55 protein-coding genes and 5 pseudogenes (2 of these 60 cut by a window edge) are annotated in these 55,540 nt (G+C 57.2%); 35 read left to right on the plus strand and 25 right to left on the minus strand.

Going from position 1 to position 55,540, the window contains the following annotated elements; genetic code table 11:
* Positions 1 to 328 carry the end of a lipoprotein-releasing ABC transporter permease subunit gene (locus ATI02_RS26760; RefSeq protein WP_100847825.1) on the plus strand. 917 nt of this gene lie to the left of the window's left edge, so the window shows 328 of its 1,245 coding nt (coding positions 918–1,245); its start codon lies off the left edge, out of view; it ends in the stop codon at positions 326 to 328.
* 108 nt (positions 329 to 436) lie between these two features.
* On the opposite strand, the gene ATI02_RS26765 is transcribed toward ATI02_RS26760, so the two are convergent.
* Positions 437 to 1,786: a heavy metal sensor histidine kinase gene (locus ATI02_RS26765; protein ID WP_100847826.1), complete on the minus strand. Its 1,350-nt coding sequence runs from the start codon at positions 1,784 to 1,786 to the stop codon at positions 437 to 439.
* Positions 1,786 to 2,466, minus strand: coding sequence for a heavy metal response regulator transcription factor (locus ATI02_RS26770; protein WP_095189126.1), 681 nt, complete (start codon positions 2,464 to 2,466; stop codon positions 1,786 to 1,788). Before ATI02_RS26770 ends, ATI02_RS26765 begins: the two co-directional genes overlap by 1 nt.
* A 170-nt stretch (positions 2,467 to 2,636) precedes the next feature.
* Here ATI02_RS26770 and copI point away from each other — a divergent pair, with 170 nt between their 5' ends.
* Complete coding sequence (gene copI / locus ATI02_RS26775; protein WP_100847827.1) at positions 2,637 to 3,170, plus strand: copper-resistant cuproprotein CopI; 534 nt, start codon at positions 2,637 to 2,639, stop codon at positions 3,168 to 3,170.
* Between the two features lie 61 nt (positions 3,171 to 3,231).
* Positions 3,232 to 4,062: an NADPH-dependent 7-cyano-7-deazaguanine reductase QueF gene (gene queF, locus ATI02_RS26780; protein ID WP_100847828.1), complete on the plus strand. Its 831-nt coding sequence runs from the start codon at positions 3,232 to 3,234 to the stop codon at positions 4,060 to 4,062.
* Positions 4,063 to 4,247: 185 nt separating this feature from the next.
* On the opposite strand, the gene ATI02_RS26790 is transcribed toward queF, so the two are convergent.
* Both ATI02_RS26790 and pcrP read right to left on the minus strand, forming a co-directional pair.
* A complete protein-coding gene (locus ATI02_RS26790; protein ID WP_100847829.1) occupies positions 4,248 to 4,511 on the minus strand; it encodes a DUF4404 family protein in 264 nt (87 codons plus the stop codon).
* A gap of 109 nt (positions 4,512 to 4,620) precedes the next feature.
* A complete protein-coding gene (pcrP, locus tag ATI02_RS26795; RefSeq protein ID WP_100847830.1) occupies positions 4,621 to 5,241 on the minus strand; it encodes an HAD superfamily inactivated hydrolase PcrP in 621 nt (206 codons plus the stop codon).
* 197 nt (positions 5,242 to 5,438) lie between these two features.
* Here pcrP and ATI02_RS26800 point away from each other — a divergent pair, with 197 nt between their 5' ends.
* Positions 5,439 to 6,128: an MlaA family lipoprotein gene (locus ATI02_RS26800; RefSeq protein WP_100847831.1), complete on the plus strand. Its 690-nt coding sequence runs from the start codon at positions 5,439 to 5,441 to the stop codon at positions 6,126 to 6,128.
* A gap of 54 nt (positions 6,129 to 6,182) precedes the next feature.
* On the opposite strand, the gene ATI02_RS26805 is transcribed toward ATI02_RS26800, so the two are convergent.
* A complete protein-coding gene (locus ATI02_RS26805; RefSeq protein ID WP_095189119.1) occupies positions 6,183 to 6,482 on the minus strand; it encodes a PilZ domain-containing protein in 300 nt (99 codons plus the stop codon).
* A gap of 274 nt (positions 6,483 to 6,756) precedes the next feature.
* Here ATI02_RS26805 and rssB point away from each other — a divergent pair, with 274 nt between their 5' ends.
* Both rssB and rssC read left to right on the plus strand, forming a co-directional pair.
* Positions 6,757 to 7,938, plus strand: a complete 1,182-nt coding sequence (rssB, locus tag ATI02_RS26810) for a two-component system response regulator RssB (protein WP_095189118.1) — start codon at positions 6,757 to 6,759, stop codon at positions 7,936 to 7,938.
* A complete protein-coding gene (rssC, locus tag ATI02_RS26815) occupies positions 7,938 to 8,420 on the plus strand; it encodes an anti-sigma factor antagonist RssC (protein ID WP_095189117.1) in 483 nt (160 codons plus the stop codon). Before rssB ends, rssC begins: the two co-directional genes overlap by 1 nt.
* A gap of 199 nt (positions 8,421 to 8,619) precedes the next feature.
* Here the strand turns inward: rssC and tal are convergent, their stop codons facing one another.
* Positions 8,620 to 9,546, minus strand: a complete 927-nt coding sequence (tal, locus tag ATI02_RS26820; protein ID WP_100847832.1) for a transaldolase — start codon at positions 9,544 to 9,546, stop codon at positions 8,620 to 8,622.
* A 202-nt stretch (positions 9,547 to 9,748) separates the two neighbouring features.
* The gene (locus ATI02_RS26825) at positions 9,749 to 10,693 is read right to left on the minus strand and encodes a cellulase family glycosylhydrolase (protein ID WP_100847833.1); all 945 of its coding nucleotides are present in this window, start codon (positions 10,691 to 10,693) and stop codon (positions 9,749 to 9,751) included.
* A gap of 289 nt (positions 10,694 to 10,982) precedes the next feature.
* Between ATI02_RS26825 and ATI02_RS26830 the strand changes: the two genes are divergently transcribed.
* The 8 genes from ATI02_RS26830 to ATI02_RS26865 all read left to right on the plus strand — a co-directional run bounded on the left by ATI02_RS26830 (position 10,983) and on the right by ATI02_RS26865 (position 20,560).
* The gene (locus ATI02_RS26830; RefSeq protein WP_095189114.1) at positions 10,983 to 11,423 is read left to right on the plus strand and encodes a low molecular weight protein-tyrosine-phosphatase; all 441 of its coding nucleotides are present in this window, start codon (positions 10,983 to 10,985) and stop codon (positions 11,421 to 11,423) included.
* A gap of 39 nt (positions 11,424 to 11,462) precedes the next feature.
* The gene (locus ATI02_RS26835; RefSeq protein ID WP_100847834.1) at positions 11,463 to 13,691 is read left to right on the plus strand and encodes a polysaccharide biosynthesis tyrosine autokinase; all 2,229 of its coding nucleotides are present in this window, start codon (positions 11,463 to 11,465) and stop codon (positions 13,689 to 13,691) included.
* 38 nt (positions 13,692 to 13,729) lie between these two features.
* Positions 13,730 to 14,812, plus strand: coding sequence for a glycosyltransferase (locus ATI02_RS26840; protein WP_100847835.1), 1,083 nt, complete (start codon positions 13,730 to 13,732; stop codon positions 14,810 to 14,812).
* A gap of 14 nt (positions 14,813 to 14,826) precedes the next feature.
* Positions 14,827 to 15,939 carry a polysaccharide pyruvyl transferase family protein gene (locus ATI02_RS26845; protein ID WP_100847836.1) on the plus strand — a complete coding sequence of 371 codons (1,113 nt, stop codon included), beginning with the start codon at positions 14,827 to 14,829 and terminating at the stop codon, positions 15,937 to 15,939.
* Positions 15,936 to 17,168, plus strand: a complete 1,233-nt coding sequence (locus ATI02_RS26850; protein WP_100847837.1) for an MATE family efflux transporter — start codon at positions 15,936 to 15,938, stop codon at positions 17,166 to 17,168. The genes ATI02_RS26845 and ATI02_RS26850 overlap by 4 nt, the downstream gene beginning before the upstream one ends.
* Positions 17,159 to 18,262 (plus strand): hypothetical protein, encoded by a 1,104-nt coding sequence (locus ATI02_RS26855; RefSeq protein ID WP_095189109.1) that lies wholly within the window; start codon positions 17,159 to 17,161, stop codon positions 18,260 to 18,262. The genes ATI02_RS26850 and ATI02_RS26855 overlap by 10 nt, the downstream gene beginning before the upstream one ends.
* A gap of 12 nt (positions 18,263 to 18,274) precedes the next feature.
* Entirely contained in the window at positions 18,275 to 19,312 is a 1,038-nt protein-coding gene (locus ATI02_RS26860) for an acyltransferase family protein (RefSeq protein ID WP_100847838.1), read from the plus strand.
* Between the two features lie 117 nt (positions 19,313 to 19,429).
* Positions 19,430 to 20,560 carry an SGNH/GDSL hydrolase family protein gene (locus tag ATI02_RS26865; RefSeq protein ID WP_100847839.1) on the plus strand — a complete coding sequence of 377 codons (1,131 nt, stop codon included), beginning with the start codon at positions 19,430 to 19,432 and terminating at the stop codon, positions 20,558 to 20,560.
* Positions 20,561 to 20,684: 124 nt separating this feature from the next.
* Here the strand turns inward: ATI02_RS26865 and ATI02_RS26870 are convergent, their stop codons facing one another.
* Together ATI02_RS26870 and galU are read right to left on the minus strand one after the other, a co-directional pair.
* Positions 20,685 to 21,098, minus strand: a complete 414-nt coding sequence (locus ATI02_RS26870; RefSeq protein ID WP_100847840.1) for a mannose-1-phosphate guanylyltransferase — start codon at positions 21,096 to 21,098, stop codon at positions 20,685 to 20,687.
* 47 nt (positions 21,099 to 21,145) lie between these two features.
* Entirely contained in the window at positions 21,146 to 21,979 is an 834-nt protein-coding gene (galU, locus tag ATI02_RS26875; RefSeq protein WP_042560129.1) for a UTP--glucose-1-phosphate uridylyltransferase GalU, read from the minus strand.
* A gap of 390 nt (positions 21,980 to 22,369) precedes the next feature.
* Between galU and galE the strand changes: the two genes are divergently transcribed.
* The 6 genes from galE to ATI02_RS26905 all read left to right on the plus strand — a co-directional run bounded on the left by galE (position 22,370) and on the right by ATI02_RS26905 (position 28,568).
* A complete protein-coding gene (galE, locus tag ATI02_RS26880) occupies positions 22,370 to 23,386 on the plus strand; it encodes a UDP-glucose 4-epimerase GalE (protein WP_100847841.1) in 1,017 nt (338 codons plus the stop codon).
* A 231-nt stretch (positions 23,387 to 23,617) separates the two neighbouring features.
* On the plus strand, positions 23,618 to 23,854 hold the full coding sequence (locus ATI02_RS26885; RefSeq protein WP_007910552.1) for a hypothetical protein: 237 nt from the start codon (positions 23,618 to 23,620) through the stop codon (positions 23,852 to 23,854).
* Between the two features lie 88 nt (positions 23,855 to 23,942).
* On the plus strand, positions 23,943 to 25,058 hold the full coding sequence (locus ATI02_RS26890) for a polysaccharide biosynthesis/export family protein (protein WP_177435548.1): 1,116 nt from the start codon (positions 23,943 to 23,945) through the stop codon (positions 25,056 to 25,058).
* A gap of 11 nt (positions 25,059 to 25,069) precedes the next feature.
* A complete protein-coding gene (locus tag ATI02_RS26895; RefSeq protein WP_095189103.1) occupies positions 25,070 to 25,735 on the plus strand; it encodes a YjbF family lipoprotein in 666 nt (221 codons plus the stop codon).
* Entirely contained in the window at positions 25,732 to 26,493 is a 762-nt protein-coding gene (locus ATI02_RS26900) for a capsule biosynthesis GfcC family protein (RefSeq protein WP_100847842.1), read from the plus strand. Before ATI02_RS26895 ends, ATI02_RS26900 begins: the two co-directional genes overlap by 4 nt.
* Positions 26,490 to 28,568, plus strand: a complete 2,079-nt coding sequence (locus ATI02_RS26905) for a YjbH domain-containing protein (RefSeq protein ID WP_100847843.1) — start codon at positions 26,490 to 26,492, stop codon at positions 28,566 to 28,568. The genes ATI02_RS26900 and ATI02_RS26905 overlap by 4 nt, the downstream gene beginning before the upstream one ends.
* 881 nt (positions 28,569 to 29,449) lie before the next feature.
* Here ATI02_RS26905 and ATI02_RS26925 read toward each other — a convergent pair.
* The 3 genes from ATI02_RS26925 to ATI02_RS26940 form a co-directional block, all read right to left on the minus strand.
* Positions 29,450 to 30,844: an undecaprenyl-phosphate glucose phosphotransferase gene (locus ATI02_RS26925; protein WP_095189099.1), complete on the minus strand. Its 1,395-nt coding sequence runs from the start codon at positions 30,842 to 30,844 to the stop codon at positions 29,450 to 29,452.
* A 388-nt stretch (positions 30,845 to 31,232) separates the two neighbouring features.
* Entirely contained in the window at positions 31,233 to 31,892 is a 660-nt protein-coding gene (locus tag ATI02_RS26930) for a winged helix-turn-helix domain-containing protein (RefSeq protein ID WP_095189098.1), read from the minus strand.
* 271 nt (positions 31,893 to 32,163) lie between these two features.
* Positions 32,164 to 32,904: a winged helix-turn-helix domain-containing protein gene (locus ATI02_RS26940; protein ID WP_095189097.1), complete on the minus strand. Its 741-nt coding sequence runs from the start codon at positions 32,902 to 32,904 to the stop codon at positions 32,164 to 32,166.
* A 506-nt stretch (positions 32,905 to 33,410) separates the two neighbouring features.
* Here ATI02_RS26940 and ATI02_RS26945 point away from each other — a divergent pair.
* Positions 33,411 to 34,244: an undecaprenyl-diphosphate phosphatase gene (locus ATI02_RS26945; RefSeq protein WP_100847846.1), complete on the plus strand. Its 834-nt coding sequence runs from the start codon at positions 33,411 to 33,413 to the stop codon at positions 34,242 to 34,244.
* Here ATI02_RS26945 and ATI02_RS26950 read toward each other — a convergent pair whose 3' ends face one another.
* On the minus strand, positions 34,245 to 34,625 hold the full coding sequence (locus ATI02_RS26950) for a DUF2388 domain-containing protein (RefSeq protein WP_167394897.1): 381 nt from the start codon (positions 34,623 to 34,625) through the stop codon (positions 34,245 to 34,247).
* Between the two features lie 75 nt (positions 34,626 to 34,700).
* Entirely contained in the window at positions 34,701 to 35,711 is a 1,011-nt protein-coding gene (dusA, locus tag ATI02_RS26955; RefSeq protein ID WP_100847847.1) for a tRNA dihydrouridine(20/20a) synthase DusA, read from the minus strand.
* 103 nt (positions 35,712 to 35,814) lie between these two features.
* On the opposite strand from dusA, the pseudogene ATI02_RS26960 reads away from it, so the two are divergent.
* From ATI02_RS26960 to ATI02_RS26980, 5 genes and pseudogenes are all read left to right on the plus strand, one after another.
* A pseudogene (locus tag ATI02_RS26960) lies at positions 35,815 to 35,961 on the plus strand (site-specific integrase); the annotation flags it as partial.
* Positions 35,942 to 36,172: pseudogene (locus ATI02_RS26965) on the plus strand (baseplate J/gp47 family protein); the annotation flags it as partial. The pseudogenes ATI02_RS26960 and ATI02_RS26965, both read left to right, overlap by 20 nt.
* The gene (locus ATI02_RS26970; RefSeq protein WP_100847848.1) at positions 36,163 to 36,762 is read left to right on the plus strand and encodes a YmfQ family protein; all 600 of its coding nucleotides are present in this window, start codon (positions 36,163 to 36,165) and stop codon (positions 36,760 to 36,762) included. The pseudogene ATI02_RS26965 and the gene ATI02_RS26970, both read left to right, overlap by 10 nt.
* A gap of 10 nt (positions 36,763 to 36,772) precedes the next feature.
* On the plus strand, positions 36,773 to 37,825 hold the full coding sequence (locus tag ATI02_RS32840) for a hypothetical protein (protein WP_238156294.1): 1,053 nt from the start codon (positions 36,773 to 36,775) through the stop codon (positions 37,823 to 37,825).
* Positions 37,826 to 38,248: 423 nt separating this feature from the next.
* A protein-coding gene (locus ATI02_RS26980; RefSeq protein ID WP_095191983.1) for an IS3 family transposase occupies positions 38,249 to 39,411 on the plus strand; the annotation gives its coding sequence in 2 pieces (ribosomal slippage) (positions 38,249 to 38,504 and positions 38,504 to 39,411; 1,164 coding nt in all).
* A 3-nt stretch (positions 39,412 to 39,414) separates the two neighbouring features.
* Here the strand turns inward: ATI02_RS26980 and ATI02_RS26985 are convergent.
* Positions 39,415 to 40,395 (minus strand): class I SAM-dependent methyltransferase, encoded by a 981-nt coding sequence (locus ATI02_RS26985; RefSeq protein ID WP_100847849.1) that lies wholly within the window; start codon positions 40,393 to 40,395, stop codon positions 39,415 to 39,417.
* 123 nt (positions 40,396 to 40,518) lie between these two features.
* Here ATI02_RS26985 and ATI02_RS26990 point away from each other — a divergent pair, with 123 nt between their 5' ends.
* Together ATI02_RS26990 and ATI02_RS26995 are read left to right on the plus strand one after the other, a co-directional pair.
* Positions 40,519 to 40,944 (plus strand): cell wall hydrolase, encoded by a 426-nt coding sequence (locus ATI02_RS26990; RefSeq protein ID WP_100847850.1) that lies wholly within the window; start codon positions 40,519 to 40,521, stop codon positions 40,942 to 40,944.
* Positions 40,944 to 41,462, plus strand: a complete 519-nt coding sequence (locus ATI02_RS26995; protein WP_100847851.1) for a lysis system spanin subunit — start codon at positions 40,944 to 40,946, stop codon at positions 41,460 to 41,462. The genes ATI02_RS26990 and ATI02_RS26995 overlap by 1 nt, the downstream gene beginning before the upstream one ends.
* Here the strand turns inward: ATI02_RS26995 and ATI02_RS27000 are convergent.
* Entirely contained in the window at positions 41,454 to 41,783 is a 330-nt protein-coding gene (locus ATI02_RS27000; protein WP_100847852.1) for a hypothetical protein, read from the minus strand. The two genes, ATI02_RS26995 and ATI02_RS27000, sit on opposite strands and share 9 nt — an antisense overlap.
* A gap of 134 nt (positions 41,784 to 41,917) precedes the next feature.
* Here ATI02_RS27000 and ATI02_RS27005 point away from each other — a divergent pair, with 134 nt between their 5' ends.
* The 7 genes and pseudogenes from ATI02_RS27005 (at position 41,918) to tnpC (ending at position 48,309) form a co-directional block, all read left to right on the plus strand.
* Positions 41,918 to 42,376 carry a DUF4440 domain-containing protein gene (locus ATI02_RS27005; RefSeq protein WP_100847853.1) on the plus strand — a complete coding sequence of 153 codons (459 nt, stop codon included), beginning with the start codon at positions 41,918 to 41,920 and terminating at the stop codon, positions 42,374 to 42,376.
* A gap of 74 nt (positions 42,377 to 42,450) precedes the next feature.
* Positions 42,451 to 43,436: pseudogene (locus ATI02_RS27010) on the plus strand (IS1595 family transposase).
* Between the two features lie 1,637 nt (positions 43,437 to 45,073).
* Positions 45,074 to 45,328: pseudogene (locus ATI02_RS32845) on the plus strand (lysis protein); the annotation flags it as partial.
* A 150-nt stretch (positions 45,329 to 45,478) separates the two neighbouring features.
* Positions 45,479 to 45,982, plus strand: a pseudogene (locus tag ATI02_RS27025) (DNA adenine methylase); the annotation flags it as partial.
* Between the two features lie 101 nt (positions 45,983 to 46,083).
* Entirely contained in the window at positions 46,084 to 46,401 is a 318-nt protein-coding gene (tnpA, locus tag ATI02_RS27030; RefSeq protein ID WP_095188479.1) for an IS66-like element accessory protein TnpA, read from the plus strand.
* Positions 46,398 to 46,733, plus strand: coding sequence for an IS66 family insertion sequence element accessory protein TnpB (gene tnpB, locus ATI02_RS32850; RefSeq protein WP_157815118.1), 336 nt, complete (start codon positions 46,398 to 46,400; stop codon positions 46,731 to 46,733). Before tnpA ends, tnpB begins: the two co-directional genes overlap by 4 nt.
* Positions 46,734 to 46,782: 49 nt before the next feature.
* Entirely contained in the window at positions 46,783 to 48,309 is a 1,527-nt protein-coding gene (gene tnpC / locus ATI02_RS27040) for an IS66 family transposase (protein WP_095188477.1), read from the plus strand.
* A 559-nt stretch (positions 48,310 to 48,868) separates the two neighbouring features.
* On the opposite strand, the gene ATI02_RS27045 is transcribed toward tnpC, so the two are convergent.
* The 9 genes from ATI02_RS27045 to ATI02_RS27085 form a co-directional block, all read right to left on the minus strand.
* Positions 48,869 to 49,414 (minus strand): GNAT family N-acetyltransferase, encoded by a 546-nt coding sequence (locus tag ATI02_RS27045; protein WP_100847855.1) that lies wholly within the window; start codon positions 49,412 to 49,414, stop codon positions 48,869 to 48,871.
* Entirely contained in the window at positions 49,386 to 49,697 is a 312-nt protein-coding gene (locus tag ATI02_RS27050) for a type II toxin-antitoxin system TacA family antitoxin (protein ID WP_100848505.1), read from the minus strand. The genes ATI02_RS27045 and ATI02_RS27050 overlap by 29 nt, the downstream gene beginning before the upstream one ends.
* Before the next feature lie 232 nt (positions 49,698 to 49,929).
* A complete protein-coding gene (locus ATI02_RS27055) occupies positions 49,930 to 50,733 on the minus strand; it encodes a DNA cytosine methyltransferase (RefSeq protein WP_100847856.1) in 804 nt (267 codons plus the stop codon).
* Positions 50,734 to 50,742: 9 nt separating this feature from the next.
* The gene (locus ATI02_RS27060) at positions 50,743 to 50,943 is read right to left on the minus strand and encodes a Com family DNA-binding transcriptional regulator (RefSeq protein ID WP_082228557.1); all 201 of its coding nucleotides are present in this window, start codon (positions 50,941 to 50,943) and stop codon (positions 50,743 to 50,745) included.
* 18 nt (positions 50,944 to 50,961) lie between these two features.
* Positions 50,962 to 52,230 (minus strand): phage late control D family tail protein, encoded by a 1,269-nt coding sequence (locus tag ATI02_RS27065; protein WP_100847857.1) that lies wholly within the window; start codon positions 52,228 to 52,230, stop codon positions 50,962 to 50,964.
* Positions 52,227 to 52,667 (minus strand): phage tail protein, encoded by a 441-nt coding sequence (locus ATI02_RS27070; RefSeq protein ID WP_100847858.1) that lies wholly within the window; start codon positions 52,665 to 52,667, stop codon positions 52,227 to 52,229. The genes ATI02_RS27065 and ATI02_RS27070 overlap by 4 nt, the downstream gene beginning before the upstream one ends.
* Positions 52,668 to 52,672: 5 nt before the next feature.
* A complete protein-coding gene (locus tag ATI02_RS27075) occupies positions 52,673 to 55,231 on the minus strand; it encodes a phage tail tape measure protein (protein ID WP_100847859.1) in 2,559 nt (852 codons plus the stop codon).
* A complete protein-coding gene (locus ATI02_RS27080) occupies positions 55,221 to 55,340 on the minus strand; it encodes a GpE family phage tail protein (protein WP_100847860.1) in 120 nt (39 codons plus the stop codon). Before ATI02_RS27080 ends, ATI02_RS27075 begins: the two co-directional genes overlap by 11 nt.
* Before the next feature lie 8 nt (positions 55,341 to 55,348).
* A protein-coding gene (locus ATI02_RS27085; protein ID WP_100847861.1) for a phage tail assembly protein crosses the window boundary here: on the minus strand, positions 55,349 to 55,540 show its 3' portion. 138 nt of this gene lie beyond the right edge of the window; 192 of the gene's 330 nt are visible here — the last part of the coding sequence; its start codon lies beyond the right edge, outside the window — the gene reads right to left on this strand; the stop codon is at positions 55,349 to 55,351.

Raw genomic sequence — 55,540 nt, forward strand, 5'->3', positions numbered from 1 at the left:
CACTATCGGCGCCACGCCCCGGCAGATCATGGCGATTTTCATGGTGCAGGGCACGGTGATCGGGATTGTCGGCACGTTGATTGGTGGCGTGCTGGGTGTGATTGCGGCGCTGAATGTCAGTGAGCTGGTGGGCTGGATGGAGCGGGTCACCGGGCAGCACATCTTCAGTTCGGATGTGTATTTCGTCAGCAATCTGCCGTCGGAATTGCAGGGCGGGGATGTGCTGTTGATCTGCTCCGCCGGGTTCATCCTGAGCTTCCTGGCGACGGTGTATCCGGCGTGGCGGGCGGCGAAGATCGAGCCGGCTCATGCCTTGAGATATTCGTAAGCAGACAGGCCGCTTTCGCGAGCAGGCTCGCTCCCACAGGGGATTTGTGAACGACGCAGATCCAATGTGGGAGCGAGCCTGCTCGCGAAGGGGCCGGAACTGCTAGCCTTAATCTCCCTTGGGCAACTCAATTACAAACCGCGTCCATCCCGCCTCTGATTCGCAATGAATCTGCCCGCCATGGGCCCGGACGATGGATTGAGTCATCGCCAACCCCAACCCCGCATGCTCACTGCTGCCTTCCTGCCGCGCCGGATCCGCCCGATAAAAGCGGTCGAACAAGCGTGGTAGCAGCTCGGCTGAAACCCCTTCACCACTGTTCTCGACGGAGATTCGCACTGCGTTCGCTCGATCGAGGATCGATAAGCGCACCACGCCCTCAACCGGTGTAAACCGCAGCGCGTTATCCAGCAAATTGGAAAGTGCCCGGCGCAACATGCTGCGATCACCTTCGATTCGTGCCTGACCTTCACGACTCAGCGTCACCCCGGCGTCCTCCGCCAACAGCGCGAAAAACTCCAGCAACGCATCTGCTTCGTCTGCCAGTTCCAGCGGTTCACGTCTGGGCACCAGCAAACCGTGATCAGCCTTGGCCAGATACAACATGTCGTTGACCAGTTGCGCCATCCATTGCAGTTCTTCGAGGTTGCTGTGCAGTGCCTCGCGGTAGTCCTCGATGGGCCGTGGGCGGGTGAGGGTGACTTGGGTGTGGGTCAGCAGGTTCGACAGTGGCGTGCGCAGTTCATGGGCGATGTCGGCCGAGAACGCCGAGAGGCGCTGAAACGAGTCGTCCAGGCGTGCGAGCATGGCGTTGAAGCTGTGGGCCATTTCCGCAAGTTCTGGCGGAATTTGCGCTTCCGGCAGGCGGGCATTGAGCGAATGTGCGGAAATCCCACGGGCGATTGCACTCATGCGCCGTAATGGGCGCAAACCGCTACGCGCCGCCCACGCACCCAGCAACGCGGTTGCCAGCGCCGAGAGCCCGACGGTCAGCCAGATCAAATGCTGCATGCGTTGCAGGAAATGCTGGTGATGGGTGATGTCGAGCAACAGCGTCAATTGCGGCGAGTCGGACTTGTCCGGGTAGAGCGGGGCGTTGAGTACGCGGTAATCGGTGCCGTTATCGTTCACGGTGGACAGGCCGGATTGGTGCGGCAAGCGTGCGGGCACCTTGATCGAGCTGTCGTACCAGCGCTGGCCGTCAGCCCCAGTGATGCGCAGCGACAGATCAGCCTGTCGGCTCAACTCATCCGCCAGCCGCGCCTCACTTTCACTGGCCTGAAGATCCTGCAAGGCACGGCGCAGGCCAATCAGTTTACCGTCGAGCAATTGCTGGTCGAGCTCGACAAAGTGCGCCTCGCTGGCGCGATTGAACAGGACTCCGGCAAACAGCGAAACCACCGCAGTGCAGGCGGCAAACAACAAGGCCAGGCGCGAACTCAGGGACAACCGGCGCATCAGGCTGAGCGCTCTTCGAGCACGTAACCCATGCCGCGCACGGTGTGGATCAGTTTGTTGGGAAATTCGTCGTCGATTTTCAGGCGCAAGCGACGGATCGCCACTTCGATGACATTGGTGTCGCTGTCGAAATTCATGTCCCAGACTTGCGAGGCGATCAGCGATTTTGGCAGCACTTCGCCCTGGCGGCGCAGGAGCATTTCCAGCAGGGCGAATTCCTTGGCGGTCAGGTCGATGCGCTGGCCGTTACGTTCGACCCGGCGACGAATCAGGTCCAGGCGCAAATCGGCCAGTTGCAGGCTGGTTTCCTGCGGTGTGGCGCTGCCGCGACGTAACAGGCTGCGCACCCGGGCCAGAAGTTCGGAGAAGGCGAAGGGTTTGACCAGATAGTCGTCGGCACCCAGTTCGAGGCCGTGAACCCGGTCCTCCACCGCATCTTTGGCTGTCAGAAACAGTACTGGCGTGTCGAGGCCAGCGCTGCGCACCGCTTGCAGGATCTGCCAGCCATTGCGTCCCGGCAGCATCACGTCGAGGATCAACAGCGCGTAATCACCGCTCAGGGCCAAGTGCTGGCCGCTGTTGCCGTCGGCCACCAGTTCGGTGTTGAACCCGGCCTCGGTCAGGCCCTGGCGCAGGTATTGGCCGGTTTTCGCTTGGTCTTCGACGATCAGCAGTTTCATGGGCGACTCGGTGTGTAGGAACTCGGATTTTCAGGAACTTAGGCTTTATAACGTGAGAGCAGGCGACAAGTGCCAACCTGACAAAGTTGTAATCTGCCTGTCAGGTAGATGCCAGCGCTGGCGCGCTAGAGTTTCCCACAGGCTGAACCTTATCTTGTGGGAGTACGACTATGTTTTTGCGCAATCCTTTGATCCTCGCCGGATGTTTGCTGGCGCTGAATTCCCCGGCCTGGGCTGCGCCGGCTCACACCTACGATTTCGGCCAACCGGCGCCTGCCGCTAAAGCCACGCGCAGTGTCGAAGTGGTGATGGGCGACATGTCGTTCGATCCGAAAGCCATCGCGGTCAAGGCCGGAGAGACCGTTCGCTTTGTACTGGTGAATAAAGGTCAGTTGCTGCACGAATTCAACCTCGGCGACGCGGCGATGCACGCCGCACATCAGCAGGAAATGCTGCAGATGCAGCAAAGTGGCATGCTCACGCCTACCGGCATGAAAGAAATGTCCCACGACATGGCGGGTATGGATCACGCGGCGATGGGCCATGGCATGAAGCATGATGACCCCAACAGTGTGCTGGTCGAGCCGGGTAAAACCGCTGAGTTGACCTGGACCTTCAGCAAAGCGACCAGCCTGGAATTTGCCTGCAATATTCCCGGCCATTATCAGGCGGGCATGGTCGGCAAGTTGACTGTCAGTCAGTAAGCACTCAAAGGCGCGGGCAAAGGCTGGTAGAATCCGCTGATTCTTCAGTCAGGTTTCCGCCATGCATCCCGCAGCCGAACATTCGCCGCTGGGCAAATCCAGCGAATACATTGCCACTTACACGCCGTCTCTGCTGTTCCCGATTCCGCGCACCGCGAAATGGGCCGAGTTGGGCCTGACCGCCGACACTCTGCCGTATAAAGGCGTGGATTTCTGGAACTGCTTCGAGCTGTCGTGGCTGCTGCCTTCGGGTAAACCGGTGGTGGCCATCGGTGAATTCAGCATACCGGCGGATTCGCCGAACATCATCGAATCGAAGTCGTTCAAGCTGTACCTGAACTCGCTGAACCAGACTGCATTTGCCGATATCTCCACACTTGAAGCGACGCTGGTCAAGGACCTGTCTGCCGCTGCCGGCAAACCGGTGGGCGTGCGGGTTCGCAGCCTCAAAGACGTGGAAGCCGAAGGTGTCGTTGCGCTGCCTGGCGTATGCATCGACGATCTGGACATCAGCGTGAGCAACTACGAGCATCCGCGCCCGGAACTGCTGCGTTGCGATGATTCGCGGGTGGTGGAGGAGAGCGTGCACAGTCATCTGCTCAAATCCAATTGCCCGGTGACCAGTCAGCCGGACTGGGGCAGCGTGGTGGTGGAATACCGTGGCGCGGCGCTGGATCACGCGAGCTTGCTGGAATATATCGTCAGCTTCCGTCAGCACTCGGACTTCCATGAGCAGTGTGTGGAGCGGATTTTCCTTGATCTGCAGCGCTTGTTGAAACCCGAGAAACTCACTGTATTTGCACGTTACGTACGTCGCGGTGGGCTGGATATCAACCCGTATCGCAGCACTGAAAGCGTAGTACTGCCGAACCATCGTCTGGTGCGCCAATAAAGATCCAGAATGTGCGATATCCAATGTGGGAGCGAGCCTGCTCGCGAATGCGGTGTGTCATTCAAGGATGATGTCGACTGATACGACGCCTTCGCGAGCAGGCTCGCTCCCACAGGGGGCTGTGTTTCAAGTCCGCAAATGAAAAAGCCCTGCCATCGCTGGCAGGGCTTTTTGCGTTTGGGGAATCAGATCCCCATGCTGCCCAGCGCATTGACGATGTTACGCAGGGTGCCGGCAATGGCCGGGTGTTCGAGTTCGAAGCGATCAACCGCCAGGTTCACGCCATCGGCGATGCTGGCGTCCTGAGTGGCCGTCTCCAGTTTGATTTCAGATTCAATCTGCACCATCAGCGCATGCAGATCTTCACGTTCTGCTTCCGTCAGCGGTGGATTCTGTTCCAGCTGCTCGCGCAGGGTATTGAGCTGTTTCTGCAGTTCTTGGGCGGGCATGGTGTTCTTCCTTTTATCGAGAGGCACTGGCATTGACCGCAGCCACGCGCCAAAGGTCTATGACTGACCTTTAGATTAATCCACTCTCGTCCACCCTGCATGATCCCGATCAGGGCTTTTCGCCTTTGAGACGGCGCAGGCTGATGTCGGCCAGGCAGTTGTCGAGCTCGCCCAGATGATCGATCACCGAGTGCACGCCGAGGCAGAACAGCTGCACAGTCGCCTTGCCGCGCAGTTGTTCACGTTCTTTCTGACTTAAGGCCTGCCATTCGCCCGGCGCGAGGCCGCACAGTGAACCGCAGGAGGCGAGACCGATTGTCCATAACCCGGCATTCAATCCCGATTGCAGCAACCGTGGCTCGCCGCTGACCAGTACGCAACCGTCGAGACTGGCGACGTTCAAGTCCATGAGTGCTTGCCAGCAGGCGTTGGGCGCAGGCCACGAATTGGTTGTTGCCGAGTGTTGCGCCGGTTTGATCCAGGACGGCAACGACGCCGACAGTGGCTGGGCGAGGGCAAGGGGGAGCTCATCAAGCCAGGCGCACGGAATCTGCTGGCGCTGCAAACTATGCAGGCTGTCGATTGCGCCCGGTGTGACATCGGCATGCTCGGGCAGGGCGGTGGTCTGTTGGCGGGCGCGGGCACCGAAATCCACCAGACAGCCGCTGAGTCCGAACAGAACGGCCGTCAGGGTGGGGGCGGCGATAGGCAAGGTTTCAGCGTGAGGCATGGAAACGTCCCTGAAATGAAGACAAGGTTAGGGAATGCCGGTGACAGTTGGATGACAGCTGTGTGAATGACGCCGCGAGAATCTTCCTACAACTCGCTGCATTCCCAGACTGCCCAAAAGGCCTTTTACGCTTATACTGGCGCTCTTAACGCCGAGGCTCTGATGCCCGCGCCAGTACAAAACCAAGGAGTTTTTCTATGCGCTTGAGCCCTCCGCTCGCTCAGCTTTGTGTATACGCCGGCCTGTTGCTGGCTCCGTTCGCCACTCAGGCTGCGACGGAAGAAGACCCTTGGGAAAGCGTTAACCGTCCGATCTTCCAGTTCAACGACTTCGTCGATACCTACGCGCTGAAGCCGTTGGCACAGGGTTATGAGTTCGTGACACCGCAATTTGTCGAAGACGGCATCCACAACATGTTCCGTAACGTTGGTGATGTGACCAACCTTGCAAACAACATTCTGCAGGCCAAACCGGCTGCGGCTGGCGTCGACACCGCACGGCTGATCTTCAACACCACCTTCGGCCTGCTTGGTTTCTTCGACGTCGGCACCAAAATGGGCCTGAATCGCAGCGATGAAGATTTCGGTCAGACCCTCGGTTACTGGGGTGTGAGCAGCGGTCCCTACGTGATGCTGCCGTTGATGGGCCCGAGCACCCTGCGTGACGCACCGTCCAAGTATGTCGACAGCTACACCGGCATGTATCGCTATATCAACGACGTGCCGGTGCGTAACTCGATCTTCGGTCTGAACATCGTCGACACCCGCGCCAGTCTGCTGTCGAGCGAGAAGCTGATCAGCGGTGACAAGTACACCTTCATCCGCAACGCCTACCTGCAAAACCGCGAGTTCAAGGTGAAGGATGGCCAGGTCGAAGACGATTTTTAATTTCGATCGATGAAATAAAGAAGGCGACCCTCGGGTCGCCTTTTTTGTGTGCGCTTATTTCATCTGCAGAATGGTCAGGCCGAGCTTTTGTCCGCCGCCATCCTGCGCTTTGACCCAGACCACTTCGGTTTCCGCTTCCAGCCCGCTGAGCGCCGCATGCTCGGAGTCGATACGCACACTCAGCCTGTCACCCATTGCAAACTGGCGCGGCGCTTCGACCTGCATGCCACTGCTGGACAGGTCGATGCACACCGCTGATACCTCATCACCCTCATGGATCAACACGACATCGGCATCGACCCGCATGCGGATGAAATCGCGCTTTTCGCTGTAGTCCCGACCGGTTTGACTCATGGCTTCGTCCTTCCATTGGGTTACGGTTTGAGCTGTTCTTATAACTCTCGGTGATTTGACAAGTAAAGTCGTCAAGCGACCATCGGCGCATGCTTGAAACGCCCCGCGGATGGGAGTACCGTCTGCGCCTTAGAAGGGCACCTCTGGTGCAACCGTGTACGGAGCTAACGCTCGAAAGCGGTGCAGCAGAGAGGCTAGAAAGCGAATCCAGTAGTCTGTGCCGGGCCAATGCCCCGCCAACTACGCCAACCTAATTCTGGCGCCGTTTGCCCACATGCCAAAAACCAGTGCCACGCTGCTGATAATCGATGATGACGAAGTAGTGCGCGCGAGCCTCGCGGCCTATTTGGAAGACAGTGGTTTCAGCGTCCTGCAGGCCAGCAACGGCCAACAGGGTCTTCAGGTATTCGAGCAAGACACGCCCGACCTGGTCATCTGCGATCTGCGCATGCCGCAGATGGGCGGTCTCGAACTGATCCGTCAGGTCACCGAGCGATCACCGCAAACGCCGGTGATCGTGGTGTCGGGTGCCGGCGTGATGAACGACGCGGTCGAGGCCCTGCGCCTGGGCGCGGCGGATTACCTGATCAAGCCTCTCGAAGATCTGGCTGTGCTCGAGCATTCCGTGCGCCGGGCCCTGGATCGTGCGCGCCTGCTGCTGGAAAACCAGCGCTACCGCGAGAAGCTGGAAAAGGCCAACCGCGAACTCGAAGCCAGCCTGAACCTGCTCCAGGAAGACCAGAACGCCGGTCGCCAGGTGCAGATGAACATGCTGCCGGAGAGCCCGTGGAGCATCGACGAGTTCAAGTTTGCCCACCAGATCATTCCGTCTTTGTACTTGTCGGGTGATTTTGTCGACTACTTCCGTGTCGACGAGCGCCGGGTGGCGTTCTATCTGGCGGATGTCTCCGGGCATGGTGCCTCTTCAGCGTTCGTCACCGTGCTGTTGAAGTTCATGACCACGCGCTTGCTGTTCGAGTCCAGGCGCAGCGGCACATTGCCGGAATTCAAGCCTTCGGAAGTCCTTGGTCATATCAACCGGGGGCTGATCAGTTGTAAGCTGGGTAAACACGTCACAATGGTCGGTGGAGTCATCGACGAGGAGACCGGTTTGTTGACCTATAGCATCGGCGGCCATCTGCCGTTGCCAGTGTTGTACACGCCTGACAGTGTTCGTTACCTCGAAGGACGCGGTCTGCCGGTGGGCCTCTTCAACGAAGCCACCTACGAAGACCACGTGCTTGAGCTGCCGCCGACGTTCAGCCTGACGCTGATGTCCGATGGTATTCTGGATCTTTTGCCAGAACCTACGCTCAAAGAAAAAGAAGCGGCCTTGCCCGAACGGGTGAAGTCAGCGGGCGGCAGCCTGGATGGTCTGCGGCAAGTGTTTGGATTGGCCACGCTAGGGGAGATGCCGGATGATATCGCCCTGTTGGTGTTGAGCAGGAATCTTTAATGAGTACCGGTAGAATCCAGTTCGCCGAGCAGGATGGCACCTTCGTCCTGAAGTTCGTCGGTGAAGTTCGCCTGACCCTGTGTTCGGCGTTGGATGCGACTATTGAGAAAATCTTCACCGCGCTGAATTTCAACGCGATCGTGATCGATTTGACCGAAACCCGCAGCATCGACAGCACCACGTTGGGCCTGTTGGCCAAACTGTCGATCCTGTCGCGGCAGAAGGTCGGCCTGCTGCCGACCGTCGTGACCACCCATGAAGACATCACCCGTCTGCTGCAATCGATGGGTTTTGAGCAGGTGTTCAACATCGTCAACCACCCCGTGCCGTGCCCGGAGTGTCTGGACGACCTGCCGGATCAGGATCAGTCGGAAGAGATTGTGCGGATCAAGGTGCTGGAAGCGCACAAGATCCTGATGGGGTTGAACGATTCCAACCGTGAAGCGTTCCATGACTTGGTCAATGCCCTCGAACGGCACTGATCCTCTGAAGTGATGTTGTCTGGGCCGGCCTCTTCGCGAGCAGGCTCGCTCCCACACTGATGCGGCGTCGATCACAAGTCCCCCCGTGGGAGCGAGCCTGCTCGCGAAAGCGGCCGCAAGATCACCAAGAGTTTCCCAGCAGCCACAAAAAAGGGCGAACCCAAACGGGTTCGCCCTTTTTGCATTCCAGCGACTCAGATCACAGCTTGGCTTGCAGCAACGCCTCAAGCTTTTCCTGGTCACGGGCGAACTGACGGATGCCTTCAGCGAGTTTCTCGGTAGCCATCGCGTCTTCGTTGGACAACCAGCGGAACTGCGCTTCATTCAAGCTCAAACGCGCTTCACCGGCATGACCCGGCGCCAGTTTGCGTTCCAGCTTGCCGGTATCTGCCGCCAGCTTGTCGATCAGATCCGGGCTGATGGTCAGACGATCGCAGCCAGCCAGTTGCTCGATCTGGTTCAGGTTGCGGAAGCTCGCACCCATCACCACGGTCTTGTAGTCATTGGCCTTGTAGTAGTTGTAGATACGCGTCACCGACTGTACGCCCGGATCATCGGCGCCGGTGTAGTCGTTGCCGTTGGCCTTCTTGTACCAGTCGTAGATGCGGCCCACGAATGGCGAGATCAGGAACACGCCCGCATCGGCGCACGCAGCGGCTTGCGCGAAGGAGAACAGCAGGGTCAGGTTGGTCTGAATGCCTTCCTTCTCCAGCACTTCGGCAGCGCGGATGCCTTCCCAGGTGGAGGCGATCTTGATCAGTACGCGGTCGCGGCCAATGCCGGCCTTGTCGTACAGCTCGATCAGGCGGTGCGCGCGTTTGAGTACCGCGTCTTTATCGAACGACAGGCGTGCATCCACTTCGGTGGAGATACGGCCTGGAATCACTTTGAGGATTTCCTGGCCCACAGCGACGCCGAAGTGGTCGCTGGCCAGACCCACATCGCCCTTGCAGTCGCTGACGCAAGCGTTCAGCAGTTCGGCGTAAGCAGGAATGGCTGCAGCCTTGAGCAGCAGCGAAGGGTTGGTGGTGGCGTCGACCGGCTTGACCCGGGCAATCGCTTCGAAGTCGCCAGTGTCGGCAACCACGGTGGTGATTTGTTTGAGTTGTTCCAGCTTGGAAGTCATGTGTGTGCTCTGTCCTGTGGGTTTGACGACATTACCCGAGCGCTGACAGCCACTCAAGGGCGGGTGCATGTATCGATGGCCCCAGCGGCAACAACCGGGAAACGATTGTTTGAAAGGCAGGGCGCGCTATCGATGAATACGATGCCAAAACAGCCAACAGGTTCAAAGCAACTGACCTGCGAACAGATCAGTCGCGCAGGGCCTACTGTGTATTCAATTGGGTAGCGGCGGCCAGTTTCGCCGGTTTCGGTTGACCGCCAGAGGTCAGCAGGCCGAAGTTCTTCTCGCGATCGTTACTGCCCGTGTCGCTGTTTTTCCATTCGTAGATCGAGGTCAGCGGGATGTTGAGTCTTTTCACATCGGCGATGAAGGAGGCGATTTTGCTGGCTTGTCCGTCATTGCCGCCGTTTGAGCTGAGCGCCGAAATACCCCATTCGCTGATGACCCCGGGCAAGTGGAAGTTCTGCTGAATGAAGGTCTGCGCATTGCTGATCTGCGTGGCGGTCATGCCGTAGGGATGATAGGAAATCGCGTTGAGGCATTTCGGGTATTCACTGACGATGCGGCTCAGCGCCACGGTTGAGGCAGAGCCTGCCGTCGGTGGCCGGGCGAACCCGTAGCCGACCCGTGGCGTTGTTAGCGCCGTGCCCTGCAGCGACTTGCACACAGCGTTCATGAACGGCACGAATGTTGTGTCGAAGTTGCGCGTTGGCCAATAGGTGTCCAGGTCGGGCTCATTCCAGATTTCAATCGCCACCAGCTGTGCGCTGTAGGACTTCTCCAGGCCCGTGAGCGCGTTGGCAAACGATTCGCCCGCTGTCGTCAGATCGCTGGCCGGCAAGGGCTTGATGGCGCGCACGGTCAGCAGCACCGGCAAACCCGCGGACCTGGCTGCCGCGAACGCATCGCTGACCTGCTGTTGATAAGCCTTGGCACTCAGGCTGTCGCTCCACACGCCGAAGCGCACAAAACTGAACCCGGCGGCTTTGATGTGGGCCGCGTCTTCGACGGTGAAGTTCTGGATCTTCACCTGAACACCAATGGTCTTGGCGGGAAGGTTGGGGAAGAGCTCACTGGCGTGAGCGTGAGTGACGGCGCTGAGCGCCAGCAACGCAGAGGCGAGCCGTTTGAGATGTGCTGATTTCATGTCTTTTCTCCCGATGGGAATGACAACGGCGAATAGTTATCTCGTTACATGAATTACGAAACTAACAATGGCGCTAAGTGCGTCAATGTTATTTTTTGTCAGGAATCCATAACCTGAAAATCACAGTTATTTTTAGTCCGCTAATTCTGGTTGGGGCGTTTTTGGGCCTGTGGTACTTAATACACTGTATTAACAGGGCCAACCTATTTCTGAGTGCGGGAAGATCTAGTGCGTTCATTAAAGTTCGCTCTAGATGTTGGCAGTTTGATATTACACAGGAAAGTAAACTTTGTTCAAAAAGATCCTTGTCGTCTGCGTGGGCAATATATGCCGAAGTCCGACAGCAGAACTTCTGTTGCGCAACGCGCTGGCACCCTCAACGATCTCGGTGACCTCCGCAGGCCTTGCTGCACGCGTTGGTGAAGGTGTTGAAGCATCGGCGCGGCAGGTGCTGGAGGATCATGGGCATAGCGCTCAAGGGTTTCAGGCACGGCAGCTGACCGCCGACATCGTCAATGAATCAGACCTGATTCTGGTCATGGAAAAACAACACGTAAATCAAGTATTGAAAATGGCCTCTCACGCCAGAGGCAAAGTGTTTTTGCTCGGCAAGTGGCAGAGCGAACGTGAAATACAAGATCCCTATCGTCAAGGCAAGGCCGCTTTTATTCATGCCCATGCATTGATTGAAGATGCTGTCAGCTCCTGGGCACAACGTCTCGCACGTTGATGAATATTCTTCAGATCAGTGAATGGTAAGAACAGACTTATGCAGTTACCGTCAGTAATCGCCAGCCGTGATAACGATCAAGACAGTATTGATCTGCTCGGCATATTCGGCAGCTTGATTGACCAGAAGTGGTTGATCGGCGCGTTCACCGGCGCCTTCATGGCCGCCGGTGTTGCCTATGCAGTGTTGGCCACGCCCGTGTACCTGGCGAATGCGCTGGTGCAGGTCGAACCGAAAAAGAACGACATGCTCGGGTTTTCCGACCTCAACAGCATGCTCGGTGGGCAATCGCCGTCGGTGACCGAAATCGGCATCATCAAGTCGCGCGCGGTGATCGGCAAAACCGTCGATGATCTGCGTCTGGATATCGACGTCACGCCCAACAGGTTCCCGGTCATTGGCGGCTTTCTCGCCCGCCGCTATCGCGGCGAAACCGAATCCAGCGTAGCGGCGCCACGTTTTGGCCTGAGCAGTTATGCCTGGGGCGGTGAGCGCCTGGAGTTTGCCCGCCTCAATCTGCCTAAAGAATTGCTGGGCAAGAAGCTCACGTTGGTCGCGGGTGAGCAACATCAATTCCAGTTATTTGATGAAAACGACAACTTGCTGGTGGAAGGCGTGACGGGCGAAGCCTTCACGCAGGACGGTGTGGAAGGGCTGATCACGCAGTTGGCAGCGAACCCCGGCACGCGTTTCGAAGTCGTGCGCAACCCACGGATCGTGACTGTCCAGAGTTATCAGGATGCGCTGGATATTTCCGAGCAAGGCAAGGAGTCGGGGATCATTCGCCTCGCCTTGGCCAGCACCGACGCCGCCGAAGCGGTCAAGATCCTCAACAAGATCGCCGCGCTGTACGTCGAGCAAAACGTGCGTCGCACCTCGGCCGAAGCGGCGCAGAGCCTGGCCTTCCTGCAAAGTCAGTTGCCGCAGGTCAAACGCGATCTGGCCAAGGCCAGCGATGCGCTCAACGCCTACCAGACCCACGGCAAAACCGTGAATATCTCGCTGGAAACCCAATCGGTGCTCGGTCAGTCCGTGGCGCTCGAAACGCGGATTTCCGAGTTGCGAATGCAGCAGGCGGAGATGGATCGAAAATTCACCAAACAGCATCCGGCCTACCGCGCGTTGATGTCGCAGATTGGCGAACTGACCCAGCAACAGAAATCGCTGGAAAGCAAAGTCGGCGACCTGCCGGCTACGCAACAGGAGCTGCTCAATCTGACTCGCGATGTCGAAGTGGCCTCGCAGATCTACACGCAACTGCTCAACAAATCCCAAGAGCTGGACATCGTCCGTGCCGGCGCAGTCGGCAACGTGCGCCTGATCGATACAGCGGATGTCGACCTGACCAGCCCGGTCAAACCGAAAAAGCCCTTGATCGTGCTCATTGCCACGTTCCTCGGCGCCTTCATCGGCGTGGCCCTCGTGCTGCTGCGCAAATCCCTGAGCCGTGGCCTGGAAGGGCCAGAGGCTATCGAGCAACTTGGCTTGCCGGTCTATGCGTCAATTCCTTACAGCACACTGCAACAGGAAGAGGACGGCAGGACGGGACGCGCCCGTGACGGCGTCGATAAACCGGCGTACCTGTTGGCGCTACGCAATCCAACGGACCTGTCCATCGAATCGATCCGCAGCCTGCGTACCTGTCTGCACTTCGCCGCGCTGGATTCAACCAACAATCGCATCATGATTTCCGGGCCGAGCCCGCAGGTCGGCAAGACTTTCGTGTCCTCCAACCTCGCCGCCGTCATGGCGCAGAGCGGTCAACGTGTGGTGCTGATCGATGCCGACATGCGTAAAGGGCATCTGCACAAGACCCTGAACGTACCGATCGACAATGGTTTGTCCGACCTGTTGGTCAAGCGCTGCAGCCTCGAGCAGGCGATCAATAAAATCGATGGTGCCGACCTGCACTTCATCAGTCGCGGCCAGGTGCCACCCAATCCTTCCGAGCTGTTGATGCACGCCAACTTCCGCGAACTGCTGGCGCAACTCAGCGACAGGTACGACGTGGTGATCATCGATACACCGCCGCTGCTGGCCGTGACCGACGCGGCGATTGTCGGCCGTGATGCGGGTATCAGCCTGATCGTCACGCGCTTCGGGGTGAACCCGGCCAAAGAGATCGAGCTGACCATTCGCCGCTTTGCCCAGAACGGCATTGAGCTCAAAGGCGCGGTATTCAACGGCGTCGAGAAGCGTGCCGCGAGCTATTACGGCAACGGTGGCTACGGCTATTACAACTACGAATACGCGTCCGACAAGTCCTGAGTTTCAGCGGTTGTCCTTACTTTTGAAGTGGGTGAGTTGTGAAAAAAATACTGCACGTGGCTGAAACGATAAAAGGCGGCGTCGCGACGGTGATCCGCACGATTTCAGCGTCGCCTGAAGACGACGCTGCCAACTATCAACTGGTCTATCTGGTCCCGCAGGATCAGGAAAAAGAACTGCACGGCATCGCCCCGCAGCAGATCCGCACCTTCGCCCGGACCGGGCGTAATGTGCCGTCGCTGCTGCGTTTCGCCTGGCGCCTGACCCAGGTGATGCTCAAGGAAAAACCCGACGTGGTGCATTTGCACAGCACCTTCTCCGGGGTCATCGGCCGTTGCGTGTGTGTGCTGTTGCGGCCGTGGCGCAAGCCGAAAATTGTCTATTGCCCGCACGCTTTTTCGTTCCTGATGGAAAGCTCGCCAACCAAGCAGAAAGTCTATGCGTGGATCGAGCGGGTGCTGCAGAAGGTCACCGACGTGATCATTTGCGTCAGCCAGTACGAGCTGGATAAAGCCGCGCGGTTCGGCATCGAACGCAAGCGCATGAAGCTGATCTACAACGGCATTCCTCACCGCGATGACGCGCTGAAGCCGACTAATCCCGAGCCGATTCACCTGCTGTTTGTCGGCCGGCTCGACTATCAGAAAGGCTTCGACGTGTTGCTCAAGGCCTACGCCAAGGTGCAGCGCAACGACCTGAAACTGACGGTGGTCGGCAGTGCGGTCAACGAGGATGTGGTCGAGTGCCCGCCGATGGACTCGGTTGAATACTTGCCGTGGGTCACGCCGAGTGAAGTGCACGCGCTGTATCAAAAAGCCGATGCGCTGATCGTCCCGAGTCGGTGGGAAGGTTTCGCCATGGTGCCGCTGGAAGGCATGGCCATGGGGCTGCCGGTGATTGCCAGCAATTGCACGTCATTGCCCGAACTGGTCACCGACGAAGTGTCCGGCTACGTCTTCCCCTCAGGTGACCACCAGGCGCTGGCCGACGTGCTGTCGAAAATCCAGAAGCCGCGGTTGCTCGACCTCGGCAACGAAGGTCGCAGCATCGTCCGCGAGCGTTTCAGCGCCGCGTTGATGATTCGCCAGACCTACGACCTGTACCGCGCTCCCTCTTACTAAGTAGAAATCAGCTTATGAACGTAACGATTTTGCATGGCTACAGTGCGTCCAACTCCGGTGACGGCCTGCTCGTCGATCTGGCCATTGCCTTGGTGCAGCGCAACTTTGGCGAAGACACCGCGATCAGTGTCGTGGCTTCCGACCCCGAATCCTTCAGCTACTTGCCGCACCCGCGTTTTAACGCACCGGTGATGGCGGCCAAGGGGCTGGGCCGGGTCAAACAAGCGGTGTTTCTCAATCAGTCCTATGCCGGGCTCGCTGACCTGTTGAAGAAGACCGATCTGATCGTCGGCGTCGGCGGCGGTTACATGCGCTCCAAAAGTGCCTTCGAACACATCAAGTTGAAACTCGGCCACGCCAAGCAACTGGAAACCGCGATCCTCAGCAAGGTGCCTTCGGTGTACCTGCCGCAAAGCATCGGGCCGTTCCACGGCGAGAGCAGCAAGATCGTCGAGCACTATGCCAGCGCCGATGCGGTGTTCGTGCGCGACAATCGTTCGTCGGCGATCTTCGATGCCTGTGAAAACGTCTATCGCGCGCCGGATCTGGCGGTGCAGTCGCTGGCCAGCAAAATCCTTCTGCAACCCAAGTTCACCCGCTGCGCCTCGTCACCCGCCACGGTGTGCGTGGTGCTGCGCAAGCCGCCGGAGTGGAGCAAGGAAAAGAAAGTCGCCTACGTCGCCAACCTGAAGTTGCTGCTGCAGCGCCTGAAGAATAAAAGCAAAGTGGTCTGCGCCGTGCAAAGTGCCGTGCGCGGCAACGATGACGGCGCGTTCTATCGCGAACTGGGCATCAGCGAAGACCTGCTGTCGTTGAAGGCCACGATTGCCAAATATCAACCGGACCTGGTGATTTCCGTGCGCTTGCACGGCGCCATCGAATCGCTGCTGTCGGGCGTGCCGGCGTACCACATCAGTTATGAGCGCAAAGGCTTTGGCGCCTATCAAGACATGGGCGTCGAGGACTGGGTGATCAACGGTGGCGACATCAATGTCGACACCATCATCGACACGGTTTATGCGCCAAATGCCCTGTCCGATTTCGGTAAACGCCTGACCGACACCTGCCGCGAGATCGAGGCAAAAACCGTGGCCATGGACGACATCATCAAAGGGATCGTTCGATGATATTTCGGCTACTGCTTCGCGGCGGTGCCTTGGGCGCGAAGTTTTTGCTGGTGCTGGCCATCACCCATTTCCTCGGTTATGAGGCCCTGGGTTTTTACGGCGTGGTGGTCGCCGCGTCGTTGATCGCATCGAAGTTCTACAGCGTCGGTTTCAGTTCCGAAATCAATCGCTTGATCAGTGTCGGTGGCAGTTCGCGCCGGGTGGTCGACAAGGTTTTGCTGCTGTATCTGGCGGTGGGGCTGGTGTTGTCGCTGGTGACCGTGGGGATTTACTCACTGTTCCAGCAGGTTGATGCGCCCATCGCGCTGATCGCTTGTATCACCCTGGTGTTGCTCACCGAGCACCTGTCGTTCGAGATCAACTCGTTCGTGTTTTCCGCGCAGAAAGCCACGGCGGGCGCATTGCTGTTCTTTATCAAGACCGGTCTGTGGGCACTGCTCGCCGTGGGCGGGATGATGTTCGGTTGGGTGTCAGGCGTCGCCAGTGTGTTGTGGCTGTGGGTCGCCGCCAACGTGTTGGTGATCATCGCCGGTTACCTGATTGTGGTGAAGGTTCATCACGGGCGAGAGAGCGGCACACTGGCTACGGCTACGGTGTGGAAGGCCGGCTTGCCGTTCTATTTCGGCACCGGGTTGATCGCCTTGAGTCAGTACGCCGAGCGCTTTCTGATCGCCGACCTCGAACCCTACGCCAACCTCGGTAAATACGTGTACGCGTGGTCGGCGGCCAACACCTTGCAAGCGTTGTCTTACGCAGTGGTGGCGGTGGTCGGGATTCCGCTGCTGGCCAAGCGTTTCCAGGCTGAGCAGCAACCGTTCACGGTCAAGCAACTGTTTGTGAACAAGTGGGTTGCACGTTCGCTGGTGGTATCCGCTGCCGTGGCGGTGGCGATTTATCTGTTCTTCAACATCGTGCTCGATTACGTCGCCACCAGCGTGCCGCGTCCGGACAACGCGCTGCTTGGCGTGCTGATCTTTTCCTTCGCCCTGCGGGCGATTGGCGACATCGTCTGGGGCGGTTTGATTGCCTCGAAAAACAGTCGGGTGTCACTCGCCAGTGCGGCGTTCTGCTTGCTGGTTTCAGTGCCGGTCAGCTATGTGCTGATCAAGCACTATTCGATTTATGGCGCGGCCTGGGGCAACGTCTTCGCGATCATCGTGCAGCTCGGCGTGATTGCCCTGTTGACCCGCGTGACCGCAACGAAAAAGGCCGCTATGTCATGGGCCTGAAGCTACCGTGCATCGAGTTTCGCGGCAAGAAACTCGATTCGTACGTCTCGTTCCTGATCCTCTTCACCGGGCTGTTTCTGTCGGTGGCCATGCCGCTGTTGGTCCCGCGTGCTCCCGGGCCGGATGCCATGACGTTATGGTCGTCCTACGCCCGCGCCGACAACTGCAATTTCTGGAACCCGTTCTCGCCGGATCGCTCGTCCTACGAGTGTTCGGCGTTCCTGCTGCGGCCCACCGGGATCAACCTGACCAATGCCTGGGCCTACGGCATGTTCTGCAACTTTTTCCTTACGGCGATTCCGGTGGTGGTCTTTCGGCGCATGCCGCTGGCGATCTTCGGCACCCTGTGTCTGTGGGGCATCGTTCGCTCGTTTTTCCTTGAGAACCTGACCAAGGAAATCATTGTGTCGGTGGCGGTGTTGAGCATTTTGCTCAGCTCGTTGACGCGCAAATATCGCGGCGGTTTTTTTCTCTCGGCGGTGATCTACGGCGTGCTGATCCGGCCGTACTGGATTCTGTTTTCGCTGTCCTGGGTCGGCGTCTGTGTGATGAAGAAATACGTGTCGCGGTTCACCTTCTTTCTGATGCTGTTCCTGTTCTATCTGGCGGTGGCCATGTCGATTCAGGTGGCGCTGGGCTTTCCGGTGTCGTCGATTCGCGCCAGCAACAACGAGTTGCGCACGGCGGGGGAGGAGGGCTCCAAATCGCTGATCGTGTCCTGGCTCAGTGGCAGTGACTTCGTCTCGCAGGCGCTGGACTCGATGATCATTTTCTTCCGGTTGTCGTTCCCGGTGGAGCTGATCCTGCTGTCCGGACCGGGTCAGGTGATCTTTGTGGCACTGATGATCATGACCGCGCTGCTGCTGTTCAAAGTCATCACCTCGACCGATTACAAGGGCGCGCCGATCCAGACCAAACCCAAGGAACTGATTGCGATCCCGCTGGCGTTTTTGCTGGTGCAAGGCTTGTTCGAGCCGGACTTCGGTTCCTTCGCCCGGCACTTTTCCATGGTGGTGCCGGTGCTGTTCGTCGGCCTGGGATTGATGCTGCGGGCCAACAAGCCGGTGCAGGTTGAATCAAGAATTCTGAATTGAGGCAGGTGCTTTATGTCGAGCAAGAAAAAGTCCCTGGAGATCGAAACCCTGCGCGGGCTGGCGTGCCTGCTGCTGGTGCTCTATCACGTCATCGGCCCGTTGGGTGGTGGTTTGAAGATCGATATCGGCTCGCCGTTCCGGGTGATTGCCGACTCGATGGTGTACGTGCGCATGCCGCTGTTCACCTTCATTTCCGGGTACATCTATTCCATCTACAAAATCCGTGGCAATGACTTTTCCGCGTTCTTTTCCGGCAAGGTGCGGCGGCTGATCGTGCCGCTGTTTTGCGTGGGCGTGCCGTTCTCCGTACTGCAAGCGGTAGGGCCTGGAGTGAACAAGGACGTCGGCGTGATCGACGCATTGTTGTCGTTCTGGGTGCCGATCAACCACTTCTGGTTCTTGCAGGCGGTGTTCATCATTTTCATGTTCGTCGGCCTGCTGGAGTGGCGCGGCCTGCTGCGTTCGGCGACGCGTTTGTATCTGCTGTTTGCCTTTGCGGCAGCGGTGTTTTTGCTGCCGCCGTTCAAGTTCGATGCGTTCGGCATCAACGGCGCGATCTACCTGCTGCCGTTTTTTGTGGCGGGGATGATTGGCCAGGAAAATGTCGAGGTGTTGAAGCAGCGGTTCAAGGTGATCGGCCCGCTGGTGTTTGTGCTGATCTCGCTGACGCTGCTGTATGTGGCGGCAATTGATCGCGAGCTGATCGTTGATCGTCGCAGTCTGATTGGCCTGACCGTGGGTTGCGTGTCGTGCATTGCCTTGCTGTCCAGTGACATGCGCTCGAAGTGGCTGACCTGGCTGGGCGGGTATTCCTACGCGATTTTCCTGTTCCATGTGTTGTTCGCGGCCACGTCGCGGTTTGTGCTGGGGCGTTTGGGGGTGAAGGATGAAAGCCTGCTGGTGTTCGGTGGCGTGGCGTGCGGTTTGCTCGGGCCGGTGGTGTTGTCGATGATTTTCAGTCGGTTCAATTTCACTTCCGTGCTGTTTCTTGGTGAGCGCGCGGCAAGCAAAAAACCGTTGGCGCCCATCACCCCGGTGGTGCAGGCCTAAGAAAGCTAAAAGCTTCGCGAGCAGGCTCGCTCCCACACTGGATCTGTGTCTACACACGATTACTGTGGGAGCGAGCCTGCTCGCGAAGGGGCCGTCACTGAATGAAGGAATTTATGCATGTTGGCAGTTGATGACGTCCAGCCCGTTGCGGCGTCAGTGGTTGAGGTGGGCGATGCGCGCGAGCGCTTTGCTCAGTGGCGCGAAGGCAAGGCCGGCAAGGTTTTGTCCGTCTCGGTAATCGGCGACAGCTACAGCGCCGGGCAGGATTTCTATCTGAACAAACTGGTGCAGCGCGTGGCCGGGGAGGTCGGTTTCGCCGGCCCCGGTTACGTTGGCTTCAACCATGGCGCGGCGCTGGGTGGCACGCATTTCAAATACACCCGCAGCAGCGAGAAGTACTTTGGTGGCGGCTGGGATGTGTCCGGCCTCGGCCAGGCCAGTCCTGACAGCCGCACGGTGACAGGGCAGCCCGGCGCCTGGTTACAGATCGATGCCAACCCGACACCTCGGATCAACACGGCGGTCACCCAGGCGAAGTTGCTTTATCGGGGCAATGGCGAACCCGGTGAGGTGCGCTATCGCTGGGCGCCATCGCAAGACTGGAAGCCATTGACGCTCGCAGGCTCAGGCGTTCAGGAAGTGCCATTGCCGGGCACACCGACTGCGGCGGATTGGGCATTCAGACTGGAAGTGGTGAAGGGGGCACCGACGCTGTTCGGCCTGTGGATGAGCAATGATCAGAACGGCATTCGGGTTTCCAAACTCGCGGCGTCTGGCGCGGCATCTGCTGACTTCTATCACAAGGACCCGCACTGGCAGACCCAGTGGAAAGCTGCCGTGTCGAAAATTCCCGCCGACGTTTACCTGATCATGCTCGGTGGCAACGATCAGGGCTTTGGGGTGAAGCCCGAAGCGTATCTGCACAATGTGCAGGGTCTGGTGGGGATGATCCGCGAGATCCAGCCAGCCGCGAGCATCAACCTGATCATGCGTCAGGACACCACGCGGTCCAGTGCCTATCCGATGTCGGCGTATGCGCAGGTTCTGCAACCCTGGGCGCACGAGCAGCATCTGGGCTACGCCAATCTGCAATGCGCCTTTGGCTCCGACGTCAAACGCTATGCGGCCGCGATGATTGGTCCGGACAAGATTCATCCAGTCCCGGCTACGGGTGGAAAGGTGATTGCCGATTATTTTTACCGCTGGATAGTGGGCGCTGACGATAACTGCTCCGCATCCCGGCAGTGATCGTTCCCACGCTCCGCGTGGGAATGCCGCCCGGGACGCTCCGCGTCCCTTCACCGGGTGACGCAGAGCGTCACAAGATGCATTCCCACGCAGAGCGTGGGAACGATCAGCAGCGAGAGTGCTATCAGACGTTTTGATTAAACGCGTCGACTTGATTGAGCAATTCGGAAATCTTCTGCGGCATCAACCGCGTATCACAACGGGTTTCCACGTTGATGATGATCGCCGGGTCGTTGCAGCAAATGCGCACGCGAAAGCGCCAGTCGCTGAAAATCACTTTCAGGCCGTCGCGGTCATCGATTTCCAGCGCCTGCTCGCTGTAGAGCTTTTTCAGATGGGCGAGCAGGGGATAGGGATCGGCCATCGTCCGGGGAATATCGCCGGACGATGGGAACATGCCGATGCGCTCCACCAACAAGATAGTACCCAGCCAGGGCTCGTTGGCGCTGGGCAACGGCTGATGGCGCGACAACCAACTCACCACCCCGAGGTTGCCCACCTCGCGTTCAATCTCTACGGAATGTTGTGCAATGTTCATGGTCACCTGCCTGAAGTGAAGAGTGGGCGTCGGGTGTCGGAGCCGTCTCAGCGGCCCTTGAGGTAGACGTTTTCGTAGCAGAAATTGGTCGCTTGCAGATAACCCTCGGCGTCGCCGCAGTCGAAGCGCAGGCCCTTGAACTTGTAGGCCAGCACGCAACCGTTCTGCGCCTGTTTCATCAGCGCGTCGGTGATCTGGATCTCGCCGCCTTTGCCCGGTTGGGTGTCGGCGATCAGGTCGAAGATGTCCGGCGTCAGAATGTAGCGACCGATGATTGCCAGGTTCGACGGCGCGTCCTGCGGTGCTGGTTTTTCCACCATGTTGTTTACCCGGTAGATGCCGTCGGAAATCAGCTCGCCGGCGATCACGCCGTACTTGTGCGTCTGATCGGCCGGGACTTCCTGGATGGCGACGATCGAGCAACGGAATTTCTTGTAGAGCTGGATCATCTGCGTCAGAACGCCGTCACCTTCCAGGTTCAGGCACAGGTCATCGGCCAGCACCACGGCGAACGGTTCATCGCCGATCAATGGCCGACCGCTGAGAATCGCGTGGCCCAGGCCTTTCATTTCCACCTGACGGGTGTAGGAGAAGGTGCAGGTGTCGATCAGCTCACGGGTGCCGGCGAGAAACTTCTCTTTCTCGGTGCCGCGAATCTGGTGCTCCAGTTCATAGCTGATGTCGAAATGGTCTTCCAGCGCACGCTTGCCGCGGCCAGTGACGATGGCCATGTGTTGCAGACCGGCGTCCCGTGCTTCTTCAACGGCGTATTCGATCAACGGCTTGTTGACGATCGGCAGCATCTCTTTTGGCATGGCTTTGGTGGCCGGCAAGAAACGCGTGCCGTAGCCGGCAGCGGGGAACAAACATTTACGAATCATAAAAGTATCCTGGACAGTCATGGAACACAGGCGACGGTTGCGGGCCATTAACAATGGCTGCAAGTTTTAATGTTGATTGAAGGCTTACTTTAATACCTGAGTCAGGTTATTAATGGCAAATGGTCGGAGTGGTAAAACACACCAATGTTATGCGATGTCGGTTAGTGCGCTATTAGTTATTTTTAGTCGGTATCTGTTGATAGTGATGAGTGCACTTGCAGTGCTAATAAGTAGCGGGCAATACAGTGTGACCTGCAAAAATAAATATTGCCAGTCATTGAACTAGTTTTGTTTTCGGTTGTTGTCGCCTTGTTTGTGTGGATTGCGACACATCTGCACAACAACAGGCTTGACACGACATCGGCTACTTATCCAATAACGGACCGCGCTATGAAGATTCTGGTAACCGGTGGCGCCGGCTATATCGGCTCGCACACCACACTTGCTTTGCTTGAAGCAGGTTATGAAGTTGTCGTGCTGGATAATCTTTGCAACAGCAGCGACGCGGCACTGCACGCGGTGGAAGCCATTTGCGGCAGGAGCGCGTTGATGATTCGCGGTGATGTCTGCGACCGCGCGCTGCTCGACCGGATTTTCCAGGAGCACAAAATTGACGCCGTGCTGCATTTCGCCGGGCTCAAAGCCGTCGGCGAAAGCGTGCGCAAGCCGCTGGCGTACTACCAAACCAACGTCAGCGGTAGCATCACGCTGTGTCAGGCGATGGCGGCGGCCGGGGTGTTCCGGCTGGTGTTCAGCTCCTCGGCGACGGTCTACGGCGAGCCCGAGCAGATGCCGATCCGCGAGGATTTCCCGACCGGTACTCCGACCAATCCTTACGGCCAGTCCAAGCTGATCGTCGAAAACGTGCTGCGCGACCTGTGCCAGTCCGAGCCGCGCTGGAGCATCGCCTTGCTGCGCTACTTCAACCCGATCGGCGCGCATCACAGCGGCCACATGGGTGAAGACCCGAACGGTATCCCCAATAACCTGGTGCCTTATATCAGCCAGGTGGCGGTGGGCAGCCTGCAAGAACTGTCGATCTTCGGCAACGATTACCCCACGGTCGACGGCACCGGCGTGCGCGATTACATCCACGTGGTCGACCTGGCGGACGGGCACTTGAAGGCATTGCAGTCCATCTCTGGACGTACTGGCATTCACACCTGGAACCTCGGCACCGGCGATGGCTACAGCGTCCTGCAAGTGCTGCACGCCTTCGAACAGGCCTGCGGACAACCCGTGCCGTATCGAATGATGCCGCGTCGTTCGGGGGATATCGCCGAGAGTTGGGCCGACGCTTCGAAAGCGGCGAAAGAGTTGGGCTGGAAAGCCACGCGCAACTTGCAGGACATGGTTACCGATACTTGGCGCTGGCAATCCAACCATCCCAAGGGTTATCTCGGCTGATGTCGTTTTGATGTGAAATGTTAGTTTCGGTCAGGTGTTAGATATCGTCGGGAAAATACGCTGGAAATGCCTTTTGCAAGTCCGTAGATATAAACCTGCCGTTCGACTTTTATCAGTTGGGTAAGACTGTGAAAGAACAACGGATCTTGTTCGCATTTTTCGCGGACTTGAACTCTACCACCTCTAACGCCGGCCGGTTTTTAACAGGTCGAATGTTAGAAAGGAGTTGATATGAAGAAAGTGATGGCAGTTGCCCTGTTGACGATGTTGAGCAACTGGGCTGCCGCAGCTGAAGCGCCGCTGACGGCGGTAACCAATGTAGGTGGCAATGTAGCGGCTTCTCAAGCGCCTGCAGCCAGTACTGCAATGGTTGCCAGTGCAGTAGCGGCGTCCAACAGCGGTGGCAGTGCCAACGGCGGCACCACCGGTACCACAGGTACCACCGGTACTACCGGCACACACAACTAACAGAGGTTTTTGTTAGTGCAGTAAGGGTCGCCCGACGCAAGTCGGGTGACTTCTTTTTAGATTCGCCCTTGAATAGCGTAGTGCCATTATGACTCGTAGTTTTTCTCTTTTAATGTTGGCAAGTCTCGCTTTACAAGGTTGCATGTTTTCCCCGGGCCAATACCTGAGCACCAGTGACATCACCCGCCAAGGGGCCAGTGAAAGCAGCCGGGTCGAGCTGATCCCGATCACCCCCAAGCTGATCTCCACCACCCGCGCCACGCACAAGCGTGAGTCGCTGCCGGCGGAGCTGTTGGCGACCCCGGCCGAGTACCGCATCGGTAACAACGATGTCTTGTACATCACGGTCTGGGATCATCCCGAGCTGACAGCCCCGTCCGGCGCGCAACAACAGATCGATGCCAACGGCCGACTGGTGCGCTCCGACGGCACGCTGTATTACCCGTTCATCAAGGAAGTCCAGGCCGCCGGCCGGACTATCCAGCAATTGCGTGCCGACATCGAACAACGGCTGTCGGCGTTCATTGCCGAACCGCAGGTGGATGTCGCGGTGCTGCGCTTCGCCAGTCAGAAAGTCGTGGTTACCGGCGCAGTGGCCAAGGGCGGCCCGCAAGCGATTTCGACCAATCCACTGAGCGTGGTCGAGGCCCTCGGTTCGGCGGGTATCGACACCAACAATGCCGACTTGTCCGGCCTGACGCTGACGCGCAACGGCCGCGTTTATACGCTCAATCTCGACTCGCTCAATCAGCAGGATTCCGAGTTGCAGGGCGTCTACCTCAAAGGTGGCGACCAGTTATATCTGCCGTACAACGACAACAAACGCATTTACGTCATGGGCGAGGTCAACCAGCCGCGCGCATTGAGCTTCAAGACCGCGACCATGAACCTCTCCGACGTCCTCGGCTCGGTTGGCGGCTTGAGCCAGACCACCTCCAACGGCAACGCGGTGTACGTCATCCGTGGCGTGGAAAACCTCGATGTGGAGCCGGCGAAGATCTACCAGTTGAACGCCGAATCGCCGACAGCCATGGCACTCGCGACGCACTTCGAAGTGCGCCCGCAGGACGTGGTCTATGTTGGCCCGGCCAACGTGACGCGCTGGAATCGCTTCATCAGCCAATTGGTGCCGTCGGCGTCGATTGTCGGGACCGGGGCTTCCGCTGCGAAGAACTGGAGCGAATACAGTAACAACAGCAAATAAGGTCGCCGACTGTGAACACGTTGAAAGTTGGCGTCTGCCTGAGTGCGGCCCTGTTGTTGTGTGGCTGCAACCCGCTGATGAGCGCTTCGTTGAACAACCTCAAATCGGCGGTGATCGGCCCGGACGAGGTGGACGTGACGGCGGCCCAGGTGGCCGAAGTCAACTATCCGCAACTCAAACTGACCACGCCGTCCGGCTCCGGGGTGCTGGCGCTGGTGCGCGAGCGCGACGACCTGCAGTTCTGGGTCGCTTCCGGCAAGCAAGTGTTGCTGCTGCGCAATGGTCTGGCCGTGCGCAGCATTGGCCTGGGCCTGGAAGGCGATCTCGACGGCACACGCCTGTCGGATGACTCGCCGTTCAAACGTGGCCTGCATCAAGTGGCCGATGGCTTCACGACTCGGCGCTGGATCGATCTCTACAGGGGCCAGGAAGTCGGGGTGATCGTCAACAGTCGCTTCATCCGCCGCTCAACGGAAACCCTGGACATTCTCGACAAGGAATACACCGTGCTACGTGTCGATGAGCAGATTGACGCCCCGGCCATCGGCCTGAGTGCGACCAATCGTTATTGGGTCGATCCGCGTGACGGTTTCATCGTCAAGAGTGAGCAGCAACTGACCTCGCAATTGCGCGTCAGGATTGTGCAACTGACCCCTGATCGCAGGCACCTGCCGTGAAGCGGCTTAAAGCGCTATCGGCGGGTTTGCTGTTGATCAGCAGCGTGAGCCAGGCCGCCGTCACGGTTAGCGGCGACGTCGCCAACCCCGGGCCGGTCGAACTGCCGGCGGGCGGGCGCTTGCTCGACGTGATCAACGAAGCCGTGCCGAATGCCGAAGGTTACTGGCTGGCGGGCGTGTTGTTGCGGCAGTCGTTGCTGCAAGAGCAGACGCGACTCAAGGCCGGCGTGTTGTTCGATCTGGACGTGTTGCAGCGCATGGCAATGCTCTTTGACATGCCGAGCCGTGGGGCGCTGGCGCAGCGGCTAGCCGAGCAAGTACGACAGATGCCGGTAACCGGACGGCAGATCGCCGATCTCGACCCGGTGGCGATTGAAGTCGGCTTCGCCCGCAACATTCGTCTGGACGATGGCGATCGACTGATCTACCCCAAGCGCGTCGATGAAGTTGAAGTGCTTGGCGCCGTCGCCGAGCCGTGTCACTTGCCGTACCAGCCGTTGCTGGAGGCCCGTGAATACCTGGAAAGCTGCACGCCGCTTGACGATGCCGAGGCCGATTACCTGTGGTTGATCCAGCCCAACGGCGTTTCGCGACGCGTCGGCATTGCCCACTGGAATCGCGAGAGCGGGCAGTTTCCCGTGGCCGGCAGCAAGATTCTGGTGCCGGTGAAAAATGATGATCTTGATCCGCCTGTCCCTGAACTGAATCAGCAGTTGGCCGAATTTATTGCCACGCAATTGGCTGAGGTGGTTCGTTGAATTTACGTTTTGCAGCTGTGTTGTTATTGCCCTGTGGTCTGGCGCACGCCGAGCCGCGCATTACTCAAAATGACTTCGGTGGCACCGGCCTTTTGCAGACGCCGACCGCGCGCATGGCCCCGGCCGGCGAGTTGAGCGTCAATGCCAACCGCACCGAGCCGTACAGCCGCTACAGCGTGTCGCTGCAGCCGCTGGACTGGCTCGAAGGTTCGTTCCGTTACACCGCGATCACTAACCGCCCGTACGGCTCCGAGGCCCTCAGCGGCAGCCAAAGCTATAAGGATAAGGCGGTCGACGCCAAAGTCCGGCTCTGGCAGGAAAGCCACTGGCTGCCCGATGTGGCCCTGGGCTTCCGAGATATCGGTGGTACGGGTTTGTTCTCCAGTGAGTTCTTTGTCGCCAACAAGCGCTTCGACAATTTTGATTTCAGCGCCGGCATTGCCTGGGGTTATCTGGGCAATCGCGGCGACCTCGACAACCCGTTGGGTTACGTCAGTGATCGCTTCGATACCCGCCCGGCCCTCGAGGGCACCGGTGACGTCAACTCGGGTTCGTACTTTCGCGGCAAGCCGTCATTTTTCGGTGGCGTGAGTTATCAGACGCCCTGGGATCGCCTCAGCCTGAAACTCGAATACGAAGGCAACGACTACAAGCACGAACCGAAGGACAACATCATCAAGCAGGACTCACCGATCAACTTCGGCGCGGTGTTCAAAGTGGCGGATTCGGTTGACGTCAGCGCGGCGTGGGAGCGTGGTAATACGGCGATGTTTGGCATCACCTTTCACACCAATTTCGTCAGCCGCAAGGCGCCGGCCAAGACCTACGATCCGACGCCCGAACCGTTGCCGGCGAAGATGCCGACCACGTCGATGGAGCAGGTCGACTGGGCCAACGTCTCCCAGCGTTTGCAGCAGAACGCCGGGTACAAGGTCGAGCGCATCAGCCAGCGTGATTCGGAGTTGATCGTGTACGGCGAGCAGCAGCGCTACTTCCATTCATCCAAAGCGGTTGGTCGTGCGAGTAGGGTTCTCGACAACAGCGTCAACGACGACATTGACTGGTTCACCCTGGTCAACAAGCGCTACGACCTGCCGCTGGAAGAAACCAGCGTGCCGCGCCAGACCTTCCGCGAAGTGATCAACAACGAGGAACCGCTGCTGTCGCTGCATCGCACCACCGAAGTCAATCCGGCGATGCCGCACAACGAAAAAACCCTCTACACCGAAGCGCCGCAGCACTTCAGTTATGGCGTGGGTCTGGGCTTCAAACAGAACGTCGGCGGCCCGGATGGCTTGCTCTATCAATTCAGTGCCGATGCGGACGCCGAGTACCGCTTTAATCGCAGCACTTGGTGGAGCGGTTTGCTCAGCGCGAATCTGATCAACAACTTCGACAAATTCACCTATGACGCACCCAGCGGCTTGCCGCGTGTGCGCACGGATTTGCGTCAGTACCTGACCGAGTCTGAAGTGACCATGCCGATGTTCCAGTTGAGCCACACCGAGCAACTGGATAAAGACTGGTATGGCATGGTGTACGGCGGTTATCTGGAGTCGATGTTCGCCGGGGTAGGGGGCGAGGTGCTGTTCCGCCCGACTGGCGAGCGCTGGTCGGTGGGCGCAGATCTGAACTACGTGCGTCAGCGTGAATTCGATCAGGGTTTTGGTCTGCGCGATTACTCGGTAGTGACCGGGCATATCACTGGCTATACGGATTTGCCTTACGACACGTTGGCGGCGATCAGCGTCGGGCGTTACCTGGCCGGAGACTGGGGCGGTACGCTGGACATCTCTCGCGAGTTCTCCAACGGCGTGCGCTTTGGCGCCTGGGCGACCATCACCACGGCCAGCAGTGCCGAGTATGGGGAAGGTAGCTTCGACAAGGGTCTCTATCTGTCGATACCGTTCGACGAAATGATGAGCATGTCGACCATGCGCCGCGCCAACCTGGTGTGGGCACCGCTGACGCGAGATGGTGGCGCGCGGTTGAATCGCGGTTATCAATTGCACTCGATGACCGATAGCCGGGATGACGATATGTTCTACCGCAACTTCGAGAAGATCACCGAGTAACGGCTGATCGATCAACGCTCAACCTGACGCTATCCCTGTGGGAGCTGGCTTGCCAGCGATGACGGCGGCACATTCAACATCGATGCTGACTGGCCTGAGGCCATCGCGGGCAAGCCGCGCTCCCACAGGGATATGTGTCAAACCCCAAACCCCGGCCCACCACAAATTCCTGTGGGAGCTGGCTTGCCAGCGATGACGGCGGCACATTCAACATCGATGCTGACTGGCCTGAGGCCATCGCGGGCAAGCCGCGCTCCCACAGGGATATGTGTCAAACCCCAAATCCCGGCCCACCCCAAATCCCTGTGGGAGCTGGCTGGCCAGCGATGACGGCGGCACATTCAACATTGATGTTGCCAGACCCACCGCTTTCGCGAGCAGGCTCGCTCCCACACTGGCTATTTGTCACAGCACAAATCCCGAGCCAACCACAAGTCCCTGTGGGAGCGAGCCTGCTCGCGAAGGCGTCAGCACATCCAGCATCATCATTGCCAGACCCACCGCTTTCGCGAGCAGGCTCACTCCCACACTGGCTATTTGTCACGCCACAAATCCCGAGCCAACCACAAATCCCTGTGGGAGCGAGCCTGCTCGCGAAGGCGTCAGCACATCCAGCATCATCATTGCCAGACCCACCGCTTTCGCGAGCAGGCTCGCTCCACAGGAATATGTGTCAACCCCCAAATCCCCGGCCCACCACAAATCCCTGTGGGAGCGGGCTTGCTCGCGAAGGCGTCGGTACATCAGACATCTACGCTGACTGACGCCACGCATTCGTGAGCAAGCCCACGCCCACAGTGATCTTCGGTCGGCTCTTAATCACGGGCACAAAAAAGGGGACTTTCGTCCCCCTGCGGTCTTGCCTTGCGTAACGCTGAACCTCAGTAAATATCCTTCGACAGCAACGTAAACGGTGTCTTCACCAGGATCTTCAAGTCCAGCCACAACGACCAGCTGTTGATGTACTGCAGGTCAATCTCGACACGCTTCTGCATCTTGTCGATGGTGTCCGTCTCACCGCGGCAGCCGCTGATTTGAGCCAGCCCGGTGATGCCCGGTTTAATCCGGTGGCGCGCCATGTAAGCGAGGATTTTGCCCGAGTAGAAATGGTTGTGCGCGACAGCATGCGGACGTGGACCAACCAGTGCCATGTGCCCTTGCAGCACGTTGAACAATTGCGGCAACTCATCCAGCGAGGTGCGGCGGATGAAGCGTCCAACGGCAGTGATGCGCGAGTCGTTGCGGCTGGCCTGCTTGACGTCTTTGTCATCGTGCACACGCATCGAACGGAATTTCCAGACCTTGATCACCTTACCGTTCCAGCCATGGCGATCCTGCTTGAAAAACACTGGGCCAGGCGAGTTGATCTTCACCGCCAGGGCAATGATCGCAAGTACTGGGCTCAGCATAATAATCGCCAGCAGCGCGACGCTTTTCTCCATCAGGCTTTTGCTCAGCGCCGCGGTCGGGCGGCTGGTCAGCGGGCTTTCGTTCAGGTAGATCGCCGGCAGACCGTCCACGACTTTCACCGAGTGATTGAGCAGCGTCAGGCTGTTCAAGTCCGGCACCCAGACCACATCAACGTTGGCACCCAGCAGGTCGACATACATCGCTTCGATTTTCGCCGCTTCCGAGAGCGGCAGGGTGATGTACAAGCGGCGGATGTCGTGGGCTTCGATCAGCTTAAGCAGATCTTCCTGAGCACCAACCACGCGCGGTGCATCCGAATCCAGTGCAGGCACCTTGCCGTTACTGATCAACCCTACCAACGGCAGGTTTTCGATCTGGCTCAACTTCTTCGCCAGGCCCAACGCCAGCTCACCCGTGCCAACGATCAGCGTCTTGTGCTCGCTTTTACGGGTGCGCTGATAGAACTTCGAAAACGCATGCAACGGAGCGTACAACAGTGCCTGACCCAAGAAGCCGTAGACTGCCCAGCTCACGATCACCTGTCGGGAAAACAACTCATCGGCCTTGCAGACAAACGCGATGAAAGCCAGCGCCGCCATGGTCATCGACCAGCCCATCAACAGACGCCCCAAGCCGGTCAGATAGTTGTCTCGCTTTCGATATACGCCACTGAATGTATACGCCGGCACCGAGGCCAACACCGCCAGTGTGGCGCACATCCGGTAATAGAACGCGACGGTTCCCGTGTGCTGCTCCGCCAATACAAACAGCAAAGCAACGATAAAACCCTGCGCCAGCGCCCATTGGCCCCAAAAGGTCAGTCCCTTGAGGCCCGTGCTTCGATTGATACTGAGAGAAAGATCCATACGATATCCCCAAAAGACGTCCATTCAGGTTTCAACAGTTGAAAGCCGAGTTGTTAGTCAGAGTTATTGTTTTTGTTTTAACGAGTGTCCTGAGGTAACAACGTCGATATGCCGAACTGTCGTCAGTCAATAGACTAATTTATTGGCGGGAATGGTGTCTGACGAGTTCTAACAAGATGGCGCAGTGCCAACTTTTTAATAATTAAATATAAGGGTGTTAGAAAAGGTCGCAGAGAAGGGGGTGAATAGATGATGTTGGATTTGTTACTGTTGTAGGGAAGGGGGCAGGGAATTTCTATATCAAGGGAGGTGAAACCAGACAGAGTGCTCTTATTGTTTTTGTAGTCGCACTGTTTTCTGTTTGTGGTGTTTGCAGATACCGCTGTCTTTAAGCCACGATTTCTTGAATGAGGCAATATCCGCGGTTTCTTACGGCGCGGAACAGTCGCTCACCATTGCTGGCGCTTTTGAATTTGTCTTGCAGGCGACTCAGGCACATCTCCAGCCCACGGTATTGCTCCGGCTCTCGGCCTATGCTGAGGATTAACTCGTCGCGACTGACAACGCGCTCTTCGTGGTGCAGCATCTTCCTGACCAGCGCAGTTTCCAGTCCGGTGAGACTGATCTCTATGTCTTCTTTGATCAATGCGCCTTGATCATTGTCGAGATGCCAGGTCTCGGTGTAGGCGGGAGCGCTTTCGAAAGCGGGCGACGGGTTGCCGGCTTCAGTGGTTACTGCTGGAGTGCCGTGAAATGGATTCGCCGATTGAGCGGCAAGCCATTCGGACTCAAGCGTGGCCAATATGCGCTGAGTATCATGTTCGATAGTGCGGGTAACGTTCTTTCGTGTGCCGCTTGGGTAAGTGAACTCCATCAACACGGGGGCGGAAGAGGGCGAATTGGCACCTTCAATAAACATTTGCGCCTGAGACGTACCAAACGAATTGAACCGTTCGCTGGAAAGGATGCTCTCGAGTTCGCGCTGCGATGTTGTACTGTGAGTCACGACAACAAAATATTTTCTGGGGAGGGTTGTACTAGTTTCCATGTCTCTCTCCTTAACTGCGTACCAAAATTGGCTAAAAGGTGAATCGGCAGGCGAGCAATGACTTCCTTGGAAGTAATCCACAGGCAGGGTCTGGACCCGAAAATGGCCCTTGATAAGTTCCACTCGTTCTGCTGCTATGTTGTTGAGTTTATTGTTATGTTGGCGCGCTCATTCAATCGCTTTTTTATAGGTAGGCGTGAAGTACAACTAGAGCTATATGGTTGCATCAGACGATCCTTCGTAAGCATGCAAAAGGGTGGCTGCCCATGAGTCAGGCAGTCGATATCAGGCCCCGCATCAGGCGATAGCCATAGCCGCGGATGCTCTGAATCGCGTTTGTACCATACATGTCCTTGATTTTTCCACGCAAGCGGCTGATTGATTTTTCCAGCGCCCGGGGGTCGTAGAAATTGGTATTGAGCCCCATGATGTTAGCGATTTCATCATGGCTGAGGATGTGATTGCCGGTTTGCGCAAACGCTTCCAGGATCTTCATTTCAGCAAAAGAAATATCCAGCTTCTTGCTGGTGCCCGACAGGCAGATTCGAGTAGGGTCGAGCGTAAGATTGATATCTCGCTGCCATTCTTCGCTGTTGAAGAACTCGCCAAGCAACTCGGCGCCCTCGTCGGAAAGAGTATTGAGCTTGATACAGAAGTCCGCCCCGGCAAGAAAATACTTGATCTTGTTGAAGGCACCGCGACCGGTGATGACCGCGCAAATGATCGGTTTCAAGTTGTCGGTGCGCAGGTTCTCCACCAGCGCGAGATTGTCTTCGAGGGCCTGCGGGCTATCGATGACAATGAAGATGGCTCGATACGAGCCCGTGTGTTCATGGTGCTTGCAGGAACTAGTGTAGGCGTCGGTATCAAGTGCCATATCGCTGCGCACGTGCTTGGCGAGCAGCGCTCTAAATTGGTCGGCCACACCACGGGTGCGGCCCAGCGTTAGAACACCGGGTTCGTCGTTTGTCGGGCGCGGACTTCTAGTCGCCAAGTTCCCTGAGAGCATCATGCATTGACTCGAATTAGGTGCTGACATCGGGATGTTAAAGCACCAGTTCTCATCTGTGACTGACAATTGGTAACATTCACGCTGTTTTTAGACGTGGCTCCCGAGTTTTCTAACAATAATTAAGCTTTTCAGGCTTTTAGTTGATTTTTCTGGGTGTCTGAACTAGTCGTTAGATGGTGGCAATATGAAATTGTGCCACTATTCTGAACTCAATGCGACAGCTTTGTTTGTGTCCTTTGGCCACTGTCTGGCCATCTAGAAGAATGTGATATTGATCACACTTTATCGGCTTGGCAACTTTTTTCTATATAAAGGCCTAAATATGTCCCGAGTCGTTCGTAGGCGGACGATTACTAACATGGCTTGAGTGTGTCTTTTGATAAGACATATTCTCCGTCGCCTAGTCAGGCAATAGGTGTCGATATACCGATTGTTTCACTTCAGATACTCAATTCCTGAGTGCAGTTTAACGGGCCGCTCGCGCTGAGTGCTCTGATGGAGGATTAATGGATTTCTGGACTCTTTTCCAGGTGTTGATTTTAGGTGCGGTAGAAGGCCTGACCGAGTTTCTGCCCATCTCAAGTACGGGCCACCAGATTATCGTCGCCGACTTGCTGGACTTCGGCGGTGAACGCGCCATGGCGTTCAACATCATTATTCAGCTCGGCGCCATTCTTGCCGTGGTCTGGGAGTTTCGGCCGAAGATCGTTGAAATCGTCAAAGGCCTGCCCACCGAACGCAACGCACAACGCTTCACCCTCAACCTGTTGATCGCCTTTCTTCCTGCCGTGGTGTTGGGCGTTCTGTTTGCTGACACAATCCATCAATACCTGTTCAACCCAATCACCGTTGCCGTCGCTCTGGTCGTCGGTGGCATCGTCATGTTGTGGGCCGAACAACGCAGCCACGTGGTGAGCGTCGACCATGTCGATGACATGCGCTGGTCTCACGCGCTGAAGGTCGGTTTCGTACAGTGCCTGGCGATGATCCCGGGCACCTCGCGCTCTGGCTCGACCATCATCGGCGGCCTGCTGTTCGGCCTCTCGCGCAAAGCCGCCACCGAGGTCTCGTTCTTCCTGGCCATGCCGACCATGGTCGGTGCCGCCGTGTACTCAGGCTACAAATACCGCGACCTGTTCCAGCAAAGCGACCTGCCGGTCTTCGCCCTCGGCTTCGTCACTGCATTCATCTTCGCGATGATCGCCGTGCGCGGTTTGCTCAAGTTCATCGCCAACCACAGCTACGCCGCGTTCGCCTGGTATCGGATCGCGTTTGGCTTGTTGATTCTGGCAACGTGGCAGTTTGGCTGGGTCAACTGGACCGCCGCAGCGGCAAGCTAATCACTGAGTGCTGATCAGTGCCGCGACGGCGAGGTCGTTCAATTCCGAGTCGGGCAAATCCTGACGAAAATGCTGCAAAGCCGAAGTGAAGTACGCGGCCTGCAGCATGCCGTCGCTGGCGAGGAAATACCGCGCCGCTTCGATTTCCTCTAGCGAATACACACGTTTTTTCAGTTCGGACATGTCCGACATCCCATCGACCGTGATCATCGTCGTCGTGAAAACCAGAAAGCCAGACATCTGGGTTGATTCAAAAGGGCCATCTTTCCCATCACCGCAGCCTTTCAAAAAATCGCAACTGGCGCAGGCGCTGGCAGGGACGGTAAGGAGTAAAGCGAGGAGGGTGAACCGCTTGAATAAAACACAGCTAAACGCGTGCATAAACAAAAGACATCCTGTCGGTACAACAAAGCCGCGAGCACCGCTCATGCGTTGCCCGCACATACAACGCGTCGATCAACGACCCGCCAACAACTCCGCCGCCTGATCCAGCAACGCCAACGGATCCTTGGCCTTGTGAATATCCACCGACAACAACTGGCGGAATTTACGCGCCCCGGGAAACCCGGTGCCCAGGCCCAGCACATGCCGCGTGATGTGATGCATCGACCCACCCGCCAGCAAATGCTCGGCAATGTAAGGCCGCAACTGCGCCAACGCCTCAGCCCGACTGATCACCGGAGCCGAACTGCCGAACAACTGCTGATCCACCTCCGCCAGCAAATACGGATTGTGATAAGCCTCACGCCCCAACATCACACCGTCGAACGTCTGCAAATGCTCATGGCAGGCCTCCATCGTCTTGATCCCGCCGTTCAGCACAATCTCCAACGCCGGAAAATCTGCCTTCAGCTGCGCAGCAACGTCATAACGCAACGGCGGAATGTCGCGATTCTCCTTCGGCGACAACCCCTCCAGAATCGCAATCCGCGCATGCACCGTAAAACTGGTACACCCGGCATCACGAACTGTGCCGACGAAATCGCATAGCTCCGCGTAACTGTCCCGACCGTTGATGCCGATGCGATGTTTCACCGTCACCGGAATCGACACCGCATCACGCATCGCCTTCACACAATCCGCCACCAGTTGCGGGTGACCCATCAGGCACGCGCCGATCATGTTGTTCTGCACACGATCGCTCGGGCAGCCAACGTTGAGGTTCACCTCGTCGTAACCGTGCTCCTGGGCCATGCGGGCGCAGGCGGCTAGATCGAGAGGGACGCTACCGCCTAACTGCAAGGCCAACGGGTGTTCAGCTTCGTTGTGACGAAGGAAACGTTCGTGATCACCGTTGAGCAGCGCACCGGTGGTGACCATTTCGGTGTAGAGCAGAGCGTTCTTCGACAGGAGGCGTAGGAAGAAACGGCAATGGCGGTCAGTCCAATCCATCATGGGGGCGACGCTGAAGCGCCGAGACAGCGCAGGGCTTGAATTTACTGGTCTGGAGTGGGTGTTCTGTACCATTTTGCTCTACGTGTTTTCAGCGTGTTTTCGGGTGTTTTCGGGCGTTTTTTGAATGTCGGTGGTACGATGTACCACTTCAAAACTGACGCGTACCACTTTCGATATGGCGACTATCAGGGCAAGAAAACTGGCGGATGGGACGGTGAGCTACACGGCTCAGATCCGCATCAAGCGCGACGGAGTGCAAGTCTACCAAGAGAGTCAGACCTTCGCCCGAAAACAGGCAGCTCAGGCTTGGACGCGAAAGCGACACCTCGACCGTGCGCGCCGCCATCGAGCGGCAGCTGCGCGATCTGCATCAACGCGAGGCCGGGCTCGGCGACACCTTGCTGATCACTCACATCCGTGAAGCCGTCAGTGGCTCCGCGGGCGAAACCGACCACCAACTGACGGTGCCGGTGGCGAACGTGGTTCCGGCCACCAATCAGCTGCTGACGTTTGGGGGGATCACATGGCTGTAGCGCGCACGCCCGAGCAATACCGCCTGCAGCTGCGCGGGCTGCTGCCGTCGGGGCCAGCCTGGGATCCTGAACTGGTCCCGGAGATCGAGCTGGTGCTGGCGGGGGTCGCGGTCGAATTCTCACGGCTTGAAGCGCGGGCCTTGGACCTGCTGAATGAAATGGACCCGGCGGGCGTCAGCGAACTGGTGCCGGACTGGGAGGCCATCATGGGCTTGCCGGATGCGTGCCTGGGGCCGAACCCGGCGTTTGAAGATCGGCGGCTGTCGGTGCGCCGTCGGCTGTTCGAGGTCGGCGGGCAGAGCCCGACCTACTTCATTGAGATCGCCGTCAGTCAGGGTTACCCGAACGCGACCATCACCGAACACCGAGCGCCCCGTATGGGGCGTTCGCGTTTCGGGGCGGCGCACTTTGGCACCTGGAACGCGCAGTTCATGTGGACCTTAAACACCGGCGGGCGCCAGCGGCAGGGCCGGCGCTTTGGCGTCAGCTACTGGGGCGAGCGTTTCGGCGCCAATCCGGGTAACGCACTTGAATGCCTGATTCGTCGGCCGGCGCCGGCACACACCGTTGTGCACATCAATTATGACTAAGGAGTAAGGCATGGATTATCCGATCAGTGTGCCCAGCATCGGGCTGGTAGGTGGCAAGTTTGCAGATGAAGATCCACTGGCGGGCACTCCCGGATCTTTGATTCCGGCGCAGTGGGGCAATGCCGTTTCTGACGAGATTCTAAATGTCATTACTGCGGCAGGAATGGTCCCTGATGAACTCTTGAATACTCAGCTTGCGACCGCTATTAGCCTGATTATCGGTACTACCAGGCCACTTGCCACGCAGGCCGAGGCCGAGGCAGGTACTGACAATGCGAAAACGATGACTGCACAGCGCACGCAGCAAGCAATCAGCAAGCGGGCGGCAATAGTCGGATCAATCCGAAATATGCGGATGTCGGTTGCTGCTGCCAGCGCGATCGCCACAGTTACCGCTGATGAGATTTTTGTGAAATCAGCGCTGGGTGGTGCGGCGTGGTTGGTGGCTTCGTTCAACAAGAACATCAATCTCACCACCACCGGGGCCGGTGGCATGGACACTGGTGCCGCTCCGGTCAGCGGGTTCGTTGCTGTTTATGCTATCTACAATCCAGCTACAAGCACCAGTGCGCTACTGGCAGCTAACGCGACCAGCGCGGTACAGCCGGAGATCTACGGTGGCGCAAATATGCCTGCGGGCTATCTCGCTTCAGCTCTCGTTACTGTGTGGCCAACGAATGCGAGCGGGCAGTTTGTGGTGGCTTATCAGGTAGATCGTCAGATCTCTTTCCCATTTGCCGTTGTGGCAACAACCGGTGTCGGTGTCGGGAGTCCGACCGCCATTAGTGTCGCGAATTTAGTTCCTCGCAATGCTAGATCTTGCAGTGGCTGGGCCACTGTAATCACGAATGGTTCGTCGTATGCAAGCTTGAACGTGTCTGCATCATCAACCCTGATCGGTATTCAGCAGATAGCGGGAGCATCCAATGGAGGTCCTGGGACGAATTCCGGATCATTCGCGATGGTCCCCATCATTGCAGCGCAGACGATCTATTGGAGTACGACCACGACAGGTGGGACCTTCACATCTGCATCAATCTATCTCAGTGGCTATGCGATCTAAGGAGGTTATATGAGTAACGTAATCGTGCAGTTTTCGGATGCGACGGAGTCAACGGTCGTTGCCTATTTTGCGAGTCCGCAAGATTCAGAGGTATATGCATGTCTTGGTCTTATTGACGTATCGGATGATCGCTGGGCTGAGTTCTATGATTCCGCCAATGGCGAAAGTAGCGGCCTACCATCGCCCAGATAGGCGATGGTAGAGATCCTCGAATCAGTTGGCTGGCAATGGCTTCTGGATCACGAAATGAAGGTTGTGCCGAGTAAAAGCTCGATGCGCGGGGATTTCGTAGTGTTGAAATGCAACGCGCAGAAGGGCGTCATCAATGCGGTCTGGATAATGCTCAATTAGGCTTGGCTTGTAGTGGTCTAATGAAACCGGACACCCATTTAGGCGAGAATGCTCGCCAGATAGAGGTGTCTGATGACCAAACAACGTCGTTCTTTTTCCGCTGAATTCAAACGCGAGGCCGCAGGCCTCGTGCTCGATCAAGGCTATAGCCATATCGAAGCCAGCCGCTCGCTTGGTGTGGTTGAGTCCGCGTTGCGCCGCTGGGTTAATCAGCTTCAGCAGGAGCGCACTGGCGTTACTCCGCAGAGTAAAGCGCTGACGCCAGAGCAACAGAAAATCCAGGAATTGGAAGCTCGAATCGCTCGACTTGAGCGGGAGAAATCCATTTTAAAAAAGGCTACCGCGCTCTTGATGTCGGAAGAGCACGAGCGCACGCGCTGATTGATCAACTGAGCCCCCAAGAGCCGGTTGATTGGCTTTGCGCAGTCTTTGACGTCACTCGTTCGTGTTACTACGCCCATCGTCTCAGGCGCCGAACTCCAGACGTTGAGCGGCTTCGGTTGCGCAGCCGGGTTAACGAACTGTTTACGCAAAGTCGAAGCGCCGCCGGTAGCCGCAGCATCGTGTCGATGATGCAGGAAGACGGCGAGCAAATTGGGCGGTTCAAGGTGCGAGGCCTGATGCGGGAACTGGAGTTGGTCAGTAAACAACCTGGATCACATGCCTACAAACAAGCGACGGTTGAGCGGCCTGACATTCCGAACATATTGAATCGAGAGTTTGATGTGCCGGCGCCGAATCAGGTCTGGTGTGGCGACATCACCTACATCTGGGCTCAAGGGAAATGGCATTACCTGGCTGTCGTTATGGATCTTTACGCGCGCCGAGTGGTGGGCTGGGCGCTGTCGAACAAGCCGGATGCGGATCTGGTCATCAAGGCGTTGGACATGGCTTACGAACAGCGTGGCAGGCCTCAAGGGCTTCTGTTTCACTCGGATCAGGGCTCGCAATATGGCAGTCGCCAGTTTCGCCAACGGCTCTGGCGTTACCGCATGCGCCAAAGCATGAGCCGTCGTGGAAACTGCTGGGATAACGCGCCGATGGAGCGTGTGTTTCGCAGCTTGAAAACTGAATGGATACCGACCGTGGGCTACATGACAGCTCAAGAAGCGCACCGCGACATCAGTCATTACCTGATGCATCGGTACAACTGGATTAGACCGCACCAATTCAACAACGGACTGGCCCCAGCTCAGGCCGAGAAAAAACTTAACGTCGTGTCCGGGATTAGTTGACCACTACAGCTCATACCCATCAAGGATGATGTGTTTGTGGATATCCTTACCGATGGCCAACTCAAAGTCATGGTAAGAAATCCCTGAACCCCAGCGCGTTATGGTTTCAGCGATATCGTCTTCATGTGTATTTGCAATAGAGGTAACAAGGTCTTTGCGTGGCGAAAACTTTATATACTCGTGCTGAATGTCAGGAGGCAGGGCCGAGTAATACGGCAGCAGACTTGTATGATCATCGAACACCGCGAAACGGTTTGGTGTATCTGTTACAACGAGAAATCCACCAGGGACCAATAACTTCCAAGCCGTTTGCAGGGCCTCGCGCCGCTCCGCAAGTGTCATGTGCTCAAGCACAGCACACAACACAATCATGTGTACTGGCTCCCCCGACTTCACGATTTCCGCTTCTGGCGAGAACAGTTCGCGTCGAAAGTCGACATTGTTCAACCCGAAATGATGAAGGCGTGCTTCCGCAGCGTCTGTGGCCTTTTCATCAATCTCAAAGCTGACAAGTTTTTTGACTTGGGAGGCGAAGGCTAGCGTGCTCGAACCAGTTCCTGATCCGATTTCAATTGCGGTCATCTCATGCATGTTCGAGGCTGCGATCTTGAGCCACGACTCGATTAAGTTCTCAAAGACCCTAAATCTTCGCTCTGTATGAGCGTCAAGGTCACGTGCGAATACTTCTTCGTTCGTGATGTCGATCATGGGGTTGTCTTTGTAGAACGTATCGAGCAATACCCCGCGATAGTATGAGCGGAATTTCTCGTCGATGATGATGTTCGACGCAGCCCGGGGTGGACTTGTCCCTGGTGATTGCGGAGTTATCGCCGAAGAAAATCGGGCAAGTGCAGACTCCAAAACTTCATTCTGCTTTGTGAGCGCCTGGCACTGCTCGCGAAGGTGCTGAGCCTCCAGTTCTGCATTCTGCTGAGTCTCGCTCGCCTTCGCCGGTTGTAGTCGTTCCTTGATGGCTTGCCACATTTTGTTTTTCTCGCATTAGATTTTTCGGCCGGATAGTACCAGCTAATAATGTTGGCACTTTAAATAGTACAAAGTTAACCACTACCCGCCATCGAGCGGGTATTTTTTTGCCCGGAGGAAGTGATGACTGCAACCGAAAAAGACCGCGATGTCCTAGCCCGAACGCTGTGGGGGGAGGCACGCGGCGAAAGCCTGGCCGGCCAAGTGGCAGTGGCTTGGGCGATCCGTAACCGCGTGAACGACGGCAACGCCAAGTCGTGGTGGGGCGAGGGTTATGCCGGCGTGTGCCAGAAGCCGTATCAGTTCAGCTGCTGGAACAAGAACGACCCGAACTTTGCCTATCTGAGCGGCGCGAAGCCGATCCCGTTTCGCGAGTTTGCTCAAGCGCAGATTGCCGCTGACCAGGTGCTGGCCGGTAAAGTACCGGATCCTACCGGCGGCGCCACTCACTACTACGCGACCACCATGCCGAAGGCGCCTGCCTGGACGGCAAAGGCCAAACAGACATTGAAACTCGGTCGCCACCTCTTCTTCAGGGACGTGCCGTGATGACGCTGGTGCACAAACTCATCGGTTTGCTGGTGCTGGTCATGGCACTGATGGGTGGGAGCGCGGCGCTGAGTTGGCAAATTCAGGATTGGCGGTTCGGCAAGCAGCTCTCGGAGCTGGCCGGGCTGCACCAGGACGACCTGAGCGCCATCAGCAACGCGGCCGCTGCTCAGGTGCGAGCCGATCAGGGCAAGCGCGCGGCCCTTGAGCGGCGCCTGGCGGCCAGCGACGAAACTCACCACAAGGAACTGACCGATGCTCAAACCAATCAGGCTCGCCTGCGTGATCGCCTTGCCACTTCTGATTTGCGGCTGTCAGTCCTCCTCGACGCTGCGGATCCAGCCAGTGACTGCGCATTGTCAGCCGGTTCCGAAGCCGACGGCGTGGTTCATGGAGGAGCGCGTGCCCGACTTGACCCAGCGCATGCTCAACGAATTGTCGCCATCACCGACGCAGGCGACCAAGGACTGATCGCGCTTGCAGCCTGCCAGGCTTACGTGCGGGAAGTATCACGCTGAGTCTTTGTCGCACAGCTGGCGGCGCAAGTCCTCAATGAGTCGATCCTTGCTGCGAGATACTGTCTGAAGATCACGCTCTTTCAATCGCAGCACTGCCAATGTGCCGGACTGCTCCCGGAGATTTCTCATAGCCTCATCACGATCCCGTGAAATTTCGGCGTGCATCTCCACCAGTCCTGATATGTTTTCCTTGGCCACTCGCAGCTGTAGCTTGAGCTCCTGGATTTCCTCCTCGAGCATGTGCGCGCAATGCTTAACGGTGTCGAGCTGCGTCGGGCTACCGAGCCAGTCAGAGGTGTCTTCGATTTCGTAAGGATCCACGGCAACGCCTTATTTATACTGTTTGGATATATGGGCTATCCACTTAGCTCCACCAGTGCTATTATAAAATCGAGAGGCGCGCACTACGTTCGCCGCTCTCCTGTACAATTTATTTCCTTTTACTGGAGAATTTCATGCGTTTTTTGCGTTCCGTCCCTTTGGCAGCTCTTGTTCTTGTCGTTGCAACAAATGCCCATGCCAAGTCTGAGGTATGTCATGCTACTTCCGAGAAGCAAATTACCTCTTTATTCGATCGCTGGAATGCATCGTTGCAAACTGGAGAGCCCAAGAAGGTTGTTGCCAACTATGCTAGGAAATCAATCCTGCTACCTACGGTTTCTAACAAACCACGCCTGACCGCAGAAGAGAAGGAAGACTACTTCGCACCTTTTCTCCTTCGTAAGCCAGTGGGGACGATCGACAGTCGTTTTATCGAAATCGACTGCAATAGTGCGATCGATGCAGGCTTGTATACATTCAAGTTTGCAGACGGTTCAGAAGCGAAGGCCCGCTATACATTCACCTACAAGTGGAATGGCAAACAATGGCTTATTTCCAGTCACCACTCGTCCGCCATGCCGGAAAAGAACTAAGGTCAAGACCTGACGGCCATTGAAATACCGGCAGGATTGACAATTTGGACTAATTTCATTGGCTTGAAACAACAATGCACGAAATCGCTCACACTCCGGTTCCAGGTGAAGACTACCCAAAAACTGGAGTCAATTCACAGATTGGTTTAGTTCCGAACAATCCTGCCTTGCCTATCTAGAAAAGTTGCGCTGGCCAGCAGGCTTTGTCTGCCCCGCTTGTGGCGTCATGGCCCCGCCCTATCGGGCGGACCGCAATCGCTTGATGTGCCAGAGTTGCAAACACCAAACCAGTGTGACGGCAGGGACTATTTTTGATAAGATCCGCACGCCGCTGAAGGTCTGGCTCGCGGCAGCCTGGTATATCACCAGCCAGAAATTGGGCGTCAACGCGCTTGGGCTTCAGCGAATTCTTGGTCTAGGAAGTTATCAAACAGCATGGACCATGCTGCATCGCTTTCGCCGTGCAATGGTGCGACCAGGCAGAGACTTACTCAAAGGTCGTGTTGAAGTTGATGAGACATTTCTTGCGATAAGGGATAAGGCTGAGCGGGCCCCTGCCAAAGGGCGAAAGAACAATACCACCAAAACATTGATGATCATTGCCGTAGAAATCCTGGAGCCTAAAGGCTTCGGACGTATTCGGCTGCATCAAATTCCCAACGACTCTGCACTTCAGGTTATTCCCTTCGTACAAGAGGTAATTCAACCAGGAGCGATGGTGCATACGGACGGCTCCGCCGCTTACCGTAGTCTTCAAGACCTTGGTTACGGTCATCATCGCACCGTCATGGTCGGTTCTGACATTCCCGGCCACATTTCCATGCCCGGAGTACATCGCGTGGCGGCACTCGTTCAGCGCTGGTTGTTAGGAACTCATCATGGGGCCGTCAAACCTGAGCAACTTGACCATTATCTGGATGAATTTGTGTTCCGCTTTAATCGCCGGACCTCCTTATCGAGAGGAATGCTGTTCTATCGATTATTGGAACAAGCTGTCGTCACCGCTCCCATCACTTATCAGCAAATCGCCAACAAGAAAAATAAGCAAAAAGGCAAGTAGTGGAGCTAAGTGGATAGCCCTTTTGGATATACAGTAATCGATAAGGGATAATGTCAGCGATGGTGATGCGACGAAGTGCATTCACATTTAGCCAGGAGGATATGGGATGGGAAAAAATTCAGCGTATCGGGAATCTAAGCTCAGGGAGAGAGCGCAGGTTCTCGTGGATGAGCAGGGAATCTTCTTTCGAGGATGCATTGTGTGCCATTAAGGAGCGAAGGGCTGTGACGATGCAGGCGCTGAAGCGAGCTAACGGGGGCAATAAGTTGGTGGTCAAGCGGCAGACTTCATCGACGCCGTTCGCCAGGCTTAAAGAGAAAGTCAATGGTTTCAGTCGGCCAGTGCAAGGAGGGTCGCCCGGTCAGGGAAAGAAATCTTGATGGGGCAAAAATGGGGCAAACCGTATGCCAATCAATGCCATTTAATCCCAAGCTAGCGGTATTCCTGATTTGTCAATTAAGCCCTACACCCCTTGTTATTCGGGGGTGTAGGGCTTTTTTGCGTTAGTACTCCAACACAATTGGCGTATGTTACCGATGCAATGGCTCAGAATCATTACTGCGGGTGGATGATTGGGTGGTGTCATCCTGGTTCTGAGGTGCGCCCCCATTCCCGCCCCGGCCAATGTCCCATGTCCACCGGCCGTCGGGGAGTTGTTCATTGGGTATACCGAGAACCTCAAGACCATTCCTTCCCCCTCTTCCGCCGCGATCGACTTGTGCCGCCTCTCCGCCTTCCCCACCTAAGGCTATGCCATGACCCGCAACTTCGGCATTCCCGCCAGCGCCTCCAGGGCCATTGCCTGGTACTCCTCCGCCACCACCTTTGCCGCCAATAGCGGTGCCGCTACCTACTTTTGCATTGCCGCCAGCACCTCCTTGACCAGTGGCCAGCAGGGCCTTGGGTTCGGTGCTCATTTTTGTCCTCCTCCGATATATCTCCATTGTGGTAAATACCGCTCCCGAAATAATCGTAAAAGGTTCGTAGTTCCCTGACGGATAGCAAATCCAGAGAGAGGCCAGTACGAAGGTCGCTAGGAGGCTCAGGACCTCTATTGTTCGGATCATGTGAGTGTCCAACGAGTAAGAGACACCAAGTGGTGCTTAAGGCCCTGGAGGGGTTCAGTTGAAGATGCCAAACTAGCGCGTGCCAATGTGAGAAACAACAGGGCTGTGACCTCGGCTTCCGAAATCGTCTAAATACATTTTCAGTGACGCACATCAAAGCTCCGTCGCCTTAGCTAGGTGGCGGAGCTTTTCCTGTTTGAGTCCGAGAGTGAATGTCGCGTCGGTGCTATCTGGATTGGAGCGACAGTCACTGGCGACAAGATTTGCTAGTGGCGGCTGGAAATGTGCGGGCGGTGGTACGAAAGAGGTACGCCGAAAAAACAGATTCTCTGAAAGCCTTTATTTTTAAGGCCTTCAGGATTAGATGGTCCAATCCATCATCGGGGCGACGGAGAAGCGGCGGGAGAGTGGGGCGGGTTGTAGAGGCATTGGGGGAATCTGGATCAGAGGGGCGAAGGTGGGGGAGTTTATCAGGAATGGGGTGGGCAGAGCCTCACGCACTTTGATCGATGTGGCCATGCTTAGTGATAACGCGCCGACGCTGGTCGGCTGAGTATCGTGGTCTGTCCCCAATTTCGCCTGCGCGACCGCCTTGCCACTGCTGATCTGCGCTTGTCAGTCCTACTCGACGCCGCCACCGGCGCCGGCAACGGATCGATGTCAGCCACCACCGCCACCGGCGGCGTGGTTCATGGCCCCACAAGAGCCGAACTTGACCCAGCGCATGCTCAACGAATTATCGGCGTCACCGATGACGGCGACCGGGGGCTGATTGCTCTTGCGGCCTGTCAGGCATACGCCAAAGAAGTCTCATCACCGAAGTGAAAAAGAGCGGCCGGTCCGGATGCGTCAACATCCGGATCGACCGCCGTCCCTGCAGATGGTCCCTGCAAGTCCAGCCAAGGCTCTTGCTCCGTGCACAAAGCGCGGCGAGCCTGGTTCCTGTTTATCCATACAGTAAAGGTCTTGCTATCAATGTCTACACCCATCATCCCTTGGATGGGCGGCAAACGCTGCCTGGCCGACCGCCTCATTCCGCTTTTTCCGCCACACGAATGCTACGTTGAAGTCTTTGCCGGCGGTGCCGCGCTCTACTTCATGAAGCCCCAGCCATCGCCGGTCGAAGTCCTCAACGACATCAACGGCGACCTGGGCACGCTTTACCGCGTCGTGCAGAACCATCTCGAAGAGTTCGTGCGCCAGTTCAAATGGGCGCTCAGTTCGCGGCAGGTGTTCGAATGGCAGAAAATGACCCGCCCCGACACCCTCACCGACATCCAGCGCGCCGCCCGATTCTTCTACCTGCAGCACCACGCCTTCGCCGGCAAGGTCACTGGGCAGACGTTCGGCACGGCGACCACCGCACCGGCCATCAATCTGCTACGGATCGAAGAAAACCTCTCAGCCGCGTGGCAACGCCTGTCCGGCACCTACGTCGAAAATCTCCCCTGGCTTCAATGCGCTGAACGTTACGACCGCGGTAAGCGGCCAGCGAACACACCTTCAGAAATCCGGAATTAAGGGCGATGGTGTCCGCCTATTTTTAAGCGGACGCGATCACCCTTATCGCCAGGATTTCCATGCGCCAACGAAGCTCCTATCCCAAACCCTTCAAGGCCCAGGTTGTGCAGGAATGCCTGAAACCCGGTGCCTCAGTTTCCAGCGTCGCCATCAGCCACGGCATCAATGCCAACGTGATTCGCAAGTGGCTGCCGATTTACCGTGATAAACCTGTCGCGCCACTTCCCGCGTTTGTACCGCTGCAACCAATGCCTAAACGGCACGCTGATGAAGCGGTGGTGATCGCACTGCCGCTGGGCGACAAAGCCATCACGGTCAAATGGCCCATCACCGACCCGGACGGCTGCGCACGTTTTATCCGCAGCCTCTCGCAATGATACGCATCGACGCCATCTGGCTCGCCACTGAGCCCATGGACATGCGCGCCGGCACCGAAACTGCGTTGGCCCGCGTGGTCGCCGTGTTCGGTGCGGCGAAGCCGCACTGCGCTTATCTGTTCGCCAACCGCCGGGCCAACCGGATGAAGGTGCTGGTGCACGATGGCGTGGGCATCTGGCTTGCCGCACGGCGTTTGAACCAAGGCAAGTTTCACTGGCCTGGCACTCATCGCGGTTTGGAAGTCGGGCTCGACGCTGAACAACTTCAAGCGCTGGTGCTCGGTTTGCCATGGCAGCGAGTTGGCGCTAACGGCGCAATCACAATGATTTAGCCTTGCTTTTCAGCTGTGGCAGGTGGATCGCTTTGGTAAAATCCACGGCATGACTTCCTCTCCCAATCTCGACCAAATGACACCCGAACAACTGCGCGCACTCGCTGCGCAGTTGCTGTCGAAGGTCGACACCATGGGCCGAAAAATCCATCGTGACGAGACGATCATCGAGCAGCTCTCTCACGAGATTGCCATCCTCAAGCGGCACAAGTTCGCCAAGCGCAGCGAACAGATCAGCCTGGCGCAAGGCAACTTGCTCGATGACCTGCTCACCACTGACCTTGAGGCTATCGAGGCAGAACTGAACGCGCTTCGTCCCGCCCCAACGTCGGACGAAACCCGCCAAAAACCCAAGCGCGCGCCGCTGCCGCCGCAGTTCCCACGTACCGTCATTCGTCACGAGCCAGAGAACACCCAGTGTGTCTGCGGGTGTCAGCTTCAGCGCATCGGCGAAGACGTCAGCGAGAAGCTGGATTACACGCCGGGCGTGTTTACCGTTGAGCAGCATGTACGTGGAAAGTGGGCCTGCCGCCAGTGCGAAACACTGATCCAAGCACCGGTGCCGGCCCAGGTGATCGACAAGGGCATCCCGACCGCAGGCCTGCTGGCGCATGTGATGGTGGCCAAATTCGCTGATCATCTGCCGCTGTACCGGCAAGAAAAGATCTTTGGCCGTGCAGGCCTGGCGATCCCGCGTTCAACGCTGGCTCAGTGGGTGGGCCAAACTGGCGTACAGCTACAACCGCTGGTGGATGCACTGCGCGAAGCGGTGCTGGCTCAGCGAGTCGTGCATGCCGATGAAACGCCGGTGCAGATGCTGGCGCCCGGCGAGAAGAAAACGCACCGAGCTTATGTCTGGGCTTATTGCACCACGCCGTTCTCGGCACTGAAGGCCGTTGTCTACGACTTCAGCCCCAGCCGTGCTGGCGAACATGCACGGAACTTCCTTGGCACGTGGAACGGCAAGCTGGTCTGTGATGACTTCGCGGGTTACAAGGCCAGCTTCGAGCTGGGCATCACCGAAATCGGCTGCATGGCGCATGCCCGCCGTAAGTTCTTCGACCTGCATGTGACGAACAAAAGCCAGTTGGCCGAGCAAGCGCTGCACTCAATCGGCGGGCTGTACGAAGTTGAACGGCAGGCCAAAGACATAAGTGATGAAGAACGATGGCGATTACGCCAAGAAATAGCGGTGCCCATTGCACAGAAATTACATGAGTGGATGCTGGCTCAGCGCGACCTCGTGCCCGAGGGCTCGGCCACGACCAAGGCTCTGGATTACAGCTTGAAACGCTGGGTAGCGCTGACGCGCTACCTGGATGATGGTGCCGTGCCCATCGACAACAACCCGGTGGAGAACACGATCAGGCCATGGGCGCTTGGGCGCTCCAATTGGTTGTTCGCAGGGTCTCTGCGCAGTGGCAAACGAGCGGCAGCGATCATGAGTTTGATCCAGTCGGCACGCATGAACGGGCATGATCCGTACGCGTATCTCAAGGATGTACTGACGCGATTGCCGACGCAGAAAGCCAGTGAGATCGAGCATCTACTGCCGCATCAATGGATGCCTGGCTGATCTACGCAAGGCGTATTCCCCATACGCTTACTTATCTCGAAACCTGCGCCAAGCTTGATCGCGTGCCTCAAAAGCCATGCTTGGGAAATCGTTGACACCGTATCTTCAAACGGCAGGCGAAAAAAAACCGCCTTTGCGGGGCGGTCTTTTTTGTAAGGCTCGGGTTGCAACCGAGACTTGGTGCATCACTGGCTACATTGACGTGCGTTCATGGTATGAATCTTTGCGCACCCTTGCAACGTTATTTTTGTCTTCGGATGACCGTTTGAGTTGGCATCTCTTTCGCACTTAATCTGACAGAATAACGGTTTACCAAAACGATCGATCCCGATACGTGAGAAACCTAAAGAGTAGTCTTAGAACTGCAGTTTCTGGGTTAACATGCCGGCGCTCACGTGTTGGTGCTGCGGGGAGAAGACTGTGTGACCTCTCGATATGAAAGGTCACACAGAAGATATTGCTTGGCTTCGCTATCAGTGGAATTCTGGCCAACAGAGTTACATTGATAGCGACATAGGCAAGCCTGCGCTTATCTGTGCAGGCGAATCAAAGATTGACGCTAAGAGGCAGCAATAGCCTTCAGGATCACTTTGATACCGATCAGCATTGGCGTACTTTGATTCTCATCTGGCTCGCCAATGATCTTAAACCCAAGCTCCTCATAAAATGAGACGGCGGTAGGGGCTGCATCAAGATAGATCCCCTTGATCGGGATTTCCTGGTGAATCCGAGCCGCTTGCTTGAACGCTTCCAACAGGAGTTTTTGGCCTATGCCCCAACCCTGATATTTTTCGTCGACCCCAATCATCACCAACCGTATGACGGGGATACGCGAAGGCAAGTTGGTGTCATCGATGCCGTTCTGAGCCAATACCTTTTCGATATCGGACACGGTCAGAGTGCAGAACCCTACGACTTCCAAAGCAGGGCTGATGGCACCAATTGCACTAAAGTTCTCGTGTTTAAGAGCACGTTTAAGGCTGCTCTTGAAGTACGAGTCGATTACGTTAACTCCGCAACTGAAAGTTTTGGGGTATTTATATTTTTCGCAATTGACAAGCAGGTTGCGGTCAATTTCACATGTTGGCGTCTCTTCGGTCTTCATGTTGTCCTCGCATTAGTCTAAGTAGCGCTTCTGAAGGCGCTGCGGTTTCATCCTCTAGGAGGATATTTCGTATCCGAGCAAATGCTCGTTCTGAAGCTTCAATTCTATTGTGGCTTTCTATAACTGCTTCTGCTTTTTCAAAGGCTGATGCAATTATAAAAGACGTCATGTCTAATCCTTGGAGTGTCGCGGCTCTTTTAATGAGTTCCTTTGCAAAGTCAGTTGTTTTGATTTCAAGTCGTGCGCTTTTCGTAGATTTAAGTGTTTCTTCTAAAGTAGTCATGCTGTGCACCATTAGTTTTCCTGCGGGTTTGAGTTCCTTATAAGTGTAGTTAGTGTCATTTTCGATTTGCGGCCTTGTTGGGCCTTTTGTTCGCCATGATGATCCTCTCAGTGGTGGGCTCTAATAATTGCATTAACATTCCATGTTATTTTTCTTGCTAGCGGTACGGATGATAGCCGTACGTACGGGGATAGTCAATCCCCGTACGGGTAATATCCGTACGGCTAGTGATTCAGCCGGCTCCGATCAGATTTCGCCCAACCCACTCCGCCACCTGCGTAACAACGGCATTTCCGGCACTGAAAGCCTCTGCAAGGTTGGCCGCATCCAGTCCGAGGCAAATCCCATCATCTTCAGCCGCTCGCTGCCGCTGAGCCATCTGATCCCATCCGTTCGGGTGAGCGACGAGAGTGGTACAGCCCATAGCGATCTGGGATCCGGCTTTGCTCGCCAGTAAAGTATTGGCAGCCCAGGCATCCGCGGGGCGTGGCCACTGCTGCGATTGAGACGCTGGAGGTATTGCGTCCACTGGCGCGGCGTCAGCCAGGAACTCGAAGGGGGGCATTCGTCCAAAACCTGCGACCAGGAATATTCGACGACGTTGCTGGGGGACTCCGAAATATTGAGCATTAAGCACTCGCCAAAATCCCACATACCCGCAGTCCGCAAGGGCCCGGATGACTGTTTCAAAGTCGTGGCTATCGTTGACAGCGAGCAGGTTAACGACGTTCTCAAGCACCACCCAGCGAGGTTGAATTTCCTTGAGGATTCGTATGACTTCCCAAAACAATCCGCTGCGCTCGCCTCGTAGTCCTCGGGTGTCCCGATTACTTTCTCGGGCGCCGGCGATGCTGATGTCCTGGCAGGGAAACCCTGCAGTGAGGACATCGACCGAACAGAGGTTGTGGGCGCCGCATTGGCGCACGTCTTCAAATTGCTGTGCGTGGGGAAATCGATCGGCAAGCACAGCCCGGTTGCTGGGGTTGAGTTCAACTTGCCAGGCGCTGCAGTATCCCGCGTTTTCAAAATCCGACATCAAAGCCTCCTATGCCTGCGAACAGGCTGCCAAGGGTGGGTTGGGGCATTCAGGAACTCGCTGTTCTGGATGCTCGCGGCACGCTGGGGGGAGGCTCGGGGCCTTCAGGTGGTTGAGTGTCCGGCAGCGCGGGCACTTGATCTGTAATTCAGTGAAGCCGCTGGCGGCGGCGAGTTTGCGGCAGCAATGGCCGCAGCGTATGTCCTGCATGAAATCGTCCTTGATGGGTCATGGTTTTTCTCGTTGGAGCTTTTTCCATTCGCGATCCGCCGCACGTTTGGCGGTGCTCTCAGTGGCGTACAGCCAACGTAAGCGTTTTGGCTTGCGCTGTTCGCCAGTCGTTACCGGCTTCTGCGCTCCGGTCTTCTTGTCTCGGTAGTACGCGATGACGCCTGTGAAGTCGTCTTTGTTCTCCTCAGCCAATGCCTCGATTGTGTCCTCCGGTAATTTGCTCTCAAGTTCCAGACTGACGATGTAGCCGCTGTCTGCGCTGAGGGAGTGCTGCACGTTGCCCCCGTACCAGACGATTTCGTCGATTTCGGGTTTCACGCCTTCGAGCGTGTAAGTCAGCTCCGGGATCAGTTCCGGTCTACCCACGGCCAAGACGTAACTGAGCGTCGCGCTGTCGCGTTGCAGTCGGTTGAACTCGGCGCGGGCGGCGCGTAGGGCCGATTGCCGATCGCTGTACGTGTGGCGCAGATCCTTGAGGTTTTCGCCGCCACCCGCGATGGCATGTTGTTTTTCGGCGCTGTTCACGTCGTAGAAATAGGCGCGTACGCCGTCGTAACTGTCGCGGTCGGCTTGCAGGTAGCGGTGTTGGTCGCCGTCCGTGCGAGTCAGGGTGATGTGGGGCAGTTCGGCACCGCTGGCGGTCTTTCCGCCGCCGGCCGGCAGACACAACAGGCAGCCAGCCTTGACGGTGACGACGGCATCGAATTCTTCGCCGATGCGGCTGATCAGATTGGCGTCGGATTCGTTGGCCTGGTCGAGCTGCAGGATGGGTAGGCCATCGAGTGAGCCGGCGACGTTACTGGTCAATCCATTCCCCAAGGCGACATCACCCAGTACGCCGCCGAGGGTGGTGTTGCTCCAACTGCGTTCGCGCTTGGTCTTCAGACTCTTACGTAAATCGGCGGATCGAGCGCGAATAGTCAGCACATCGGGCGTGCCGGAGTGTTCGGTTTCATCTACGGTGTAGGTGCCTTTGTCGATCAGGCCGGTGTCGCTCCAGCCCAGCCACAGCCGAATTAGCGCGCCTGTGGGAGGGATGGCCAGCAGCCCGTCATGATCGCTGAGGGTGATGCTGAGCTGGTCGGCTTCAATGCCGCGATTGTCGGTGAGGTCCAGGCTCATCAGGCGCGGGCTGATCATCTGGGCGATGTCGTTGCTGTCCACAGTGATGCGGAATGCCGGCACTGGATACGCGGCTTCGCTCTGGTAACGTGAAAGTGCCTTGTCCAGATAACCGGTGACGCGGGAGAGGGCGACGTCGATCACAGCAGTGCCCTCATGATGCTGATGCCCACGCTGGTCCCGGTGCCGATCAGATCGATACGGTCGTCATCGATGCGCTTGAGACTCACTGTGAATTCAATACGCCGCGGTGTGCCGTCACGGAAAAACAGTGTCTTGGTTTCGCTCAGGCTCTCGATGATCCACAAGCCGTAGATCCGGCCGCTGCCTTCGACCATCGGCCAAGCTTTACCGGTGTTGGCCATCAGCCGCAGTGCATCGAGGCTGAGCGCGCTGCCGGCCAGTTCCGGCAGGATGACGCCGGGCAGGGTGATCGAGTCGTCACCTCGGCCCAAAAACTGCCGGGCAGGTGCCGCGCCGACACGGTTGCTGCTCGCGTGGCGCCATTCGGTCTGGCGTTGCAGGGCTTGGTAAGCAGCGGTCGTGAGGCTGAAGACGAACATGCCCAGGGCAAGCATCATGGGCGTTACTCCAGGTCGGCCAAACGGCTGCGTTGACGGGCTTCTTTCTCGTACTGGATGCGGGTCATCTCGGCGCGTACCGCACGACCAATCGCCAACGGATCCATGCCCGGGGCAGGGTGGATGTTGATCTCGTAACTATCGTGGCTGTTGCGAATCGATGGCGATGTAGGTTGAAGCGGAGACCGGTTGTCGACGGTCAGCAAATGGTTTCTCGCGCCCGGCATAAAGCTGATCGCTTTGGTTGTGTCGTTGAGTCGCTGAGTCAACCCGCTCTGCACGCCGATCGGTTGACGCTGATGACGCTCCAGTCCTTGAGCGAGGCCGGCCATGGTAAAACCGCCCAACTCGGCAAAGACGCGGGAAGGGCTGTTGATACCGAGCTTTTCCTTGAACCAGCCAATGGTGGAGTCGCCGATATCGCCCATGACATTTCGCAGCTCGCCGATCCCGGCCTTCAGCCCTTTAACCAGCCCGTCGATAATCAGCCCGCCGAACTCGGTAAACCGGCCGGGCAGCTCAATGCCAAGGTATTTCATGACGGTCGCGAAGGCCTGATAAAGCAAACCAATGGGGCTGAAGTTGATCAGGGTCTTGAGGATTCCGGTCGTGCCACTGTTGAAACCTGCTTTGATCTCTTTCCAGGCGTCGGTGAAGTAGAGCTTTACCGCGTCCCAGTTTTCATAGAGCAGATAGGCGGCGCCGGCAATAGCGGTGATGGCCAAGCCGATGGGATTCAACATCAGCGCGCGCCCTATCAGTAGCAGCGCTTTACCCACAAACGGCAGTACCTTGCGACCAAGACTCCACAACAGGCTGATCAGGCTAGGGAGGCGAATCCCCAAGCTCAGGAACATGAGTCGTAACGCCACAAAGGGCAGCATGACACCGGCGACCGTCACCATCAGGCCGCCGAGTACCACCGCTAGCCCCGCGATGATTGCTACGGTTTTTACAATGGCCGCCGCTAGTTCTGGATGCTCGGCGGCCCAGCTTTTTACTCCACGAATAACCTCCGTGAGGGATTGGATCAGAGACCGTAAAGGCCCGTCCTGCTGATCCTGCAATTCAATGCCCAGATCCTGCCAGGCACTGCCTAACGTCGTCAGGTCGCCTTTCAAATTGTCAGCCATGACTTTGGCGGTGCGAGCCGCTTCGCCTTGGCTTTCACGCAGGCTGGTAATCAGTTTTTGCAGCTCACCATTGCCGGCCTGATCCACCAATTGGGCCATGCCTTTGACGGCTTCTTCACCGGCAATGGCCTTGAACAGCCCACCTTTTTTCGCAGTGCCCAAGTCTTTGGTTTTGTCGTGAATCTCTTTGAGAATGTCCGGCATTTTCCGCAAGTTGCCGTGAGCATCAGCAGTGCTGATCTGCAATTGTGCGAGTGCTTTTTCTGCAGCTTTGGGCGGCGCTGCCAAGCGGTTCATGATCGAACTCAGGGCCGTGCCGCCCATGCTGCCTTGCAAACCTGCATCACCCAATTTGCCGGCCATCGCGGCGGCGGTTTCCAGCTCGACGCCGTAGGTCTTGGCCATTGGCGCGGCGTATTTCATGGTTTCGCCGAGCATCTGCAAATTGGTGTTGGAGCGGGTAAACGTGCCAACGAGTACGTCGCCCAGTTTGCTCATGTGCTCGGCATCCATGCCGAGTCCGGAGAGAATGTTTGAAGCGATATCGGCGGTCTGGGCCAACTCAGTACCGCCGGCAGAGGCGAGGTCGAGCATGCCGGGCATGGCGGCTTTGATTGCTTTCGGCTGGAAGCCGGCCATGCCCAGAAACCCCTGAGCATCGGCGGCTTGGCCGGCAGTGAATTGTGTGGAGCTGCCCAACCCTCGTGCCTGCTTGCGCAGATCCGATAGCTCGGGAGCGTTTTGATCGAGGCGGGTGATCGCTTGCACTTTGCTCATGCTTGCGTCGAAGTCGATGCCGGGCAGGATCATCTTTGCGCCGGCATACAGCGCCGCGCCTCCACTCGCTGCCGCTGCCGTACCTTTTCCAGCCATTGAACTGGCGACATCTCGCTGATTTTGTAGTGCGGCACGGGCCGCTGCCAGCCTGCGCTGTTGAGCTGCCAATGCCGCCAAACGTCGGGTCTGCTCAGTGATGCTTTGATTAGTAGCATCGGTTTGCTCACGCAGGCGACGTTCGTGCTGGCTGAGATTTTTGGTACTGAGACCGGCGTCGTGCAGCCGAGTACGAAGTCGCTGTAGCTGCTCGCTGTTGTGCTGGTGTTGTTGTTTGAGCTTCTGCGCTTCACGGACGGCATTGCGCAAATCTTGTGTCATGGCCTTGGTCGGCGCGCCGGTTGCAGCCACTTGCTGACTCAGCGTTCGGACTTTGTTGCGTGCTGCTTGCAGCGCCTGTGCCGTCATCTCGGCCGCCGCGCGTTGCGAGCGCCAGGCGCTCACATCTTTTTGCTGCGAGTTGAGTTCCTTGAGCTTGTCGCGGGCGCCCTTCAAGGCACGGGCTGCGCCGATGCTGCTGTTGTTGATCGCCCTCAGTGGCCGAGTGGCCTGATCGATGGCGCTCAGCAATACCCGCAGTTTCAGATCATTCGCCATCGACGACACTCCGCAACCTGGCGCGCTCGCGCCATTCCATCAGCTCTTGCAGGCCCAGCGAATCCATGTCCGCTGGCGCCCAATGAAAGACCACCGCCAAGTCAGCCATAGCGTCCTCTACGCAACGAGGCAGACATCCGTCTTCGCCGACTTCTGCAACAAAAAAGCGGAAATCTTGCTGCCACAGGCCAGCAGATCCGCCGGGTCCATGCCGGCGGCTTCCGGCGCGGTAATGCTGGGTGAAGTGATGCGCGGCAGGATCTTGATCAGGGTTGCCACGTCCATGTTCAGCAACTCGATCAACTGCAC

Source organism: Pseudomonas baetica (genome assembly GCF_002813455.1).
GTDB classification, from domain to species: domain Bacteria; phylum Pseudomonadota; class Gammaproteobacteria; order Pseudomonadales; family Pseudomonadaceae; genus Aquipseudomonas; species Aquipseudomonas baetica.

What these genes read in the sequence shown, in the direction of transcription:
- ATI02_RS26765 (WP_100847826.1), bottom strand. Translation starts at nt 1,786, where the DNA reads ATGCGCCGGTTGTCCCTGAGTTCGCGCCTGGCCTTGTTGTTTGCCGCC.
- ATI02_RS26770 (WP_095189126.1), bottom strand. Translation starts at nt 2,466, where the DNA reads ATGAAACTGCTGATCGTCGAAGACCAAGCGAAAACCGGCCAATACCTG.
- copI (WP_100847827.1), top strand. Translation starts at nt 2,637, where the DNA reads ATGTTTTTGCGCAATCCTTTGATCCTCGCCGGATGTTTGCTGGCGCTG.
- queF (WP_100847828.1), top strand. Translation starts at nt 3,232, where the DNA reads ATGCATCCCGCAGCCGAACATTCGCCGCTGGGCAAATCCAGCGAATAC.
- ATI02_RS26790 (WP_100847829.1), bottom strand. Translation starts at nt 4,511, where the DNA reads ATGCCCGCCCAAGAACTGCAGAAACAGCTCAATACCCTGCGCGAGCAG.
- pcrP (WP_100847830.1), bottom strand. Translation starts at nt 5,241, where the DNA reads ATGCCTCACGCTGAAACCTTGCCTATCGCCGCCCCCACCCTGACGGCC.
- ATI02_RS26800 (WP_100847831.1), top strand. Translation starts at nt 5,439, where the DNA reads ATGCGCTTGAGCCCTCCGCTCGCTCAGCTTTGTGTATACGCCGGCCTG.
- ATI02_RS26805 (WP_095189119.1), bottom strand. Translation starts at nt 6,482, where the DNA reads ATGAGTCAAACCGGTCGGGACTACAGCGAAAAGCGCGATTTCATCCGC.
- rssB (WP_095189118.1), top strand. Translation starts at nt 6,757, where the DNA reads ATGCCAAAAACCAGTGCCACGCTGCTGATAATCGATGATGACGAAGTA.
- rssC (WP_095189117.1), top strand. Translation starts at nt 7,938, where the DNA reads ATGAGTACCGGTAGAATCCAGTTCGCCGAGCAGGATGGCACCTTCGTC.
- tal (WP_100847832.1), bottom strand. Translation starts at nt 9,546, where the DNA reads ATGACTTCCAAGCTGGAACAACTCAAACAAATCACCACCGTGGTTGCC.
- ATI02_RS26825 (WP_100847833.1), bottom strand. Translation starts at nt 10,693, where the DNA reads ATGAAATCAGCACATCTCAAACGGCTCGCCTCTGCGTTGCTGGCGCTC.
- ATI02_RS26835 (WP_100847834.1), top strand. Translation starts at nt 11,463, where the DNA reads ATGCAGTTACCGTCAGTAATCGCCAGCCGTGATAACGATCAAGACAGT.
- ATI02_RS26845 (WP_100847836.1), top strand. Translation starts at nt 14,827, where the DNA reads ATGAACGTAACGATTTTGCATGGCTACAGTGCGTCCAACTCCGGTGAC.
- ATI02_RS26850 (WP_100847837.1), top strand. Translation starts at nt 15,936, where the DNA reads ATGATATTTCGGCTACTGCTTCGCGGCGGTGCCTTGGGCGCGAAGTTT.
- ATI02_RS26855 (WP_095189109.1), top strand. Translation starts at nt 17,159, where the DNA reads ATGGGCCTGAAGCTACCGTGCATCGAGTTTCGCGGCAAGAAACTCGAT.
- ATI02_RS26860 (WP_100847838.1), top strand. Translation starts at nt 18,275, where the DNA reads ATGTCGAGCAAGAAAAAGTCCCTGGAGATCGAAACCCTGCGCGGGCTG.
- ATI02_RS26865 (WP_100847839.1), top strand. Translation starts at nt 19,430, where the DNA reads ATGTTGGCAGTTGATGACGTCCAGCCCGTTGCGGCGTCAGTGGTTGAG.
- ATI02_RS26870 (WP_100847840.1), bottom strand. Translation starts at nt 21,098, where the DNA reads ATGAACATTGCACAACATTCCGTAGAGATTGAACGCGAGGTGGGCAAC.
- galU (WP_042560129.1), bottom strand. Translation starts at nt 21,979, where the DNA reads ATGATTCGTAAATGTTTGTTCCCCGCTGCCGGCTACGGCACGCGTTTC.
- galE (WP_100847841.1), top strand. Translation starts at nt 22,370, where the DNA reads ATGAAGATTCTGGTAACCGGTGGCGCCGGCTATATCGGCTCGCACACC.
- ATI02_RS26885 (WP_007910552.1), top strand. Translation starts at nt 23,618, where the DNA reads ATGAAGAAAGTGATGGCAGTTGCCCTGTTGACGATGTTGAGCAACTGG.
- ATI02_RS26890 (WP_177435548.1), top strand. Translation starts at nt 23,943, where the DNA reads ATGACTCGTAGTTTTTCTCTTTTAATGTTGGCAAGTCTCGCTTTACAA.
- ATI02_RS26925 (WP_095189099.1), bottom strand. Translation starts at nt 30,844, where the DNA reads ATGGATCTTTCTCTCAGTATCAATCGAAGCACGGGCCTCAAGGGACTG.
- ATI02_RS26930 (WP_095189098.1), bottom strand. Translation starts at nt 31,892, where the DNA reads ATGGAAACTAGTACAACCCTCCCCAGAAAATATTTTGTTGTCGTGACT.
- ATI02_RS26940 (WP_095189097.1), bottom strand. Translation starts at nt 32,904, where the DNA reads ATGATGCTCTCAGGGAACTTGGCGACTAGAAGTCCGCGCCCGACAAAC.
- ATI02_RS26945 (WP_100847846.1), top strand. Translation starts at nt 33,411, where the DNA reads ATGGATTTCTGGACTCTTTTCCAGGTGTTGATTTTAGGTGCGGTAGAA.
- ATI02_RS26950 (WP_167394897.1), bottom strand. Translation starts at nt 34,625, where the DNA reads ATGCACGCGTTTAGCTGTGTTTTATTCAAGCGGTTCACCCTCCTCGCT.
- dusA (WP_100847847.1), bottom strand. Translation starts at nt 35,711, where the DNA reads ATGGTACAGAACACCCACTCCAGACCAGTAAATTCAAGCCCTGCGCTG.
- ATI02_RS26970 (WP_100847848.1), top strand. Translation starts at nt 36,163, where the DNA reads ATGGCTGTAGCGCGCACGCCCGAGCAATACCGCCTGCAGCTGCGCGGG.
- ATI02_RS32840 (WP_238156294.1), top strand. Translation starts at nt 36,773, where the DNA reads ATGGATTATCCGATCAGTGTGCCCAGCATCGGGCTGGTAGGTGGCAAG.
- ATI02_RS26985 (WP_100847849.1), bottom strand. Translation starts at nt 40,395, where the DNA reads ATGTGGCAAGCCATCAAGGAACGACTACAACCGGCGAAGGCGAGCGAG.
- ATI02_RS26990 (WP_100847850.1), top strand. Translation starts at nt 40,519, where the DNA reads ATGACTGCAACCGAAAAAGACCGCGATGTCCTAGCCCGAACGCTGTGG.
- ATI02_RS26995 (WP_100847851.1), top strand. Translation starts at nt 40,944, where the DNA reads ATGACGCTGGTGCACAAACTCATCGGTTTGCTGGTGCTGGTCATGGCA.
- ATI02_RS27005 (WP_100847853.1), top strand. Translation starts at nt 41,918, where the DNA reads ATGCGTTTTTTGCGTTCCGTCCCTTTGGCAGCTCTTGTTCTTGTCGTT.
- tnpA (WP_095188479.1), top strand. Translation starts at nt 46,084, where the DNA reads ATGCGCCAACGAAGCTCCTATCCCAAACCCTTCAAGGCCCAGGTTGTG.
- tnpB (WP_157815118.1), top strand. Translation starts at nt 46,398, where the DNA reads ATGATACGCATCGACGCCATCTGGCTCGCCACTGAGCCCATGGACATG.
- tnpC (WP_095188477.1), top strand. Translation starts at nt 46,783, where the DNA reads ATGACTTCCTCTCCCAATCTCGACCAAATGACACCCGAACAACTGCGC.
- ATI02_RS27045 (WP_100847855.1), bottom strand. Translation starts at nt 49,414, where the DNA reads ATGAAGACCGAAGAGACGCCAACATGTGAAATTGACCGCAACCTGCTT.
- ATI02_RS27050 (WP_100848505.1), bottom strand. Translation starts at nt 49,697, where the DNA reads ATGACTACTTTAGAAGAAACACTTAAATCTACGAAAAGCGCACGACTT.
- ATI02_RS27055 (WP_100847856.1), bottom strand. Translation starts at nt 50,733, where the DNA reads ATGTCGGATTTTGAAAACGCGGGATACTGCAGCGCCTGGCAAGTTGAA.
- ATI02_RS27060 (WP_082228557.1), bottom strand. Translation starts at nt 50,943, where the DNA reads ATGCAGGACATACGCTGCGGCCATTGCTGCCGCAAACTCGCCGCCGCC.
- ATI02_RS27070 (WP_100847858.1), bottom strand. Translation starts at nt 52,667, where the DNA reads ATGATGCTTGCCCTGGGCATGTTCGTCTTCAGCCTCACGACCGCTGCT.
- ATI02_RS27075 (WP_100847859.1), bottom strand. Translation starts at nt 55,231, where the DNA reads ATGGCGAATGATCTGAAACTGCGGGTATTGCTGAGCGCCATCGATCAG.
- ATI02_RS27080 (WP_100847860.1), bottom strand. Translation starts at nt 55,340, where the DNA reads ATGGCTGACTTGGCGGTGGTCTTTCATTGGGCGCCAGCGGACATGGAT.